This window comes from Caballeronia arvi (assembly GCF_001544695.2).
Taxonomy (GTDB): Bacteria; Pseudomonadota; Gammaproteobacteria; order Burkholderiales; family Burkholderiaceae; genus Caballeronia; species Caballeronia arvi.
The window spans coordinates 1-55768 of the sequence record NZ_FCOM02000044.1 but is presented as its reverse complement, the minus strand read 5'-3'; the positions used below and the strand labels follow the sequence as shown (position 1 = coordinate 55768).

Here is a 55768-nt window from a genome sequence, read left to right as displayed (position 1 = left end):
CTCCGTCAGGAGTCCGCTATCGCATCGAAACCGAAGAGGCGTCGCGGCGTCTCCCACTGAATCTGTCGCCTGGTCTGTGGGTCCGGAAAGATTCTCTCGAACAGCGTCAGCAATGGGCCATAGTCCAGTCGCTCGGTTGCCCGCAAGAACGGCCAGTCGGAGCCCCAGACGCAATGCTGCGGCCCGAAGACCCGAAGCAATGTGTGCGCATATTGCCAGGTGTCCTCGTAGGGATAAGCGTTGCCTGAGTATTTTTGCCAGCCAGAAAGCTTGACGGTCGTGCGTCCGTTGTCGGCAAGACGCAGAAGCGCATCGAAACCGGCCTGACCGACTCCCGCATGTGTTCGAGGCCGCCCGCAGTGATCGATCGCAAGCGTGGCTGCCTGCTTGTCGAGCCACGGCTGGAGCGCGAGCATCTGATCCTCGATGACCTGAACCTGAGCGATCATGCCTAGGTCCGCGAGCATGTCGAAGAGCGCACCGGCGCCGAGCACGGCTTCGACGCCTTCCATCGCCGGATTGAACGCGACTCCCACGACGCCTGCGCGTTTCAGCGAAACGAGTTCGCCCCGCGTAATGTCGTTGTCGACGACGGCGATGCCACGAAAGCGGCCTTCGTAACTAGCGATCGCATCGAGAAGACATCGATTGTCGGTGCGGTATCCGCTCGTCGGTCCGACCAGCAACGCATGTCGCACGCCATAAGCATTCAGCACTTGCACGAACTGCGCGGCCGTGCCGATTTCCTGTCCTTCGGGCCGATAAACCGTGTCATCGCGATAGGGGAAGCGCACGGGGTCGAATATATGGCAATGGCAGTCGATCTTGTCTTCTTCGAAAACGCTCATTCCGGCAGGCTCCTCTGAGGGCAGTCAAGTTGAATCATGCGCGGCGAGTTTCCGCCTAGCTCCTGCCCGAGAACAGATCGGCCACCACCGAGCGAAGCCAGCGATTACCGGCTTCGTGATGATACTTCGCGTGCCAATGCTGCCGCACCGCGAATTTATCGACTGGAAACGGGCACGAATGGACCGCGATGTCATTCACTCTCGCCAGCGTCTCCCCGATATTGCGCGGCAACGTGGCGATGAGATCGGTCGATTTGATGATCGATCCCAGTCCGAGCATTCCCGGTAGCTCGAGCACGACATCGCGTTCGATGTCCTCGCGCAACAGCGCTTGCTCCAGCAGTTGCGCACCCGTGCCAGCCGCGATGATCACGTGCCCTTCGCTGCGATACTGCTTGAGCGTCAGCCTGGCGCGCACGCGCGGATGGTTCGGATTGGCGAGGCATACCCAATCCTGCATATAGAGCTGCTGCTGATACATTCCGCTGCCGAGCCAGGGCACATGGCCGATCGCCAGATCGGCCTCGCCGGATTCGAGCGCGCGCTCCGTGTTTCCGTCGATCCTTGCGGCTTCCAGCCGAATCCCTGGCGCCTGAGCGCGCACGTGGGCCAGCATCCGTGGAAGAAGCGTGATGTGACTCGCGTCGGTCATGCAAATGCGAAACCTTCGTTTCGCTGTGCCTGGATCGAAGGAGATTTCCCACGCAGCGAAGCGACGAAGCGACTCCAGAATCTCCCGACATGGCCCGATCAGCGCGTCTGCCTGAGGCGTCGGCGTCATCCCGCCCGGCGTGCGGACGAACAACGGGTCCTGTAAGTGCTCTCGCAGACGCCCCAGCCAGATGCTCACGGTTGGCTGGCTCTGCCCGAGCTGCTCGGCCGCTCGCGTGACGCTGCGCACGTCATACAACAGATCGAAGAGCTGTAGCAGTTTCAAGTCGGGCAGTTCGGACGTGGACATGGCTGTATTGGCGATTGCAATATCCGCATTGTAGTCATTGCATCGCTTATCGCTGTCTATGAACCGCCCGCAGGATCAACCAGCGGCCGACACAGCCGCGCGAAGTCCGAGCGAATAGCTATCGATACCGAAGCCGCAAATCTGCCCCTTCACGATTTCCGCGAACACCGACTTGTGGCGAAAGCCTTCACGCGCGTGAATGTTCGACATATGAATCTCGACCACGGGCACAGTCAAGATCGCCAGCGCATCGCGGATGCCGTAGCTGTAATGCGTCCATGCGCCGGCATTGATCAGCACGCCATCGACGTTATCGAGGAAAGCCTGATGGATGCGCAGACACATGTCGCCTTCACTGTTCGTCTGATAGCTTTCGACCTCGACGCCCAGTTCCCTGCCTAGCGTTTGCAGTCGAGCGTCGATGTCGTCGAGCGTCGCCGTTCCGTATTGAACGGGGTCGCGTTTGCCGAACATGTTGTGGTTGATTCCGTGCAGCATGAGAAACGTTTTCATCATTTCAATGTTCAATTTGAAGTCGCAGGCGTCAATCGAGCGGAACGGTTAAACGGTCGATGACCGCGCGCGTCTGCGGACGCACGCCCCGCCACCACGCGAACGCTTCGGCGGCCTGCTCGACCAGCATGCCGACGCCGTCGGCGATACCTTGCACGCCCGCATTACGAGCGAGCCGCAGAAAAGGCGTGAGCCCCTTTCCGTACGCAAGCTCATAAGCCGTTCCACGTGCATCGAAGACGCTCGGCGGAACCGGTGGCAATTGCCCGGTCAGGCTCGCTGACGTCGCGTTCACGACGAGATCGAACTGTCCCATCGATTCGAGTTCCGCATAGCCGCAGGCCTTCAACGAGCCGCCCGCGGCGACCTGCTCGACGAGCGCCTTCGCTTTGTCCGCATGCCGGTTCGCGACGACGAGTTCCGCAGGCCGCGCCGCGATGAACGGCAGCAATGCGCCGCGCACCGCGCCGCCTGCGCCGAGAATCAGCACGCGCTTGCCCGCCATCGGCTGCTGCAGATTCACTTCGATATCGCGCACGAGGCCGACACCATCGAAGTTTTCGGCGATGACGCGCCCGTTCTCGAACTTCATCGCGTTGACCGCGCCCGCGAGCGCCGCGCGTTCGCTGCGTTCATCGGCCATCGCGAAAGCCTGCAGCTTGAACGGCGCGGTGACGTTCATGCCCTTGCCGCCTTCAGCGATGAAGCATCTGACCGTATCCGCGAAGGCTTCCGCCGGATCGAGCGGCCCCTCGATCGCAACGTACGTCATGTCCTGCCCGGTTTCCTGCGCGAACGCGCCGTGGATCAGCGGCGACTTCGTGTGCCCGATCGGATTGCCGATCACCGCGTACTGGTCGCTCATCACGCGCTCCGTTTCGAGAACAGCACACCCTCGGTCTGCATCGCGTCGATCTCGGCCGCGCTGAAGCCCAGCGATTGCGCGACTTCGGCGTTGTGCTGACCGAGATCGGGCCCGACTTCACGAATCGACGTATCGCAGTCCGAGAAGCGGAACGGCAGATTCGGCAGCCGCAGCTTTCCGAAGCGCGGATGCTCCTGCTCGATCACCATGCCGCGCGCAATGATCTGCGGATCGGCGACGACTTCATCGATGCGCTGAACCTTGGCGCAAGGGACATCGACACTGTCGAGCAATGAAAGAACCTCGGCAACCGAGCGGCCCGCGACCCACGGCTTCACGACCGACAGGATGGCTTCCCGGTTCGCGTTGCGTCCGTTCAGGTTATGGAACCGCGCATCGGCGCCGAAACCGGCCGGGCCGCCGTGCTGCTCGATGAGCGTGGCGAAGCGCTTCCATGAATCATCGACTTGCGCGGCAATGACGAGATCGCCGTCGGCGGCGCGGAACACGCCGTACAACGTCGATGTCGGCATATCGTGACCGGTCTGTTCGGGAACGACGCCTTGCATCGTGTAGCACTGCACCGCGTATTCGTGCATCGATACCAGCGTGTCGTACAGCGCCATATCGATGTGCTGGCCGCGTCCGCTCTTCACGCGGCCGAGCAGCGCGGCGTTGATCGCGGCGACCGCGTGAATGCCGGTGTACATATCGCCGAGCGAGATGCGCATGAGCGGCGGCGGTTCGCCCGGATTGCCGATCATCTGCATGATGCCGCTCTTCGCTTCGGCGATGAGGCCGAAGCCCGCGCGATGCGCATCAGGACCGGTGTGTCCGTAGGCCGAGATCGAGCAATAGACGAGGCCCGGATTGCGTTCCGACAACGCGGCATAGCCGAGGCCGAGCTTGTCCAGCGCGCCGGGCCGATAGTTCTCGATGAACACGTCGGCGGAATCGCAAAGACGCTGCATGAACGCCTTGCCGCGCGGGTCCTTCATATCGACGCTCACGCCGCGCTTGCCCATGTTGAGCTGCAGGAAGTAGGCGCTTTGCTGGTCGTCGAGCACCGTGGCGTGCTGGCGCCCTGCGTCGCCGCTGCCGGGACGCTCGACCTTGATGACTTCCGCGCCGAGCGCGGCGAGGCATCGGCCAACGTATGGACCTGCGAGAAAGTGGCTGTAATCGACGACGCGAATTCCTTCGAGGGGACGAGCTTGCATCAGTTCGCTCCCGGTCGGCGCGGGATCATCAGACGATGCTCGCCACGTTGCACGACTTCACCGCTCTGATTAATCAACTCCGACGGCAGCACGACGATGCCCCAGTCCGGCTTGCTCTTGCTTGCACGCATCGCGCCGACGCGGAACTTCACATGCAGCACGTCATTGACCTTGATGGGCAGCAGAAAGTCCCACGTCCAGCCGAGCGACATGCCCGGCAGGAAACGATAGTCGCTCTGCGTCTTCAGGCCATCGGCGATCGACAATCCGAACAGACCGTGCGCCACGATCGAGCCGAAATGACTCGCGTTGGCATAGTCCTCGTCGACATGCACCGGCGTGTGATCGCCCGTGAGATCGGCGTAGGCCAGGATGCGTTCTTTCGTGACCGTATAAGTCGGGCTCACGCACACGTCGCCTTCCTGCGCGTCGTCCCAGTATCTATCGATGATGGTGCTCATGCTCACGCCTCCGCGCGTGGATTGATTGCCAGCGCCTGTGCGACGCACGTGGCCGGTCTGGCCTGAATGAGTTCGACGGCGAGCCCGTCGGGCAGACGCAGCCAGTTGCGCCCTTGCGGCATTGCTGTGACGTCGAACGCCTGCGCGGCAGCGATAGCAGCTTCGAGGTCTTCGCACATCACGCCGAGATGCGCGAGCCGGCCTTCGGGGCCTTCGAAACGCGGCTCGCTGATGAATTGCAGACCGCCCATCGTCCAATATTGGCGCGGCGCGTCGAGCGTGCCGTCGACTTCGCGCAGGGTCATGCCGAGCACTTCTTCGAAGAAGCGGATATGCCAGTGGATGTCTTTCACCCAGATCGCGACGTGCTCCAGATAGGCTTTCGGCGCGCTCATGCCGCGGCTCCTTCCTTTTGACGATCCGTCATCGCGCGCTCGATGCCCTTGATGCACGCGACGAGCGTCGAGTTCACCGGCGTCGGCACACCGAGGCGTGCGCCCCAACGCACCACCGCGCCATTGATGAAGTCGACTTCGGTGACCGAAGATTTTTCGAGGCTTTGCAGCATCGAGGTCTTGAATTGTGCGGACAGTCCATCGGCGGCCATATTCCAGGCGTCTTCCGCATTCGTGATGGACAGCGTGACGCCGGCTGCTTTCGCTGCGGCCATCGCTTCTTCGATGGCGGCAAGCGACGTCGCTTTCAGGATCGGCTCGTCGTAGAGTTGCCCGTAGGTGAGGCGCGTGATACCCGTGATAGCGCCCGTCGCCACGTTGATGAGCAGCTTGTCCCACATCGTGCCGAGAATGTTGTCGCTGACCGTGGTCGACAGACCGGCGCTGTTGAACGCCTCCGCGATGGCCTGCGCGCGGCTCGTGACCCGGCCGTCGAGCTCGCCGATGATCGTGAGCTTTCCGGTGACGCCGGACTGGATATGGCCGGGCGCACGCAGCACGCCGCCCACATATGTTTTCCCGGCGAGCACGCGCTCACGTCCGACGATTTCGCTCAACACGTCTTCGTGACCGAGGCCGTTCTGCAGGGAAAGCACGACCGTTTCCGGGCCGACGAGATCGAGCGCGCTGCGCATCGCCGAATCGGTGTGAAAAGACTTGACCAGCACGATCACGACATCGACCGGGCCGACTTCGGCCGGATTCATCGTCGCGCGGACTTTGACACGGCGCGTGCCGCGTTCGTCATCGACCTGAAGGCCGTCGCGGGACATGGCCTCGACGTGCGCGGCGAACCGGTCGACGAGCCACGTCTCGTGGCCCCCTTCGGTGAGAGCGGAACCGATGGCACAACCCAGCGCTCCGGCCCCCAGAAATGCGATCTTCATTGGCGTCTCCTTGGATGGAGACGAAGATACGGCTCTGAGCACATGCTGGCAATGCAATGGCTTTAATAGCCACATTGCATTTCGCAATACTGGGTGGACACACCGGATTTAACGTCCGGGCGACACTGCCTTGCTGATTTCCGTCAGGAGCTGACTTTGTTGATACGGCTTGCGAAGTCGCGGCAGGTCCGCTTCCGCCAACTCGGGCAACTCTGCATAGCCGGTCGCGAGTATGACGGGTAGTGCGGGTCGGAGCGCGCGCGCGGCGATGGCCAACTCGACGCCTGTCATTCGGGGCATCGAGAAATCGGTGAGAAGGACATCGACTCTCGTGCCGCTGCGCAGAATTTCGAGCGCGGCTTCTCCGGAGTTTGCCTCTATCACGACCTGTCCGAGGTCTTGCAGGAGATACGACGTGCTCGTCGCGATGAGCGGGTCATCGTCGACCACCAGTATGGTGGCCCGCATGCTGGGCGCGTCGGTCGAGGCGTCGTCCGGCAGATGCTCTCCGACTTCTGCGTGCGCAACCTTGTCGCCCGTTGCCGGCAGCCAGAGCGACGCGCACGTGCCCTTTCCGATCGTGCTCTCGAGACGCAGCGCCCCTTGAAGCTGGCGCGCCAGGCCGTGGATCATCGAGAGGCCGAGTCCGGTTCCCTTGCCGACCTCCTTCGTGGTGAAGAACGGTTCGGTGGCCTTGGCGAGCGTCGCGGCGTCCATGCCCGTGCCGTTGTCGCTCACTGTCACCCGAACATAGTCGCCCTCGGCCAGTTCGCCGTCACCTGACGAACGCGCGGTATCGACATTGATATTGATCGTTCCGCCATCGGGCAACGCGTCGCGCGCGTTGACGACGAGGTTCAGGATGGCGAGCTCGACCTGATTTGCATCGACCATCGTGTACGGGACGTCATCAACCGTGTCGATCGACAAATGGACCATCGAACTGATCGATCTTTCCAACAGGTCGGTCATGCCGTACACCAGCGCGGACATCTGGACCGGTTCGACCTTGAGCACCTGCTGCCGGGCGAAGGCGAGCAGCCGTTGCGTCAGCGCGGCCCCGCGCTGTGCGCCCCTGAGCGCGCCTTCCACCAGACGCCCGACGCGCTCCTGCGGCGGCACGTCCTTTCGCACGAGTTCCAGATTCGCCATGATGGCCATCAGGAGATTGTTGAAGTCGTGCGCGATGCCGCCCGTCAACTGGCCGATCATCTCGAGTTTCTGGACCTGTCGCAGCAGCTTTTCCGTATGTTCGCGCTGGCTGATTTCGTCGAGCACCGTTTGATGGGCGTGCTCGAGTTGCGCCGTGCGCTCCAGCACTTTGACTTCGAGCGATTCATTGATCCGCCGTAGCTGATCTTCGGATGTCTTGCGCGAGGTGATGTCCGACGATACGCCGACGAGCTGCGAGATGTGATTCTGCTCGTCGCGGACGATACGCGCCCTGATATCCACCCAATGCACCGTTCCGTTCGGCCAGACATTGCGGTATTCGATGGCATAGTCGCAACCGCTTTCGATGCTGTGCCTCACGGCCTCCTGCATGCGCGCCCGGTCGTCCGGATGAACGCTCGCCCGAAGCTCCTCATACGTGAAGCTGTCATGCTCGCCGCGGCCGAAGATCGCCTTGCAGGTCGTCGATGCAGCCAGCGTCGATGTGGTCAGATCCAGGTTCCACGAGCCGAGTTGTCCTGCGGTCAGCGCCGTGCGCAGACGCGCCTCGCCTTCGTGCAGCTCGCGAATCCTGGCCCGTGCCTCGAACTGGCGACGCCGGCCACGCACGGCAGTCTCGACCACGCTCACGAATGTCGTCGGGTGAAAAGGCCGCTCGATGAAGGTGACATTGCCGAGCGCCTGCGTCAGCCGTTCAGCCATGGGCCTTCGGTCGGCGCCGCCCGTGCGCCGCGTCAGGATGACGAACGGAAGGTCCGACCAGGGCGGTTGCGCCGACACCCATTCGGCCAGCACCGCAAGGTCCACTCCGTTCAGTGCTTCATCGGCGACGATCACGCAACACACATCGTCTTTCAGTTTCGCACGGAGCTGCCGAACGTCCGCGCAGGCAGCCGATTCGATGCGGGTCGCTTCCAGAAGCGCTTGCGCGACGGCAAAATCACGGCCCGAAGGCGTGAGAAGGAGGACCGGGCATGGATCGGTGCCAGACATCGGTGCTCAGCCTTCGTTCGATGAAAGTAGCGGCGACGAATTGCCGACGAACGTGGGCACACCGCGCAGCACGCCCTGGAATTCTTCCAGCGGCGCTCCGAGCACGAGCCCGGTAGAACCGATGCGGAACTCGCGAATCGATTCCTCGTGGGGTCCCGTGCGCTTCTTGATGACCGAGACGGCGCGCCGGACGCGCCCGAGCGCCTCGAAGTAGCGAAGCAGAATGACCGTGTCGGCGAGATAGGTCACGTCGACCGGCGCTTTCATGTCGCCGACCAGGCCGTGCTGTGCGACGGTGAGAAACGTGTTTGCGCCCTGCCGGTTCAGATACTGCAACAACTCATGCACATGCAGCACCAGCGCGTTCTCTTCGGGCATGGCGGCCTGGTAGCCGTTCAGGCTGTCGATGACGACCGTCTTCGCGCGCGCATGGTCAACGCTCGTGCGAACGCGATGAGCGAACTCACCCGGAGACAGCTCGGCGGCGTCGACCTGTTCGATATGCAGGCTGCCTGAGTCTCTCATCGCTTCAAGGTCGATGCCCATGATGCGAACGCGATCGAACAGCAGCCCGAGTTCCTCGTCGAACACGAAGAGCGCCGCCTTCTCGCCGCGCCTGACGGCGGCGACGACGAACTGGAGCGCGAACAGGCTCTTTCCGGTACCTGCGGGTCCGAGAATGAGCGTGCTCGATCCCTGTTCGACACCACCGCCCAGCAGTGCGTCCAGTTCGGCCACGTCGCTCGTCATCTGAGTGCGGTCGAAGCTCGTGCGATGCTCGCCGGCAACGAGCCTTGGAAATACCGACACGCCGCCGCGCCGAATGGCGAAATCGTGATATCCGCCGCGAAATTGCTGACCGCGATACTTGAGCACCTTCAGCCGACGTCGCTCCGCCCCATATTGCGGCGACAACTCTTCGAGCTTGATGACGCCATGCGCGACGCTATGGACCGTCTTGTCGGCGGCCTCGGAGGTCAGGTCATCCAGCAGCAGCACGGTCGCATCGCGACCCGCGAAGTAATGCTTGAATGCGAGAATCTGCCGACGGTAGCGCAGAGAACTTTGCGCGAGCAAACGGATTTCGGAAAGACTGTCGATGACGACCCGCTTTGGCCTGACGCGCTCGAACTCACCGAGAATCATCTGCGTCGTTTCACCCAGTTCGAGGTCCGACGAATAGAGGAGCGTCTGTTGCTGATCGGCGTCGAGCAGGCTTTCAGACGGGCTCACTTCGAAGATATTGATCTCTTTGCCAAGGCCCCAGCCGTGCGACAAGGCGCCGTTGCGCAATTCCGACGCCGTTTCCGAGAGCGTGAAATACAAACACGGCTCACCTAGCTTTGCACCGGCGATCAGAAAGCTGAGTGCAATCGTTGTTTTGCCTGTGCCGGGACTTCCTTCGAGCAGGAATACATTGCCCCGGCTCAAGCCGCCGACAAGAATGTCATCGAGTCCGGATACGCCCGTGCGGGCATATTGAGTCGTTACGGCATCAGCGTCCATCGAGCGCTCCGAGTTGCTTCATTGCCAAATGAGAAAGCCGGTACTTTGGAATATGGGGAAGCGCATCAGCCAGCGATACGCGAGCCTGACGAAGATCATGCGCGCATTGCAGTTCCAGCCAGAACATTGCCGAAATTCCGCACAGCGCTTCCAGCCGGACAGCCATTTCTGGCGTGATGCCCGCTCGCGCGTCGAAGATACGGTGTAGCGTCTGACGAGACACGCCCAGATCCCGCGCCGCCTGACTCACCGAGAGGTCGAGGCGCGGGAGCACGAAATCGCGGAGAAGCCCTCCGGGATGGTGCGCCTTGCGAAGTTGCCGGGATACCTGAACGGGAGGCGCAGCGATCATGTGAGGTTCATCCTTCGGCCTGGGTGTAACCTGTTTCGTGACAGTGCCAAGCTTATCATGAAGCCGGAACGGGACGCTTTCGGTCGATGACCATCACGGCGCATCGCGAGGCGCGCGGCCCACACGTAATCCAAGCGCATCGAAGTAGATGTCGAATGACCGCTGAACCAATCCGGCGATCAACCGCGCAATGCCCCGGTAGTCGTTGCTCACGCAAGCATCGTCCAGCGAGTCGCAATACGCTGCGCGATCCTCGTTCCGGATAAGGGCCGGGGGATAACCCGATCTCATCAACTCGACATTCAGAAGCAGCCGTCCTGTCCTGCCGTTTCCATCCATGAACGGATGGATTCTCACAAACCGCGTATGGAGTTCCGCCGCGCGCGCGACAGGATGCAAGTTCCCTGCCCTCGCGTGCCACTCGACGAGCGCAGCCAGTTCGGCCGGCAGGTCCAGAAAATCCGGCGGCGTCGTGCGCGCGCCGGCGATCGCCACGTTCACATGCCGATAGCGACAGGCTTCCTCACCAACCTCGCCCTTTATAACGACGTTGTGGATGTTCCGCATTTGCCACGCCGACAGTGGCTCGTTCTTCGCAACGATCTCTTCGAGGTAAGTCATCGCATCGCGACGGCCTATAGCCTCGCAGTGCTGCGGCAGAGACTTGCCGCCCATCGTCATCTCGTCGAGCACGATCCGGGTCTCGCACAGCGGGAGCGTGTGCCGCTCGACCGCATTCGCATCGGGCATCCATTCCAGCCTCAGCCTTTTCTGCAACGAAGCCAGGGCCGGAGGTGAAAGCGGACGCACCGCGTCCAGTTTCGCCTTGTCGGCATCGAGCGCTGCCAGTGTTCGTTGCAGAGACGAGTCCATCGCTCTCCGATCCCATCCGAGTCGCGCTGCACGACTGACTGATCCAGATCAACCAGCCGCTTTTCTGTGCGTGAGAGACTCGATCTCACATGTCCAATCAGCGAACCGTTCACTTCGGAGACCGCAATGAACGACACGACAGAACACACCGCGATTCATATCATCGCACTGGATCACCAACGGCTTTCCGCCGTCACGAGGGCCATGCTCGACTTCGTCCGTGCGCTCTCCGAAGGCGGTCCCGCGCCCGATCCGATCGTGTTTCGCGCAATGCTGTACTACATCCGAGAATATCCGGATCAACTCCATCATCCACTGGAAGATCTATATCTCTTCGCCACATTGCAACATCGCACTCACGAGTTTGATGATGTACTCGACAAGCTGCAAGGCGAGCACATCGAAGGCGATAAGCGCCTGCGCGATCTCGAGCATGCGCTCACGCGCTTCGAACTAAAGGGAAACGTGGCGTTGCCGGGCCTGAGATCATCGATGGAAAAATACGTCGCTTTCTGCGCGAATCACCGACGAATCGAAGACACCGTGATCCTGCCTGCCGCCGAGCGCTTTCTGTCCGAGCGCGACTGGGCGCAGATCGATGCCGCATTCGCACATTACTGGGATCCGTTCAGCGAAGCCACGTTCGAAGGCGAAAGTCTCGACAACCTGTATCGGCTGATCGCCAATGCCGTGCCGGCGCTGGGCACCATAAAGCAGCACGCATGAAGCATCGAGCGTGCTGCTAGCTTCCTGATCGCCTGACGATCCATTATTCCTTCACAGCCCCGGCATGATCGGATAGGGAATCGTGTGATCGACCACGCGCTTCACGCCGGGAATGCTTTCCGACGCGATCCGCATCGCATCGAGCTGATCGCCGGACCACACCGTGCCCCACAGATGCACGATGCCATCGCGAACGACGATATCGCGTCCGGGGAACGCCCAGCCACGCCCCGCGAGATCGCCCATCAGCATGGCGCGGATTTCGGCATCGCTTGCGAGCGCATCCGGCGCGGACTCGACCACGAGCGACGATGCCAGCGCCTGCACCAGATTCGACCGGCTGACGATGCCGACGAGCCGCCCGTCGCGCAGCACCGGCACGCGCTTGATGTGATGGCTTTCGAGCACCGCGGCGATCTCGGCGAGCGACGTGTCCTCGTTCACGCAGACAGGATCGCGAGTCATGATCTCGCCGACCGTGCGCGCATGCGACTTGATGTAGTCGGCCGCGCCGCCGTCGGAAAGAATGTCGAGCCACCACGCGCGACGATTCGCCCGCTTCTCGGTGCCGATCTCTTCGCGACGAAGCAGATCGCCCTCGCTGATGACGCCGACGACATGCCCGTCCGTGTCGACGACCGGCGCCGCGCTGATACGGTGCTGCACGAGCAGGCGCGCCAGTTCATGAATCGTCGTTTCGGGCGTCACGGAAACGACGCTGGAAGTCATTACGTCACGTGCTTGCATCACATACTCCGGATGGTTGAAATGTTGATCGCGGTCGTCTGCTCCGGACTCGCCGGAGCACGGCTTCACTTTACGGACGTTCGCCATTTTTTCGATTGACCTGAGTCAAACGCCGCGAATTGGCCGCCCTGCGCTAATGTCGCAGCGCGCATGACGGATTTTTTTCCTGCGACTAAACTGGGACGCACAAAAAGGCGGCGGCGCTTCGAAGCCAGCCGCATGACAGAAACGTTGCCAGTCCTGCCACCGGAGAAACCCGATGCGCACGCCAAGCGGACCGTCCGGACATCCCGCCGACGCACCGCCCCTGCAATCCGACGCGCATTTCCGCCTTCTCGTCGAATCCGTCGAGGACTACGCGATCTTCCTGCTGGACGCGCACGGCCATGTCGCGACATGGAACAACGGCGCGCGGCGCATCAAGGGCTATGACGCGCAGGACATCATCGGCCGGCATTTTTCCGTCTTCTATCCGCCGGAAGACATCGCTGCGGGCAAGCCGCAAAAGGAACTGGCGGCTGCGGCCAGCGCGGGCCGTGTCGAGGATGAAGGCTGGCGCGTTCGCCGCGATTCGACGCGTTTCTGGGCCAACGTCGTCATCACCGCGCTGCGCGACGCAAAGGGCGATCTGATCGGCTTCGCGAAGGTCACGCGCGACATGACCGACCGCCTGCGCCTCGCCGAACTGCAGCATGCGCAGGAATTGTCCGCGCACGTGCAGACGGCGCTGGAAAACGAGCGCGCATCGATCGCGCGGGAGTTGCACGACGATCTCGGTCAGCAGCTCGCCGCGCTCAAGATGCAGGTCGCCGATCTCGATTCGAACGCCGCCGCCGACGGCTTCGCGCGCCACGCGCTGACGCAGACGCACGCGATAGCGACGCAGATCGACACGGTCATCGCGTCGGTCCGGCGTATCGCGGCGGGGCTGCGTCCCCCGGTGCTCGACGATCTCGGCCTCTTCGCCGCAATCGACTGGCTCGTCAGCGATTTTCGCCGCCGGTACGGTATCCGCATCGATCTCGACATCGCGGGCGAGGAGGTCGAATTCGGCGCGGCCGCGTCCACATCGATATTCCGTGTCGCGCAGGAAGCGCTCACCAACATCGTGCGGCACGCGCACGCGAGCGAAGTGCGTATCGCCATCGCGTGCACGGCGGGGCGCTGCACGTTGTCCATCGAAGACGACGGGCGCGGCGCAAGCCTGGACCAGCCGCGCGCGGCCAACGCGTTCGGTCTGCTCGGCATGGGCGAGCGCGTGCGGCAACTGGGCGGCGTCATCGCGTTTCGCAGTGCACCGGGCGACGGCTTTCGCATCGACGTCGACATGCCGCTCGACGGGCTCGTCGAACGCACATCGGGTTGATCTGAGTCAACGGCGTCCGAAGCGGATTGCCGCATCGTCTATCAACGCTGTCCGGCCAAAGGGGTCCGCCATGTATAGCCGCATACTCGCGCCGATCGACGGCAGCGTGACGTCCGCGCATGCCTTCGACGAGGCGCTGAAGATCGCTCGCGCCGGCAACGCGGTTCTGCAGGCGCTCTATGTCGTCGATCTCCATCCGGTCGCCTATGACGCCACCGCCGCGTTCTATCCCGACATACGCCGCACGCTGCTCGAAGAAGGCCGCCGCCTGACCTCGGAAGCGGTCCAGCGCATGGCGCGCGAGGGCGTATCCGGCGCGCCGCGCATCGCCGAGCTTTCGCTGACGGGCGACGACATCGCCGCGTGCATCGCGCAGTGCGCGGAGGATTTCGGCGCCGGACTCGTGGTGATGGGCACGCATGGGCGTCGCGGCTTGCGGCGGCTCGTGCTGGGCAGCGTCGCCGAGGGCTTCATGCGGATCGCGCGCTGTCCGGTCCTGCTCGTGCCGGGACGCGAGGCCGAGGAGCGCGCGCTGGAAGCGCCGCAGGCGGCGAACACGCCTGCCGACTGAGCGCCCGCCGCATGCCGCCATGATCCCCGACGAAAGCGCGGCGGCAAGTCACCTCGCAGCGCAGCGCCGCGCGCTCACGCATGCGACGCTCGCAGCGGCGCTGCTTTTCGCGCTGTGGTGGGCCGGCATGTCCTACCTTTTTTCCGTCTGCACGCTTCACGCGTCCATGACAGGCCTGCTGATCGCGGGCGGCGCCGCGTTCGCGATGCCGCTCGCAGCGCTCGTCTTCATGCTGTCGAGACAAGGCGCCGTGCCCGCGGCGCAGTTTCGCAAGCAGGCCGTCATGAGCCAGGCGCGGCTCGACGGCATCATCCGCGCGACGACGGAAGCCGTCATCACGATCGACGCCGCGCAGCGCATCGTCATGTTCAATCCGATGGCCGAGCGCATCTTCCGTTGCGCGGCGCACGACGCCATCGGCGCGCCGCTCGCGCGCTTCATTCCCGAGCGCTATCGCGCGGCGCACGCGGAGCAAGTGCAGCGCTTCGGCGAGACGGGCGTCTCGGACCGCCGGATGGGCGGCCGGCAGCGCGCGCTGTACGGCCTGCGCGCGGATGGGGAGGAGTTTCCGGTGGAAGCATCCATTTCACGGATCGACGACATCGACGGCAAGCTCTTTACGGTCATCCTGCGCGACGTCACCGAGCGCGTGCAGGCCGATGCGGCGCTGCGGCAATCGCGCGAGGAATTGCGCGCGCTCTCGGCCAATCTCCAGCAGGTGCGCGAAGAGGAGAAAAGCCGCATAGCGCGCGAGCTGCACGAAGACCTCGGGCAGACGCTTTCCGCGCTCAAAATGGACGTGTCCGCGCTGGAAACGCGGCTCGCGGCCCGCGTTCCGCTCGACGACGTCATCGCCGCGCAGTTGCTGCGCATGCGCCATGTCATCGACCGCAATATCGCGTCGATGCGGCGCATCGCGGCGCGCCAGCGGCCCGTCATGCTCGATGACCTCGGCCTCATCGCCGCGATCGACTGGCTCGTCGACGATTTCGTGCAGCATCACGGTATCGGCGTCACGCACGATGTCGACATCGGCGAGCTGGCGTTCAACGCGGACGCGGCGACCGCGGTTTTCCGTATCATCGAGGAGGCGCTCTCGAATGTCGCCCGTCACGCGCAGGCGAGCCGCGTCGAACTTTCGCTCGACGCGAACGACACGAACTGCGTGCTGCGGATCGCGGACGACGGCGTCGGCGCGTCGGCGTTGCCGGCGGGGAACGGCAAGTCGTTCGGTCTCATCGGCGTGCGCGAGCGCGCGAATGCGCTCGGCGGCCGCTTTTTCGTCGATTCGATGCCGGAAAACGGCTTCGTCCTCACTGTCGTCCTGCCGCGCGAGGCGGTGCGGGCAAAGGAATCGCAACCATGACGACGAAAGTGCTGATCGCCGACGACCACGCGCTCGTGCGCGACGGCCTGCGCCATATTCTCGCCAATGCGACCGGCTTCGACGTGGCCGGCGAAGCGTGCGACGGCCCGGGCACGCTCGCCCTCGCCCGCTCGACCGATGCCGACGTGCTCGTGCTCGACCTCACGATGCCGGGCCGCAGCGGACTCGAACTGCTCAGGCAGATCAGGGAAGAGAAGCCCGCGTTGCGCATCCTCGTGCTCACCATGCACGCGGAGCATCAGTACGCGACGCGCGCGTTCAAGGCGGGCGCCGCCGGCTATCTGACGAAGGAAAGCGCGAGCGCCGAGCTGGTCGCCGCGGTCAGTAAGGTCGCGGCGGGCGGCGTCTACGTGAGCCTCGCGATGGCCGAGCGTTTCGCGCAAAGCCTGACCGAGCCCGCGGATGCGCTGCCGCATCAGCGCCTGTCCGACCGCGAGTTCGAAGTGTTGCGGCGGCTGTGCGCGGGCGAGACCATCAACGATATCGGCGAGGCGCTGTGCGTGAGCGCGAAAACCATCAGCACGTACAAGGCGCGCGTGCTGGAAAAGATGCAGATGCCGCACGAAGCCGCGCTCGTGCGCTATGCCGTGCGCCACAAGCTCTTCGACGACGAGCACGGCGACGCCTGAAGCGCGCGCCTGTCAGGATTTCCCTACATGCCTTCGCCAATCCTTACCCGAGTTTCCACCCGCGCCGACATATTTTCGAGACAGCGTGGCGAATAATCGGCGTACGGATCGCCGCGCCGCGTATCGGCCTTCGTTGCAACCGGGTTACTCGCGCGCACCGGATTTCTGGAGGCACAAGCATGTCGTTTGCAAGCGAAGGAAATGTCGTCCTCATGGCCCCCGAAGCCGCCCGTGCCGACATAAAGCCGCGCAGCACGCGCTGTTCGACCTGCTCGATGCAGCGCGTCTGCATGCCGGCCGACCTTTCCACCGATGACTACGCGCGCCTCGATGCGCTCATCTGCTCGACGCGCACCGTGCGGCGCGGCGAGACGCTGTATCGCTGCGGCGATGCGTTCCAGAGCGTCTATGCCGTGCGCAGCGGCTCTTTCAAGACGGTCGTCATGCACCGCGACGGACACGAACAGGTCACGGGCTTTCAGCTCGCCGGCGACGCGCTCGGACTCGATGGCATCAGCGCCGATCGTCACGGCAGCGATGCGATCGCGCTGGAAGACAGCGTCGTCTGCATCATTCCGTTCGATCTGCTCGAAGTGCTGTGCCGCGAAGTGCGAGCGATCCAGCATCACGTGCATCGGCTGATGAGTAGTGAAATCGTCCGCGAATCGAGTCTCGTGATGCTGCTCGGCACGATGACGGCCGAGCAGCGCGTGGCGGCGTTTCTGCTGAACCTCTCGACGCGCATGAAAGCGCGCGGCTACTCGCCGTCGCAATTCGTCCTGCGCATGACGCGCGAGGAAATCGGCAGCTATCTCGGGCTCAAGATCGAAACCGTGAGCCGCATGTTCTCCCGGCTGCACAAGCTCGGCGTGGTCGATGCGCGCGGCAAGGAAGTACGCATCGTCGATCAGGCCGCGCTCGAAAGCGTGTGAATCATGCCGGCGCGCCACGTTGCGACGCGGCGCGCATGAGCAGCACGGCGCACGTCGAGTGCCGCAGAAACGCTTCGGCGACGCTGCCGAGCACGAGGCGCGGCAATCCTCCCCGGCCGCGCGTGCCCATCACGACGAGATCGGCGTCCATGCGTTGCGCACAGCGCTGCAATGCGTCGGCGATCGTATCGTCGGGCGTGCGCGTTTCGTCCAGTTCCGACTCGCATTCGATGCCGGCCGCGCGCAGCCGCTCCTGCGCGGCGTCCAGCACGCGTCTCGCCGCGTCCCGCACCTGCGACCGATAGTTCACCGGATAAGACGCCAGCGCCGATGCCTCCAGAACGTGCACGAGGCGCACGCGCGTATCCGGCGATGCGCCGATGCGCAGCACTTCTTCGAGCGCCCGTTGCGACGATTCGCTGCCGTCGAGCGCCACCAGGATGTTTCTATACATGATGATTTCGGCCCGCGCGCGACGCGCTCAAACCGCCCATTCGAGATTTTCGATACGCGCGAGCTTGCGCTCGATGCGCTCCACGAACGTGTCCATGATACGGCGCTGATCCTTCGCGCCGCGCGCCGCGGTGATCGCGCAGCGCGCGACCGGCTGCTTGCCCGCGAGCGTCGCCATTTCGCGGAAGGCGGTCGCGTCGCCACGCATGTGCTGCGTGCAAAGAAAGGCCACGTGCGGCAGCCTGCGCCGGTTCGCGCTGAGCCACGAGCGCACCGGCGCGCTGACGCTGCCCGCCCAGACCGGCGTGCCGATCACGACGATCTCATAACTCGCGACATCGCGCTGCAGCGGATTCACGGCCACCTCGCGTGCGAAGAGCGTATCGATCATCGCGCGCACGCAGCCCGTCGCGCCGGAGCGATCGACCGGCTCCGTGATCGCTTCGAAATCGGCGTTCAGGCGCACGGCCAGTTCCGCCGCCGCGGCGTGCGTCGTGCCGCCGCGCGAGTAGCAGACCACCAGCACTTTCGACATATTCTGCTCCCTCACGCCATCTCGATGATGACCTTCAGCGCGCCCGATTCGGCCGCCTTGCCGAAGGTGTCGTATGCATCGAGCACACGGTCCAGCTTGAAACGATGCGTGATGAGCTGCATCGGTTTCAGACGGCCCGCGCGCACGGTCTTGAGCAGCATCGGCGTGCTGACCGTATCGACGAGCCGCGTCGTGATGGTGATGTTGCGGTCCCACAGCGTCTCGAGATGCAGATCGGCCTTGACGCCATGCACGCCCACGTTCGCGATGGTCCCGCCCGCCGCGACGATCGACTGGCACAGCTCGAACGACTCGGGCACGCCGACCGCTTCCACCGCGCAATCTACGCCCGCGCCATCGGTCAGGCGCAGCGTTTCGGTCGCCGGGTCCGTCTGCGCGATATCGATGCACGCGCTCGCGCCGAAAGTGCGCGCCACGTCGAGACGGCGTCGGTCGCGATCGATCATGATGATCTGCGCCGGCGCGTAGAACTGCGCCGTGAGCAAAGCCGCGAGACCGATCGGCCCCGCGCCGACGATCGCGACCGTGCTGCCCGGCTGCACACGCCCGTTGAGCACGCCGCATTCGAAGCCCGTAGGCAGGATGTCCGACAGCATGACGAGCGCTTCTTCCTCGACGCCCGGCGGCACGCGATAGAGACTCGTATCCGCATGCGGGATGCGCGCGTACTCGGCCTGCGTGCCGTCGATCCTATTGCCGAGTATCCAGCCGCCTGTCGCGCAGTGCGAATACATGCCGCGCCGGCAGGCCTCGCATTTGCCGCACGACGAGATGCACGAGATCAGCACGCGATCGCCCGGCCGGAACACAGCCACCGCCGCGCCCACCTGCTCGACCACGCCGACGCCTTCGTGTCCCAGCACGCGTCCCGCTTCGCAACTCGGCACGTCGCCTTTGAGAATGTGCAGATCGGTGCCGCAGATGGTCGTGTGCGTGACGCGCACGATCGCATCGGTGGCGGCGGCGAGCGTCGGCGCGGGACGCTCGTCGAGCGATTTCTTTCCCGGTCCGTGATAGACGAGTGCTTTCATCTTCGAGCTCCTTTCTCGCGTGCATGGAATGAGTCGGACGCGCCCACTTTAGTCTCGCGAACGCCGCGGCGATTGATCTGAGTCAAGCGCCTTGCGTGGCCATGTTTTTAAACTCAGTGTCGTTCGAACCATCGACGCAAGGAGTCGTGCGATGAGCTACAAGACGATTCTCGTGCACCTCGACACCAGCGTGCGCGCTCACCCCCGGCTGGAAACGGCGCTGCAACTGGCCCGGCGCTTCGATGCCCATGTGATCGGTCTCTTCGCCGTCTTCGAGCCGAATCCACACGCATTCACGATCATGGCGGGCACGGCCGAGTATTACCTCGAACACGCGGCCATGCGTCGCGAGCAGCGCGGGGCCATCGAGCGGATCTTTCGTGCGGAGCTGACGCGTGCGGGCGTTTCGGGGGAATGGATCGAGACGCCGGAACGCCCGGGATTTTTCGTGCCGCGTCATGCAGGCGGCGCGGATCTCGTGATCGCGGGGCAGAGCGATCCGACCGATCCCGAGTCATACGTGGGCGAGCATTTTCCGGAGACGCTCATCATGTCGTCGGGGCGTCCGGTGTTGCTCATCCCGTACGCGGGCCTTTTTGCCGACGTGGGCAAGCGGCCGATGATCGCGTGGGACGGCAGCCGCGAAGCCTCGCGCGCGCTTCACGATGCCTTGCCGCTGCTGAAAGCCGCGGAGCGTGTGAGCATCGTCAGTATCGATGAGGCGCGACACGACCTGGCCGCCGAGCGCGTTAGCGGCGCGGAGATCGCGGCAGGCCTCGCGCGGCACGGGGTGAACGCGGACGTGTTCGCGAGCGTGAGCGCGCCCGATGCATCGGCGGGCGAGTTGCTGCTCTCACGCGCCGCCGATCTCGAAGCGGACCTCGTCGTGATGGGCGGCTATGGGCACGCGCGCTGGCAGGAACTCGTGCTCGGTGGCGCGACGCAGACCTTCCTTGCGTCGATGACCGTTCCGGTGCTGATGTCGCATTGAAAGCGAAGCTGCGCTATATCAGCGCGATGCATACTGCCGCAAGCCCGCGATGCTTTCTTCGAGTTCCGCCTGCAGCCGCGCCATCAGCTCGGCGGCGGGCAGCTCACGCGCGAGCGCAGCCGCTTGTCCCGCCCATTGCGCGCCGTAACCGAATTCGTCCTTTGCCTTGGCCGCCGCGTGCAGCGACTTGCCTGCATCGTAAGTGACCGGATAAGCGGGAATCGCGGGCGCTTCCGCGTTGCGGCCCAGTTCCGTGAACTTGTTGACGAGGCTGCGCGCCTCGCGCCCCGATATCGCCGACGTGAACGTCGTGCGCTTTGCCGCGTCGCTCAGAATGGCGCGACGATAACCCGCATCGATCGATGTCTCCGTGCACGGCACGAACGCCGTGCCGAGCTGCGCCGCCTGCGCACCGAGCGCGAGCACGGCCGCGATGCCCGCGCCGTCCATGATGCCGCCCGACGCGATTACCGGCACGTCGAACTTGCTGGCGAGAAGGCGCGTGAGCGCGAAGGTGCCGAGGTTGTCGTCGTCGGCTTGCGGGTCGAAGATGCCGCGATGCCCGCCCGCTTCGATGCCTTGCGCGACGATCGCATCCATGCCCGCGGCCGCGACCTGCTCCGCTTCACGAACATTGGTCGCGGATGCGATCAGCTTGATGCCGGCGCCGCGCAACGCATCGATATACGCCTTCGACGGCAAGCCGAAGTGAAAGCTCACGACAGCCGGCTTCTCTTCGACGAAGACCTTGAGCATCGCTTCATCGACGACGAAGCTCGTATAGATTTCGCTCAGCTTGTCGGGCGGCGTCGCGCCGTATTGCGCGAAGACGGGCGCGAGCCATTCGGTCCATGCCTTCTCAACGGCGGCATCGGCTTTCGCCGGCGCATGACAGAACACGTTGATGTTGAACGGCTTGTCCGTCAGCGCGCGCGTTTCGCGGATTACCTTGCGCGCGCCTTCGGCGTTCATCGCGCCGACGCCGAGCGAGCCGAGCCCGCCCGCATTCGATACGGCCGCCGCGAGCGCGGGCGTGCTCACACCGGCCATCGGCGCCTGAATGATCGGCGTATCGATGCCGAGCAGTGTTAACAATGCGTTCTTGCTCATGAATGTGCGTCCTTTGAACGTTGCCTGAGTTGCACATGAAGTTGCACATGAGTCAGCGCGCGACGAGCTTCTCGACGATGAAGTCCACGAAAGCCCGCACGCGCGACGACAAATGCCTGCCATGCGGATACAGCAGGATAAAGGGCCTGCTGCATCCGCCGAAGTCGCGCAGCACTTCGGTCAGCGTGCCCGCGCGCAAATCCTCTTCGACCGTGAAGCGGTAGATCTGAAAGAGGCCCGCGCCATTGCGTGCGAGCGGAATGCCTGCGAGTGCATCGCCGGACGTGCCGTAGCTGGCGTGCATGGTCATTTCCGTAGGCTCGCCGTTCTGCATGAAAAGCCACGGCACGGGACGTCCCGTGCTCGGCATCTCGAACTGGATGCACTCGTGTTCGAGCATGTCCTCGATCGTCTTCGGCACGCCCGCACGCTTCAGATAGCCGGGCGACGCCACCACGACGAGTTCCGCGTCTTCCAGCTTGCGCGCGATGAGACCGGAGTCGCGCGGCGCGCGTCCGCGTATCGCGAGATCGAAGCCTTCGTCGGCGAAGTCGATATTGCGATTGCTCAGATGCGCTTCGACGGTGACGTCGGGATAACGCGCGCGGAATTCCGCGAGCAGAGGCAGCACGCGATAGTGGCCGTAAGGCGTCGGCATGCTGATGCGCAGCACACCCTTCGGACTCGTCTGCTGGCCGGTGGCTTCGCGCTCCGCTTCCGCAAGACGATTGAGTGCGTCGCGGCATTGCTCGAAGTAGCGGCGGCCCGCATCGGTCAGGCGAATCTGGCGTGTCGTGCGCACGAACAGCCGCACGTCGAGACGCTTCTCCAACCGCGCGACGGAGCGGCTCACCGCGGCGGGCGTCACGCTCGCCGCGGTGGCCGCGAGCGTGAAACTGCCGAGCTCGGCCGCGAGGCAGAAGAGCTCGATGCTGCCGAGAAGGAGATCGTCGAATTGCCGCTGCATGTCGATTGGCTTCGCGTCGTTTTCGCTGCATCTTCCCCGCTTGCCGCCGCACGGTCAACCGACACGATTTCAATTGAGTTGTGACGCGCGGGAACAGATCGGTCGTCGGCATACGCAAAAACAATCGCCCGCTTCTTCCGGCAAGGAAAAAGCGGGCGATCTTCACACGCATCGAAAGGCGTTACTTCGCCGTCGGCATGGCGAACTCGGCACCCTTCTCCGTGCTTTCGGGCCAGCGCTGCATGATCGACTTCTGCTTCGTGTAGAAGCGCACGCCTTCTTCGCCGTATGCGTGCATGTCGCCGAAGAGACTGCGCTTCCAGCCGCCGAAGCCGTGCCATGCCATCGGCACTGGAATCGGCACATTGATGCCGACCATGCCCACTTCGATGCGACGTCCGAACTCGCGTGCGATATGGCCATCACGCGTGTAGCACGCGACGCCATTGCCGAACTCGTGCTCGTTGACGAGTTCGACGGCTTCGCTGAAGTCTTTCACGCGCACGCACGCGAGCACCGGTCCGAAAATCTCTTCCTTGTAGATGCGCATGTCGGGCGTGACGTGATCGAACAGCGTGCCGCCCGTGAAGAAGCCGTCTTCGTGGCCCGGCACCTTGTAGCCGCGCCCGTCGACGACGAGCTTCGCGCCTTCATCGACGCCCATCGCGATATAACCTTCGATGCGCTCGAGTGCCTGACGCGTGACGATCGGGCCCATTTCCGCATCGGCTTCCATGCCGTTTTTGATCTTGAGCGCCTTGGCGCGCTCGGCAAGCTTCGGCACGATCTTGTCGGCGACATCGCCCACCAGCACCGCGACGGAAATCGCCATGCAGCGCTCGCCCGCGGAACCGTAGCCCGCGCCGATCAACGCATCGACGGCCTGATCGAGATCCGCATCGGGCATCACGACCATGTGATTCTTCGCGCCGCCGAGCGCCTGTACGCGCTTGCCGTGCTTCGCGCCGGTTTCGTAGATGTAGTTCGCGATCGGCGTGGAGCCGACGAAGCTGATCGCCTTCACTTGCGGATGCGTGAGCAGTGCATCGACGACGACCTTATCGCCCTGCACGACGTTGAAGATGCCATCGGGCAAACCGGCCTGCTTCAGCAGATCGGCCATGAAGAGCGACGCCGACGGATCGCGTTCGCTCGGCTTCAGGATGAACGCGTTGCCCGACGCGATCGCGACCGGGAACATCCAGCACGGCACCATGCACGGGAAATTGAACGGCGTGATGCCCGCGACGACGCCGAGCGGCTGGCGCAGCGTCCAGTTGTCGATGCCGGTGGAAACCTGATCGGTGTAATCGCCCTTCAGCAATTGCGGAATGCCGCACGCGAATTCGATCACGTCGATGCCGCGCGACACTTCGCCCTGCGCATCCGAAAACACCTTGCCGTGCTCGGCAGTGATGATCGCGGCGAGCTCGTCGCGATGCTTGTTCATCAGTTCGAGGAACTTCAGCATGACGCGCGCGCGGCGGATCGGCGGCGTGTCGCGCCATGCGGGGAACGCGGCCTTTGCGCTCGCGACGGCGGCATCGACATCGGCGGCTTCGCCGAGCACGAGCTTGCGCGGACGCTCGCCCGTCGCGGGATTGAACACCGGCTGCGTTCGCGTGGACGAGCCGTGCGTGCGCTCGCCGTGAATGTGGTGAACGACGTCGGCGGTGTCGTTGAAGGCTGCGGTCATGCTCGTCTCCTGATGAGTGTCTTGGCAATGACTGCAGTGTATGAATCCGCGGGCCCCTTGCAAAGACGCTAAGATTGAACTCATTGTTCGCAACCACAAACAATCCGCCGATGGACGAGCAAAAGATCGAAGCACTCTGGACCCACTTGCACTGGCTGACCGTGCTCGCGGAACAAGGCAGCTACACGGCGGCGGCGGCGCGGCTGAACGTGTCGAAAGCGGCGATGAGCCAGCGCATCGCCGAACTGGAGCGCGCGGCGGGCGTGCCGCTCGTCACGCGCACGACGCGCAGCGTGCGCTTCACGGAAGCGGGCCGCAGGCTCGTCGACGATACGCGCGACCAGTACGAGCGCATCGCGTCGAGTTTCCTGAGCGTGAAGGAAATGGCGGGCGTCGCGCGCGGCCTGATCCGCATCACCGCGCCGATGGCCTTTTCGCGCCAGCAGCTCGTGCCGCGCATGTCGGGGTTTCTGCACGCGCATCCGGAAGTGCGCGTGCAGCTGGAAGCATCGGACAAACTGAGCTCGATCGCGAGCGAAGGTTTCGATCTCGCGGTGCGGCACAGCGCGCAGGTGCCGGATACGCACGTCGCGTGGAAGCTGTGCGACACGCATTCGGTGATCGTCGCGACGCGCCCGTATCTGAAGCGGCGCGGCACGCCCGCGACACCGAACGATCTCGTCACGCACGATTGCCTCGTCTATCCGCGTCCGCAGGCGTCGAGTATCTGGTCGTTCGAGAGAAAGGGCGGGCGCAAGAGTTCCGCCGGGCCTCATACGCTGGCCGTGAACGGGCCGTTTGCGGCGAATAACAGCGAGGTCTTACGCGATGCCGCGCTCGACGATCTCGGCATCGCGCTGTTGCCGGATTTCACCGCGCAGGCCGCCGTGCAGGCGGGAAAGCTCGTGGTATTGCTGCCGGAATGGCGTCCGGTCGGCGCATTTGCCGATCAGCTTTTCGTGGTGCGGCCTTATGCGCCGCATGTGCCGCGCGCGGTCGCGCTATTCATCGGATATTTGCGCGAGACTTTTGCGGGAGGGTTTCCGCTTTGAATGGCCTTGCCAAAAAACGAAGCGCGCCCGCTATCTAGCGGGCGCGCTTCGTTAGACCCCTTGCTGCTTAGTGATGCGCGAACGTCGGGAACACGTCGCCTTGAACCGTGCGTGCGCCGGATTGCGCCGAACCGTCGGCTACGCCACCGAACGCGCTTTGCGCGGTGCCGTTTTGCGCAGCGATACGCGCTTCAGCGGCTTGTATGTCGGCGGGATACTTCGAGTCGCTGATGACGCCGGGGTTATAACCCGCCTTTTCCAGTTGCACGATTTCAGCGCGAACCTGCGCGCGCGTCACGGGCTGATTCGATTGCGCAAACGATGCGACCGGAGCGGCAAAAGCGAGAGCGACCGCTGCAATACCGATGAGCTTGTTCATGATTCTTTCCTCCATCTATAAGTTATCGAGTTGTCGCTCACGTTGCTTTGCTCGTTTGCGACCGTTGAGACAAGTTTAGGTATCGCTTGCTCTAGGGTAAATACCTAAACGACGAAATCACTTTTGGCGAAATTCGTACTAATGCGGGCATGCCGAACGAAAGCCAATGCCGTCCGAATCGCCTATAACCAAGAACAGCGCAGACGCTTCACGCGGTACACAGCACGAACGATCGTTTATTAAGGGGAATGACTTGAACCGAATCCTGGTGATCGGCGCGGGCTTCGCCGGTCTGTGGAGCGCGTTGTCGGCGGCGCGCAAGCTGGACGAACTCAATCGCACCGACGAAGCCGAAGTCGCCATCGTCAATCCGGCGCCGTTTCATAGCGTGCGCGTGCGCAATTACGAGCAGCCGCTCGATCCGACGCTCGTGCAGCTCGACACCGTGCTCGGTCCCGCGGGCGTGAAGCTGATTCAGGCGAAGGCGACGGCTATCGACAGCGCGAATCGCCGCGTGTCGATCGAACGCGAGAACGCGGCCGAATCGCTCGACTACGACCGGCTGATTCTCGCGGCGGGCAGCGTGCTCGTGCGCCCGCCGATTCCCGGCCTCGACCGTCATTCATTCGATGTCGATACCTACGCGGGCGCGTGCAAGCTACAGGCGCATCTGCTCACCTTGCCCGCCTTGACGGATACGCCAGGACGTTATACGGCAGTGGTCGTCGGCGCGGGACTGACGGGCATCGAGCTCGCGGCGGAGTTGCCCGCGCGTTTGCGCGAGATCGTCGGCGACGCGGACCGCGACAAGGTGCGCGTCGTGCTCGCGGATCGTTCGGCGAAAATCGGGCAATCGATGGGCGGCGCGCAGCCTGTCATCGAAGGCGCGCTGGAGTCGCTCGATGTCGAGACGCGGGCGGGCGTATCGCTCGAATCGCTCGATGAGCAGAGCGTGACGCTCACCGTCGGCGGGGCAAGCGAGCGCATCGAGGCCGCGACGGTCGTCTGGTGCGGCGGCATGCACGCGAACGCGCTCGCCGGTCAGTTGCCGATCACGCTCGATCCGCTCGGGCGCGTGCCCGTCGATGCATTCCTGCGCGCGGAAGGCGTGCCGGGCGTGTTCGCAGCGGGCGATTGCGCGCGCATTCTGATCGACGGGACGCGGCCTTCGGTGATGTCATGCCAGCATGGCCGGCCGATGGGACGTTACGCAGGCAACAACGCCGTCTGCGATCTCTTCGGGCTGGAGATGCTGCCGCTTTCGATCGACTGGTACACGACTATCTGCGATCTCGGGCCGTGGGGCGCGGTGTACACGGAAGGATGGGACAGGAAGCTCGTCACGCAAGGCGAGACGGCGAAGGCAACGAAGCGCACGATCAACGGCGAGCGCATCTATCCGCCGAAGAACGGTTCACGTGAAGATATTTTTCGGGCGGCGGCGCCCGTCGTGCAGACACCGCCGCCTACTAAACGCGCCGATTAGCGCGCATCGACAATGAAAGCTCAGACCTTCTTAACAGACGCGTCGTAGATTTCGTCGATCGACGTTTCGAGCGTCTTGTCGAACTCGCTGTCGCTCATCGGCTTCTTCAGCTCGTTGATGAGCGCGCGCGAGAAGCTCGCGATCATGCCGTGATTCTGCGCGAGCTTCTTGCACGCGTCGCTGCGCGTATAGCCGCCCGACAGCGCGACGACACGCACGACACGCGGATTCTCGATCAGCGGACGATAGAAATCCGCTTCGTCGGGGATGGTCAGCTTGATCATCACCTGGCTCGATTCCGGCAGCGCATCGAGGCCTTTCAGCAACTCGTCGCGCAGAATCTTTTCCGCGCCTTTCTTGTCCGGGCTCTTGATCGAGACTTCGGGTTCGAGAATCGGCACGAGACCGTGTTTGATGATCTGCGCGCCGACTTCGAACTGCTGCTTCGCCACCGCGGCGATGCCCTTCTCGTTCGCCTGCTGGATCACCGAGCGCATCTTCGTGCCGAAGACGCCGAGCTTCACGGCGCGCGCGAGCAGATCGTCGAGGCCGGGATTCGGCTTCATGATCTGCACGCCGTCGGCTTCGGCTTCGAGACCCTTGTCGACCTTCAGGAACGGCACGATGCCGCGGTCTTCCCAGAGAAACGTGGGAACCGGCTTGCCTTCCGCTTCGCCGTCCATCGTGCGCTCGAACAGAATCGCGCCGATGACTTTCTTGCCCGTGAACGAAGGCGCGGTCATGATGCGCACGCGCATTTCATGCATCAGCTTGAACATTTCGGCGTCGCCGTTATAGGCGTCGTCCGGAATTCCATATTGCCGCAGCGCGCCGGGCGTCGAACCGCCGCTCTGATCCAGAGCGGCAATGAAACCATCCTTCTCAGCCATCTGCGCGAGCATTTTTTCGTTAGCCACGAACATTTCCTCCTCGAAGTTCAATCACCGGACCTCCGCGTAAGCACGGTCCGGGCTTATGGTTCAGCCTCCTCAAGTGTAATGGTTTTGCCGGACGCTCAAGGCGTGCAAATCCGCCATTCGTGCGCAAATAGGGCGCGAAAGTTATGCCAACGCGGGCAAAAGCTCAGGAAGCGGCGGAATTGAGATCGCCCGCATTGCCGGACCGCCAGACGAAATTCAGGGCGCGGCGCATGAAAGAGGGCGTGCGTGCGAAGTCATCGGCTCGCGGTAGTTGCGCATGATCGTTCGATGATTCCGGCACCGCTTCGACGACGGGCATCGTCTCTTCTTGCGGGACTTCAGGCGCGGGAGGCGGCGCTAGCTTGTCGCGCGCATCGGCGCAGCGTCGATTGAGCACGCGGCGCATCTCGGGATCGTCGATGAGCGCCTGCGCGGTCGTCATGCCGCGCTCGAATTGCAGCGCATAGGCGACGTCGGTGAAGTCTTCGTAGCGGCCGCTATCGGCCAGCTCGAACGCCAGCTCTACGGTGCGGCGGCGTTTCCATGCATCGAGATCGTCGTGGCCGGTACTCACGGATATCCTCTTCTTCGCGATGAGGTGCGAAAGATGTTAGCCCGCGCCAAACGTTTTTCCGTTGTGAGGTCACAACAAGGCGATTAAAGTCGCTCAACAAATCGTACAAAAACCGCTTGCCTAAAGGACTCGATTCGCGATAGCCCGCGCTTGACAAGGCCCGTGCAAGCTCGTTATTTTCATTCACCCGCTCCTTAAGAATGGCGTGCGGCCGCCGACATCTTTCCTGTCTGCGCTGTGAAGCAGTCCCGACGTATTGGTGTTCGCTCCAACCGGAGCGCGATGTGCCTTTATCGGAGCCGCGTCATGATCCCGCTTTCAGGAAGTCCGGCACGCGTTGCCGCTCTCGCCCTCGCCTGCGCGCTCGCCGCGTCCACGTCCGCGTGCGGCGGCTCGGATTCCAACGATACCGCCGTGCCGGATTCCATCACCCAGGTCATGAAAAAGCCCATGTATCAGGGCTCGACGTGGGCGCTGCGCGTCGTCGACCTGAATTCGGGCGATGTCATCTACGACATGAATTCGAACGCGCAGGTGTACATCGCGTCGGTGCGCAAGGTGTTTTCCGTCGGCGCGGCGCTCGATCAGTACGGCGCCCAGCATCAGTTCCAGACGCCGGTGTATCGCTTGGGGACCGTCGATGCGAGCGGCACGCTCAACGGCAATCTCGTGCTCGTCGCGAGCGGCGATCTCGCGATGGGCGGCCGCACGAACCCCGACGGCACGCTCGCCTTCACCAACTTCGACCACAACGAGGCGAACAATCTCGGCAACGCGCAGATCACCGCGCCCGATCCGCTCGCGGGCTACGACTCGCTCGCGGCGCAAGTGGCGGCATCGGGCATCAAGAGGATCAACGGCGAAGTCGTGATCGACGACCGGCTTTTCCAGCCCTTCGATTTTCGCGGCGAGTTCGATCTGCGGCCGATCTTCGTCAACGACGATGTAGTCGATACGATCATCGGCCAGGGCAGCGCGGGCTCGCTGTCGCCGGTGGACTACCGGCCGAAGTCATCGGCGTTCACGGTGCAGTCCACGCTGATGACCGGTGCGGCGGGCACGGCCGCCAACATCACCGTCACGCCCGAGGAGCCTGCCTGCTTCGGCACGCTGCCGTGCGGCGGCGTGCTGGGCGGGTCGATTCCCGCGGATTACGTGCCGCCGATCGTTCCCAGCTTCCCGGTCATCCGCACGTTCCGCATCACGCAGCCGTCGAACTATGCGCGCACGGTGCTGATCGATGCACTCGCGCGTGCGGGCGTAACCGTCACCGCGAACGCCGTCGAAAGCAATCCGGTGCAACTGCTGCCTGCGAAGAACGCCTATTCCGCCGACACGCGCGTCGCGCAGCTCACGTCGCAACCGTGGGCGCAATACACGAAGTGGATTCTGAAGGTCAGCTATAACATCGGCGCGGACACGAGCCTGATGCTGTTCGGCGTCGCGAACAACGGCTCGACCACACTCGCTACGGCGCTCGCGGCGGAGAACGCGACGCTTTCGAGCTCGCCGTTCAACGTGCCGATGAACCAGACACATTTCATCGACGGCAGCGGCGGCGGCGAGACCACGGCGACGCCGCTCGCGGTCATCGCGATGTTGCGCGCGATGAGCGGCCGCGCGGCTTTCCCGGCCTACGTGGATTCGATGCCCTTCCTCGGCGTCGATGGCTCGCTCGCGAGCACGACGGACTTCGAAAGCGATCCGACGCTCGCGGGCGCGAAGGGCAAGGTGTACGCGAAGACGGGCACTTACGTTGCCGGCACGGAAAACGCGAACGGGCAACAGCAGATCACGCTGAAGGGACAGGCGCTCGCGGGTTATATCGACGCGAAGAGCGGCCGCAGGCTCGCGTTCGCGCTGGTCGTGAACAACGTGCCGATCGGCGACGTGCCCGACATCATCAACGTGTTCAACGACGAAGGCACGATTGCGGCGAACATCTGGAAGCTGCAATAACTGTGTTTGCGACTCACCACGCCCCGGCAAACGCCTGAACCGCGCGATTGAACGCGCCGGGGCTCGCGGCGTTCATCCCGTGCGATGCGCCCGCGATCGTCACGCGCTCCGCGAACTCGATCCACTCTTCGAGCTTCTCGACGTTGTTGCGGAACATGCGCGGGCTCTTCTGACCGTCGATCAGCAGCGTGCGGCACTTGATGTCGCGCGCCGCTTCACGTGTGTAGGCGGGCAGCGGATCGCGGAATTGCTTGGGCAACGTGAGCGCGTTGTCGAGCGCCATGCGGCGGAAACTCTCCGTGCTCTTGTTCCAGAAGCCCGGCATGCTGACCGAATCGACGAACATTTCGAGTCCGCGGTCGAATTCGCCTTGTTCGATCAGTTCCGCGACACGCGCGCGCAGCGCGTTGGTGGCGGGCGGCAGCGTTGCGGTGAGGGCCTGCTGGGGCGATTCCAACGGACCGCCCGGATCGGCGAGCGTCAACGTCTTCACGAGCCGCGGATATTCCCGCGCCAGATGGAACGCGATGCAGCCGCCGCGCGAATGCCCGACGAGATGCACCGGCGCGAGATCGAGCGATTCGATGAACTCGGCCATTTCTGCGACGTGCGCTTCCACGCTGAATTCGCCGCGCACGAACGCATCGACGGCGGGCCAGTAGTGCGACAGGCTCGGCGCAATGCAGCGGAACTGCTTCGCGAGCGGTAAAACCTGCGCGTTCCAGTAGCGGTAATCGCACAGCGATCCATGCACGAAGACGAGCGGCTCGCCCTCCCCACACTCGATAAACGGCACGGAAATGCCCGATGCCGTCGTGGCGAACGACGGTTCGGGTAAGCCTTGCACGGCAGTGAGGACGGAAAGATCAGTTCGCGCGTTCATGGGTCGCTCCTTTGATGCGACTATGCGCCGCGCCGAAGCAAAAGAAAAACGCATAATTTTGATAGAATCGTTCAGATTTTCTGATACCAAACGATCGGTCGCCATGAAAGCACTTGACCTCGATGTTCTTTCCATGATCGTCGCCGTCGCGGATACGGGCAATATCAGCCGCGCGGCGGAGCTCGTGCATCGCTCGCAATCGGCGGTGAGCATGCAGATCAAGACGCTGGAAGCCGCGCTGGGCAAGGCGCTGTTCGTGCGCAAGCCGCGCAGCGTGGTGCCGACGCAGGACGGCGAAGTGCTGCTCACCTACGCGCGCCGCATGATCGCGCTGCGCGACGAAGCGTGGGCGGCGGTCGTGCGGCCGGACGTGACCGGGCGCGTGGTCATCGGCGTGCCGGACGATTACGCGTCGTCGCTTTTTCCGCCGATCCTCAAGAAATTTTCCGCGACGTATCCGAAGGTCGAGATTCAGGTCGTCGGCCTGCCAAGCCTCGCGCTCGCGCCGATGGTGAAGGACGGCACCGTCGATCTCGTCTGCGCGACGCGCGTGAAAGGCCTGTCGGGCGAATTCCTGCGCCACGAGCCGATGGTCTGGGCCGCGGCGCCCGGCACCGAAATCTGGAAAGAGCGGCCCTTGCCGATCGCCGTGTTTCTGCCGGGCAGCGTCGCGCGCGAGAACGCGATCCGCAGCCTGGAACGCGCGCGGATCGGCTATCGCACGTCGTACGAAAGCCCGAGCCTGCTCGGTCTGCTGACGATGGCCGAAGCGGGTCTTGCCGTGACGCCGCTCGCGAAATGCGCGGTGCCGGCGCATTTCACGCTGCTCGGACCGGCGCAGGGCTTGCCCGATATCGGCACGCTCGAAGTGGTGCTGGCGCGCAGCGCGGCGTCGAAACGCCCGCCTTGCGACTTTCTCGCCGAGCGGATCATGGCCGAACTGCGGCGCTGATTTCCGCGCCGATTTCCGCTTCGATCGCGCGCATACGGCGTGCGGTCCACGCGCGTAGCATGCCGTTCGACGCGACCATCGGCAACGATGCCGCCATGATGCCGTACACGTCGTTGCGTCGAATCTTCGAGATGCGCTGCGGATCGAGCCACGCGTCGTTGCGCGCGAGCAGCACGAGCGTGTCGAGCCCGATCATGATCGGCCACAGGCACGCGAGCCGCAGCCGGATCGCCGTCGATGGAATGTGCAGCGTGTAATCGACGGCGTCCTGAAAGAGCCCGAGCGATGTGCGCAGCAATTCGCACAGCACGGGCCGCGCGCGCGCCGACGATTGCGGTTGCAGAAGATCCTGCGGCGTGAGGCCATGACGCGCGAGCATCGTTTCGGGCAGATAGCATCGGCCGATGCGCAGATCGCGCGCGCAATCGCGCAGCACGTTGGTCATTTGCAGCGCCTTGCCGAAGCGCACGCCGAGCGCGAACATCGTGTCGGGCGCGGCCTTCAACGTGCCCGGCATGTGCGCGTAGGTCATCTTCGTCCAGAATTCGCCGACGCAGCCCGCGACCAAATACGTATAACGATCGAGCTCGCCGAATTCCCGCAGCGCGACGATCTGCCCGGAAGTCTCGTCGGGGAACGTGCGCAGATCGAACTCCATGCCGGTGGTCAGCGTCGTGACGATATCGCGCACCGCGGCCTGATCGTCGCGGCTCAGTTGCGGCAGGATCGCCAGCGCTTCGCTCAGGCGTTCGAGCAGCGCGCGCTCGTCCGGCTGGGCCTGCTGACCCGCGACTTCGCCCGCGATACGCGCGAGCGCGCCGTCGTCGGAAGCGCCGTTCACTTGCTCACGCAGCGAAAGCAGCAGTTCCAGACGACGTTGCGGCGAAATCAGCGAGGTATCCGCGATCGTATCCGCCGCGCGTGCGAGCAGATAAGCGAGCCCGACGGGATCGCGCATCGCGGTCGGCAAAATGCGCAGCGTGAGATAAAACGACCGCGACACGCTCTTGAGAAGCGGGCCCAGAATGAAGGCCCGGGGCGAATTGTTCATGACTTGGATCGGATAGCTTCGGCCAGAAGCGCGATGATTGCGCGCCGCCGCATTGTATCCGTCCGCGTCACGCTCCGATTGACTAGCGCAAACCGTAGTCCAGCTTCGGATACCAGTCCGTGCCTCTTCCTTCTGGCGTCATGTCGAGCACCGTCCAGAGCGGCATCAGATCCGGCGCGCCGCGCGGATCTTCGCCAGGATCGGCAGTCGCGAAATCCATCTCGCCGCTCCAGAAATGACGGATCATGCCATCGCGCCGCGTGAACACGTTGAGCGCGGGTTCATCGCCGCCTTCCTTCGAGATCGCGTGGTAGTCGCGGCTGAAGCTGCCGTTCACATCCGAAAACAGCCGCAGGTCACGCCAGCCGCGTTCCTTCTTGAACGCGACGAGCCTCTCCAGCGGCGAACGCGCGATCACCGCGAGCGCCACGCGCTGCCCGATGTCGCGCGCCTCGCCTTCCCATGCCGATAGCAGCGATGTGCACATCGGACACGGGCGCTCGCGTTGCGGTCCGAACATGTAGCTGTAAGTGACGAGCGTGTCCTTGTCGCCGAAGAGCCCGGCGAAATCGACCGGTCCGCGCTCGCCTTCGAACCGATAGTCGCCCGTCACTTCGCCACCGGGCGGCAGCGCGCGACGCATCTGCGCCACGCGTTCGATATGCCGCCGCAACTCGATTTCCTCCGCCAGCAATTCGGTCCGCGCGCGCCGGTACTCGGCGCTCTCATTGGGGAACCGCATCGTGGCGCGTCGCGCGAGTTCGTTCGCGGGAACGTAGCTCATGGTCGATCTCCTTTGGCTGTAAGCGATTCAGTCGCGCTCCGGCGCGCCGAGAGGAAACAACTTGCGATACGGCCGCGCCTCGTCGACCGCCCGCGCGAACGAAGGCCGCGCGAGCAGACGCTTGCGATACGCGACGACATTCGGATACGCGTCGCCGATCCGATGCGTCCAGTCCGCATAGAAGAGAAACGGCGCGGCGCCGCAGTCGGCGAGACTGAAGGCGTCGCCCGCGGCCCATTCGCGCGTCGCCATCTTGCGATCGAGAAACGCATACGACGTGTCGAGCATCGCGCGGGCATCGGCGACGCCGCGTGCATCGCGCTCTTTCGGGTCGCGCATGGCGTCAAATATGATCTTCTGCTGCGGCGTCGACAGATAGTTATCGAAGAAGCGATCCATCCAGCGCGCTTCGAGCGCGACGCGCGGATCGTCGGGAACAAGCCGCACCGGGCCCGGATGATAAAGGCCCAGATATTCGATGATCACGGTGGACTCGATCACCGGCTTTCCGTCGTCGACGAGCACGGGGAAGCGCTTCATTGGCCAGATTTCGGTGAGTTCGTGCATCGATTGCGGCGTCTCGGGCGTGAGCGCGCGCCACTCGAACGGCGTGCCGTTCTCGTACAGCGCGACGAGAACCTTCTGGCAATAAGAGGAAAACGGGTGCGCATACAGTTGCAAGCTCATCTGACAGCCTCCGGTGGTCGAGCGGTTTCGGGATGACGCGACGCTTTGTGCTTCGATTCGCAGCGCCTTCACCGGAATGACGAATGGCAGAGGCGCGGATCGACAAGGAAAAGATAAATTTTGTTGTGCGGCGCAGCGTAAAGCATTCAATTTGCTAACGTGGACGATCCGGGGCAAGGATAAGCACGGTCAATTCCGTTCATGCCCCTCGAGGCTGACAAAAAATGATGCGCGAAAGCAAGATCGAGATCGTCATTGCGGACGATCGCCCCGTGGTTCTCTATGGGCTGCAAAGCTGGTTCGAATCACACGAGCGGATCCGCGTGACAGCGTGCGTCCGGAACACCCATCAACTAGTCGCGCGACTGAAGTCCGCCCGCTACGACCTGATCGTGTTGAGCGGCGGCATCGAAGGCTCCTGTGCTGACGATTTCGCGCCTCTGCGCGCGCTGCGTCAAGCATTTCCGGACACGCCGGTCATCGCCTTCACTGAAGCAACCGACTCGCGCACGCTCGCTCATATCCAGCGCGCCGGCGCAGCCGGACTCGTGAGCACGCGCGACGAAGCGCGCGTGTTCGAACGCGTGTGTGAGCGGGTATTGTGCGGCGCGCAGGGTGTCGCCTCGCCGCGGGTCGCAAGCTATTGCGATGAGGACGCGCGCGCCGACTCCTTCGACGTGTCACCCGATTATCGCGATGTGCGGCTGAGCGTGACCAGATTCATTGCGAGGGTTTGAGCGCGACGTTGTCGACGGACGGTCCTTTGGCGAACTCGAACTGACTCTTTCCCTTTGGAAATCCGACTTCGCGCCCGTCCTCGAAGCCCTTTTCGTAAGCGCGCTGATCGAGCGCTTTGAAAAGCGGTTCGAGCTCATCGACATGAGTGCGGAGCAGTTCCATCATCGGCTTCACGAGTGCAGCGCTTTCTTCGCTTGCTTTTGGACTGCCGACGAACTGCACCATCGCGCGTAGTGTTCTTGCTGTCTGCAGGCAATAGTCGCTCAGAGGCATCGAATGCGTGACCACCGCATGACCTTTCTCGTTGATTGCAACGCTTATTTTGGACTCCATTGTGTCTCTTCCTTTTTAGATATACGAGAGTCCAACTTTAGGAGCGTGCGGTCGTCCCCGCCCACTAGAGAAATCCGATTCAGGTGCGGCACGTCGGCATTTGCGGGCATATCCAGACATCATCGCGTGATGTGTTGGACTGAAGCCACCATTCCATTCTCTTTTGGCCGACCCTTCGTCATCTCATAGTGAAGCCTTCTGCGCAGAAACATCGCAAATTCAGTCGGTTAGGCGCGACCCCGCAGATACGATCCATCATTGGCGCGATCCGTGCATTTGATCCGTCACGGAGATGGCCGATGCCTTCTTGCTGAGTGCTCAAACGCAAATCATCGCTCTCCTCCGAAACGGCGAGTCATCCAGGGAGTCGCGATGAACATCAAACCCGTACTGTGCGCCGCCGCGCTCGCGGCGACTGCGAATCTCGGCCATGCCGAGTGGCGATATCCGCACGCCGACGCGGCGAACACCGGTTTCGCCAAGGTCGTCACAGCCCCGGCGACGAAGACCGTACGTGCCGCGACGATCGGCCCGCTCGCTTCAGGCGCGGGGCCGGTCGTCGGCCCCGACGGGACGGTCTATATCGGCAATCTAAACGGACAGGTGCTCGCGTTTCACGCCGATGGCTCGCCGGCCTGGAGCCGCCAGTTGCCTGCCGGACAATGGGTGACGTCCTCGCCCGTGGTCGGTGCGGACGGCTCCGTCTATGTGGTCGCGGAAACGCGCATGCTCGTTGTGGGTGAGACGAGTCTCTATCGCTACGAATCCACGCTGCACAAGTTCTCGGCAAGCGGCGGATGGCTGTATCAGGCGCCCTTCCCGCAGCGCTGGGGCGAGACCAAATACAGCAGTCGCGGCGATGCCAACGCGCCGCCTAACATATGGAGCAGCAACGGCGTCGAGGCGATCATCGTCCCGGCGGTCTATTCCACATCGGTCTATACCTCGCTACGCCTGATCGCGTTCGCCACCAGCGGCGCCGTGCTGGGCGATACGCTCGTCATGGAGCCCACGCCCGGCACCGTGTCGGGCGGCGCGAGCTGGCACGACCTGCTCGACCTGTTACCTCCCTGGGGATTCGACGTTCCGTCGGAGCCGCCGACGTGCACGAACTTCGCCGTATGCCTGCCCGACGATACGACGTGGCCGCTATCCAACGTCGCCATCTGGCAGAGCGACAAAGGCGAGACGCCGACCGTGATGGTTTCGGATGCGAGGCAGGATCTGGTCGGTTATACGTTCGATCCCGCGCAGGGATTCACCGAACGGTTTCGCGTGCATGACGCGAATCGCGTCGCCTCGTCGGGCCCGCTCGTCCTGCCCGATGGTCATACGGTCGTGGCCGCGAACGGCGAAAAATCGAACCGGCTCACGTTTGCCGGGCCGAACTTCACGCCTGTGGCCGATTCCACGGGCAATCTCGGCGTCGTCGCGGCCGTGCCGACTCGTCTGCCCGACGGCCGGTTGATCGCCGTCGAGCATAAAGGCGGGCTCGCAGGTTTCTCCGCGGGCAACGTGCTGAGCAACCATGTCGATCTGCCAGGCGAGTCGATCGTCGCGGCTGCCGCATCGTGCAACCTCGTGTACGTCGCGACCGCGGGCGCTTTGACCACGCTCGATATCGCGACATTGCAGCCCGTCGCGGCGCTGAAGTGGCATGGCGGCGGACGTTCGGCGCCGGTCATCAGTTCGACAGGCTACGTGTATGCGATGGCAGCGACCAGCAGCGACGCGACGAACTTCATGTTCGTCTTTCCGCCGCTCAACCCGCCGGCAACCAGTTTTCACGGCACCGCGTGCGACGCAAACACGAAGACATCGGGCGGCCTGGCAACGCGATAGAAGTGACATCGCGCTTGCTCAGCCGATGCTATCCGGGTTATCGGCAAAGCGCGATAACAATCGCTCCAGTCGTTCACGCTGTCGGGGAACCAGCCCCGGTGTCTCTTGCACTTCGATGACGCGGCTGCGCCAGTATGTGCGCCCGAACAAGGAATCGGCCCCTTCCCCCGCGAGAACTCGCTCGAGATGGTCGATCTCGCTGTCGACATTTCCGAGCGCGCAAACGCGTCCGCGCCCCGGTCTCAGGGAGGAGCTTTTCTTCATCTGCTCTCAGGTTCATCGCGTCCGCGAGGCGACGACCATCACCGCTGCCGCCGAACCTCACGCGAAGCATGTTCTAAATATGCGGCTAGCGTACATCAAAATTATGGCGTGACTGGAGAGGGTAAATGCGGATTCTCTGGAGTGGACGGTCGCAAAAGTCAGCGGTCTCACGCCGCGAGGAAGGTACTGTCTATGTCAATTCGCAAAACGTCTTTGCGTAGAGTTCAGCGCTCTGATCCGGGTTTCCGGTCGCTGCATGGAGCAAAGGCCGGGCATCCGTTTTCGCCACCGCTGATGATCATGTCGTCGACGCGACCCGTCACCGAGGCCGACCTCGAAGTCGGCGACCTCATCTACTACATGGCGGACGCGCCGGACATCAAGGTGATCGTGACGACGCTCGAAGGCGTGCGCAACGGCCCGCGCTTCGTCGCGGCGGCACTTCACGCGGCGAAGCGCGGCAAGCCGATCGTCGCGCTCAAGGTCGGCAAATCGGAGTATGGCGCGAAGGCCGCCCAATCGCATACCGCCGCGATCGCAGGCTCGGCCGAGATCAACAGCGCGGTGTTTCGCGAACTGGGGATCGTCGAAGCGGACGATATCGACGAGCTGATCGACGTTGCATCCCTGCTGTCGCGCGCCACGCCGACCGGCCGCGAGCGGCTCGCCGTGTACAGTTTTTCGGGCCGAACCGCCGCGCTCGCTTCCGACATGGTGGGCACTGCCAGCCTCGAGCTCGCCACCTTCACGGGTGACACGCTTTCGCAATTGCGCGCCGCCCTTCCCGACTACGCCGCGATCGATAATCCGGTCGACGTCACGGCGGAAGTGCTCGTCGATAGTTCGCTATCCTATACGACAATTGAAGGCCGCCGCGAGCGATACGAACACGGACATCGTGCTGGTGCCGATTCACTGTCGAGTACGGCAAGACTACAACGATGCTGGGCGAAAGCATGGTCCGCGTTCAGGCCGAAGTCGACACGCCGATCGTGCCGATATGGATGAGCGATCGCACCGGTGAGGGCCATCGCAAGATGATCGATGGCGGACTGATGCCCATGCGCGCGATCAGCAGCACCCTTCTGGCGATCAGGCGTTTCATGGAGCATGGCCGCTGGCGCGCGGGTTTCGACCCGAACTGGAGTCCGTCGTGTGCGGCGGGGGCCGCGCAGCAGACAGTGAATCTGTCGGAGGCAAAAACGAAAGCGCTCCTCGAAGAAGCCGGAATTACCGTGCCGCGCGGCGAAGTGGTGAGGAGCGCCAGCGAGGCCGCGCAGGCGTTCACACGCGTCGGCAACGGCAAAGCCGTCATGAAAATCTCCAGCGCGAAGATTTTGCACAAGACCGATATCGGCGGAGTACGCCTGAACGTCACCTCTGAAGCAGACGCCGCGGCCGCGTTTGCACGTTCGGCCTCGGAGGCGTCAGCATCGAGCTATTCAAGGACGTGAGTCGCCGCATGTTGCCCCTCAGCTCTGCCTCCGCGCGGCAGATGATCGCCGAAACGCGATGCTATGAGTTGCTCAAAGGTCATCGAGGGCAACCGGCTTGCGACATCGACGCGCTCGTCGACACACTGGTGAAGCTGAGCGAATTCGTCGGGCATCACGCTGCGCACATCGACGAGCCGGAGATCAATCCATTGGCCGTTCGTCCGCAGGGACAAGGCGTGGCAGCCCTCGACGCAATCTTGTCGTACCGGGGTTCGGATCTCTTCGCTGGATAACCGAGGCGGAATCAGCCGAACGGGCGGACTTTCGACAAACACGGGAAAAGTTTGAAAGTCCGCTAGTGGCCCGAGAGAATTTGATACTTTCGTAAGGCTACGCGGGGGTGCCTGTTCCGTTCAAGCGGAGACATCCGGCGCGCGTTGATCCGTCACTTGTCCACAACTTCCGAGAATAATCGTGTAAATGACGCGCCCAACTACCCGCTGTGTGCTTCATGTTGCACACGCACAACCTCAATGATGCGACCAACGACGTGGAGCTTTACGTCACTGCCGATCCCTGCGTGCGAGCGATTGGCCTCAGCAACTCGCTCGTCAGGATCGAGATGAATAGCGCGCCACCCGTACGATGACGCGCAAAAACGGTCTTGCGCCAACCGCTGCACCAATCTATCTCATGTCGATCTTCCCCGCCCCGCCGACCATGTTCTCCGTTTCACCCTGTCGTAAGGTTTACCCCGATTTAAACGCAAACCAACAAAAGGGACATTTTGACTGCAGCACGTAATCCATGTGAAACCCAATTGACGCCACCTTAAAGCGCCGCCTCTGCGACTGGCGTCGCGCACGCCGCAAAGGAGAGCGATTTGGTCCTGGAACTGGAGCGAGTCAGTGTCGTTTCTGGCGGGCAACCGTATTTGTACGGCGTGGATTTGCGCCTCGTCCCAGGCGCCATCAATGTGCTTCTCGGACCCACGCAGGCCGGTAAAACCACGCTGATGCGCGTGATGGCGGGTCTGGACAGGCCGAACGACGGCCGAGTGCTCGTCGACGGCCAGAACGTGACAGGCGTCAGCGTGCGCCAGCGTAATCTCGCGATGGTCTATCAGCAGTTCATCAACTACCCGGCGATGACGGTTTTCGAAAACATCGCCTCGCCCTTGCGCCTGCAAAAGACCGACCCTGCTGAAATCCGCCGGCGTGTGCGGGAAGTCGCAGCCAAACTGCATATCGATCATTTGCTGGAGCGGCGGCCAGGCGAACTGTCAGGCGGCCAACAGCAGCGGTGCGCCCTCGCGCGTGCACTCGTGAAGCGTACGTCGCTGGTGCTGCTCGACGAGCCGCTCGTCAATCTCGATTACAAACTGCGCGAGGAATTGCGCATGGAACTGGCTACGCTTTTCGCTGACGGCAACACCACCGTCGTCTACGCGACTACCGAGCCTCTCGAAGCGTTACTGCTGGGCGGCTATACGGCGATCGTCGATAAAGGCCAGGTTCTGCAGTTCGGTCCCACTCTCGATGTCTATAACGCGCCGGTCAACGTCGCGGCCGCGGCCGTTTTCAACGACCCTCCGATGAACATGCTGACGAGCGACTGCGGCAACGGCCGCGCGCGTCTGCCGATCGGCGTGGAGGTTCCGGTCCAGCACGGTCCTGCCGTGAACGGCGCATGCCGCATCGGCATCCGGCCGGGGCATCTGCGTCTTCAGGCGAAGGCCTCTCATGCAATCGCCGTTCCGTGCCGGCTCGAACTCGCTGAACTGAGTGGCTCCGAAACGTACCTGCACTTACGCACGCTGACCGGCGCGGTCAACCTGGTTGCGCAGTTGCAGGGCGTGCATCAGATCGAGCTCGGCACGCAGCTCGACGTTTTCATCGACCCTCGAGAACTGTTTGTGTTCGGCGCAGAGGCCCAACTGGTGTCCAGCCCGGAGGCGGCTCATGGCGTGCATCGAGTTTAGAAACCTCGCACACGCGTACAGACCGGGCCCCGCGACGGTCGACGACTACGCGCTTCAACCCATGAGCATGGTCTGGGATGACGGCGGCGCGTATGCTTTGCTCGGTCCATCGGGTTGCGGCAAGACCACGCTGCTGAATATCGTTTCGGGGCTCGTCAAGCCGTCGGAGGGAACGGTTTTGTTCGACGGGCGCGACGTGACGGCGCTCGGCGCACGTCAGCGCAACATCGCCCAGGTGTTCCAGTTCCCCGTGGTCTACGACACGATGACCGTGTTCGATAACCTCGCGTTTCCGCTGCGAAATCGCAAGTTGTCAGTCGCCGAAGTCACGAAGCGCGTGCACGAAGTCGCGGATATTCTCGATATGACGCGCGACCTGCCGCTCAAGGCGAGCAATCTGGCCGCCGACGCCAAGCAGAAGATCTCGCTTGGGCGCGGCCTCGTGCGCCGGGACGTCGCGGCGATCCTCTTTGACGAACCGCTGACTGTGATCGACCCCGCGATGAAGTGGATGCTGCGCCGCGAGTTGAAGAAGATCCACCAGCAACTCAAGCTCACGCTTATCTACGTGACGCACGATCAGGTAGAAGCGCTGACTTTCGCCGACGAAGTCGTGGTCATGACAAATGGCCGCGTCGTTCAGAAGGGGGGAGCCGATGCGCTTTTTCTGCGGCCGGATCACGCTTTCGTTGGCTACTTCATCGGCAGTCCGGGCATGAACCTTTGTCCGATCGAGCTCGACGCCGACGGCGCAAAAATCGGTTCGCAGCGCCTGCCGCTCGACGCCGGCACGCTTGCGACGCTACGGGGCGCGCATCAGCAGACAAACGGCGCGCTCAAACTGGGGATTCGCCCGGAGTTCGTCCGCCTCTCGCAGGAAGGAGGAGCCGGCGCGGTGGACGCGCGGGTGCTGCGCGCGCAGCAGCTCGGCAACTATCAACTGGTTACCTTGCAATGCGACGGCCATGTTTTCAATGCGAGGCTCGAACCGCATTTGCGGATTGTCGACGGACCTGCCTGGCTGCATCTCGTTGCGCCGGAAACCGTGTACTTCTGCAACGACGAAAGAATCGAAACGCGCATCTTCGAAGGGGCCGCGCGATGAACAAACCCGTCAATCAGAAGGCATGGTTGCTGGTCATTCCGGTGTTCATCTGCGTCGCGTTCTCCGCGATCCTGCCGTTGATGACAGTGGTCAACTATTCGGTGCAGGACATCATCGGCCCGACGCAGCATGTGTTCGTCGGTACAGAGTGGTTTCGCAACATCATGACCGATCCGGATTTGCGCGAAGCGCTCGGCAGACAGGTCATTTTCTCCGCGTGCGTTCTGCTGTTCGAGATTCCATTGGGCGTGGGACTCGCACTTTCGATGCCGGCTTCGGGATGGCGCGCATCGGCCACACTCATCGTGCTTGCCATGCCGTTGCTGATTCCGTGGAACGTGGTGGGCACGATCTGGCAGATCTTCGGGCGCCCGGATATCGGACTGCTCGGCTACTGGCTCAATCGTCTTGGCTTCGACTACAACTACACGGCGAGTCCCACTGCTGCATGGATCACCGTGCTGGTGATGGACATCTGGCACTGGACCCCGCTCGTCGCGCTGCTGTGCTATGCGGGCTTGCGCGCGATTCCGGACGCCTTCTATCAGGCCGCGGAAATAGACGGCGCAAGCCGCTTTGCGGTATTCCGCTACATCGAATTGCCGAAGATGCGCGGCGTGCTGATGATCGCCGTGCTGCTGCGCTTCATGGACAGCTTCATGATCTACACCGAGCCGTTCGTGCTGACAGGCGGCGGTCCCGGCGACTCCACGACATTCCTCAGTCAGTATCTGACTCAAAAAGCGGTCGGTCAGTTCGATCTTGGCCCGGCTGCGGCTTTCTCGCTGATCTATTTCCTGATCATTCTGCTGCTGTGCTTCATTCTCTACAACTGGATGAGCCGCGTGGGCAAAGGTGGACCGGCCGCGCAAGGAGACGACCATGCCGGATAAGCGCCGCTGGATGCGGACGTTGATGCTCGTCGTCTATATGCTGTTCGCGCTGATTCCGCTTTACTGGATGTTATCGATCTCCCTGCGCACGAACGAGGAAACCATGTCGACGTTCGCCACGCTGCCGCAGCACGTGACGTTCGAGAACTACAAGGTGATCTTCACTGATCCTTCGTGGTACTGGGGCTACATCAATTCGATCATCTACGTGCTGATGAACACGGTGATGTCGGTGCTGGTCGCGCTGCCTGCCGCGTACGCGTTCTCACGATATCGCTTTCTCGGCGACAAGCACATGTTCTTCTGGCTGCTCACCAACCGCATGACGCCGCCCGCCGTATTTTTGCTGCCGTTTTTCCAGCTCTATTCGAGTGTCGGTCTGACCGACACGTACATTGCCGTCGCACTTGCGCACATGCTGTTCAACGTGCCCCTTGCCGTGTGGATTCTCGAAGGCTTTATGTCGGGCGTCTCGCGAGAAATAGACGAAACCGCGTACATAGACGGTTATACGTTTCCCGCTTTCTTCGTGAAGATCTTCCTGCCGCTCATCAAGTCGGGAGTCGGCGTCACCGCTTTTTTCTGCTTCATGTTCAGCTGGGTCGAACTGCTGCTCGCGCGCACGCTGACTTCGGTCAACGCGAAACCTATCGCTGCCGTGATGACGCGGACCGTGTCCGCGGCCGGTATGGACTGGGGCGTGCTGTCGGCGGCGGGCGTGCTGACTATCGTTCCCGGCGCGCTGGTGATCTACTTCGTGCGCAACTACATCGCGAAGGGCTTCGCGATGGGGAGGGTGTGATGTTCACCTGGATGTACTGGACTCCTGAGGTGGCGATCTTCTTCGCCTGCATAGCCGTCATGCTGGGCGGCATGACGGTATGGGAACTGCGCTCGCCCACTCATGAACGCAAGGGCTTTCTGCCTATCGCGACGACTCGCGGTGATCGCCTGTTCATCGGCCTGTTGACTGCCGCGTATGTCAATCTCGCGTGGCTCGCAATCAGCGCCGAGGGCTCGAGTTCCTGGCCGGGTTTCACAGCCTCGGTGCTGGTCGTGCTCGCGATCATGTGGAAGGGCTAGAAAGCAAACGCATGCAATGAAGCCTGGCAACTGCCGGTTCCGCTGATGCCCCCAGCGGGCGCCGACAAAGTCGAAGGGGCACGGAAGACACAGGAGAAGACCATGCATCAGAGGAGACGGATCGTCGCGCTGGCATTGGCAAGCATCGTGTCAGGCGCCTTCGCGGATCAGGCTCGGGCGGGCACGCCTGAGGCGCAGAAATGGGTGGACAGCGAGTTTCAACCAAGCACGCTTTCGAAGCAGCAGCAGATGGACGAGATGAAATGGTTCATCGACACCGCGGCGAAACTCAAATCGCAAGGCGTCAAGGAGATTCATGTCGTGTCGGAAACCATCGACACGCATACCTACGAATCCAAAACGCTTGCCGCCGCGTTTAGTGAAATAACCGGCATTCAGGTGAAGCACGACATCATTCAGGAAGGTGACGTCGTCGAGAAATTGCAGACCTCGATGCAATCCGGGCAAAGCATTTACGACGGCTGGATCTCAGACTCGGACCTGATCGGCACGCACTATCGCTATGGCGTGATCGTTCCGCTATCCGATTACATGGCGGGCGAAGGTAAGGAATTTACCAACCCCGGTCTTGACCTGAAGGACTTTATCGGCACGAGTTTCACGACCGCGCCTGACAAAAAGCTCTATCAGCTTCCCGACCAACAGTTCGCGAATCTTTACTGGTTTCGCGCGGACTGGTTCGCACGCAAGGATCTTCAGGACAAGTTCAAGGCGAAATACGGCTACGATCTCGGCGTGCCGGTCAACTGGTCCGCGTATGAGGACATCGCCGAATTCTTTACGAACGATGTGAAAAACATCGACGGAGAGAAGGTCTACGGGCATATGGATTACGGCAAGAAAGACCCATCGCTCGGCTGGCGCTTCACGGATGCATGGCTTTCGATGGCGGGCGAAGCCGACAAAGGGATCCCGAACGGCATGCCCGTCGATGAATGGGGCATTCGCGTGACGCCTGACGGCTGTCATCCGGTAGGCGCGTCGGTGTCGCGCGGCGGCGGCACCAACAGCCCGGCAGCAGTCTACGCGACGACCAAATACATCGACTGGCTCAAGAAATACGCGCCGCCAGAAGCGTCGGGCATGACCTTCAGCGAGGCTGGCCCTGTGCCCGCGCAAGGCCGGATCGCGCAACAGGTGTTCTGGTACACCGCGTTCACGGCGTCGATGCTCAAGCCGGGCAACGTCACGAATGCGGACGGCACGCCGAAGTGGCGCATGGCGCCGTCCCCGCACGGCGCTTACTGGAAAGACGGCATGCAAAACGGATATCAGGACGTCGGCTCGTGGACGTTCTTCAAGTCGACGCCGCCGAATCAGCGGGCCGCCGCGTGGCTGTACGCGCAGTTCGTGACCTCGAAGAGCGTGTCGCTCAAGAAGTCGATTGTCGGTCTCACGTTCATTCGCGACTCCGACATTCATAGCGACTACTTCACCAAAAACGCGGACAAGTACGGCGGCTTGATCGAGTTCTATCGCAGCCCGGCGCGCGTCGCGTGGACGCCGACCGGCACCAACGTGCCCGACTATCCGAAGATGGCGCAGCTCTGGTGGAAGAACGTCGGCACCGCTGTCGCCGGTGAAAAAACTCCGCAGGCTGCAATGGACAACCTCGCGAAGGAAATGGACCAGGTGTTGTCCCGTTTGCAGCGGGCCGGGATGAAGGTTTGCGCGCCGGAGCTCAATGCGCAAAGCGATCCGTCCAAGTGGCTGTCCGACCAGCACGCGCCGTGGAAGCGGCTCGCCAACGAAAAACCGAAGGGCGAAACAGTGAAGTATGAGCAACTGCTGTCGGCCTGGAAGGCGGGCAAGGTGCGGTAACGTTTCTGACAGCGCTCCGCGCTCTTGGTAATGGGCGGCGCTTGATAGCGCCGCCTTTTTTATGCGTTGCTGGACGTTCGGCATGTAGCCGTAACCATCAAGGCGCTGATCGGCCGGTCGGGTTGTTCGCGTGCGATATCCGCCACGTCGGCATAGTCCGGGGCGATGTACACGTCCTCCATCCGGCCAGCACGCGGCTTTTTCCTCCGTGGATGCGCATGCTCGAAATGCGCAGAGACCGCGCGCCTTCCTCATATTGCAGCGTCCTCGCGAGATCGCGGTCCGCGGCGATCACGTCCGTCGATTGCACCAGCCGCAGCCCCGCGCCGAGTTTTGACGGGGAAATTACGGCGCGCTTACGCTTGCTCTGACAGGGTCCAACGTCGGGCATCGGCAGTTGACCAGCCGTTCGAATAGCGGGTGTGCGGGGCAAATGAACGGCTGCAAGTGGCCGACTGTACGCATCCAGTGTCTCATCTCGCAGTTCGCAATCCGGTCCCTCATCCACAGAAAATGAGTCGGCGAAGAAACTGGGCCCCTTCCCGGCTTCGCGGCAGAGCAGACAGCTTTCTAACCCCCATGCGCGCTCATTCGGGAGCGCGAGACGCCGGCGTCTGATCTCGGCACCGTTGGTCGCCCTTTTCCGCCAGATCCGAGAGGTGCTTCTGAAGCGCACCGAGGAAAACTTTCACCCGATTCGGCACGTATCGCCGGCTGGGAATGACCGCCCACACCGATAGTTCTTCCATCGCGGCGTCGTCCAGTTGAACCCGAACGAGCGAGTCGTCAGCCAACTGCCTGAAGACGTCCCAGTAGCTCAACATCGCGAGCCCGAGCCCTTGCGCAGCAGCCGTGCGTGCCGCCTCCACACTGCTCGTGGTGATGTACCCTTCGATGCGCCTGCGTATCAGCTTGCCGTCTACGACGAGCGGCCATCTTCCCACCGAATCAAGCTTGATACAGCGATGCTGGTCGAGTTCTGCCGCCGTCGCAGGCCGTCCGTACCTTTTTAGATACTCCGGCGAAGCGCAAATAAGGCGTGGATTCGGAGCAATCTTTCTGGCCACGAGTTCCGAATCTTCCAAGGGAGCAATGCGCAACGCGAGATCCAGCCCCTGCCCTACGATATCGACCTGGCGGTCTGACAGGTCGAGGTCGATACGAAGGTCCGGATTGGCGTTGAGCAGTTCCGGAAGCATCGGCAACACAACGGATTGTCCGAAGCCACTCGGTGCAGTGATACGCAACACGCCAGATGCAGTGCCCGACGAAGGGCTCAGTTCAGCGCGCGCGGCCGCTTCTGCATCCACCATCGCCCTCGCATACGCGACAAACACCTCGCCTTCTGCAGTCAAGGTCAGGGCGCGCGTGGTCCGATGAAAGAGGCGCACACCGAGGTCTTCTTCGAGCGCAGCGATGCGCCGGGACACCTGCATGGGCACCACGTTCAACTGACGCGCCGCCGCTGACAAGCTTCCTGCCGAGGCAACGGCCAGGAACGTCCGAACGTCGGGGAGGAACATGGTTTATATCCAAAAGTGTTACGGCGGCTTCACGCGCCGACCTCTGTTTCGTGCTGCTCGCGAGGCCTACCATGCAGTCACCTTCTTTACGAGACGAGCAGCGAAATGAACGACGCAATCTCTCCCCTCCTTTCCCCGTATAACCACAACGGCATCGCAGTACGCAACCGCATCGCCGTCGCGCCAATGACGCGTATCACGGCTACGGAATACGGACACCCGACCCAAACCATGTTCGACTACTACAAGCGCTTCGCAAAGGGTGGCTTCGGGCTGGTAACGACCGAAGGCATTTACATCGACAAGGCGTTCTCGCAAGGATACCGGTTTCAACCAGGCCTGGCCGACGACGTGCAGGCCAAAGCATGGTCGACGTTCAATCGCGAGATGCAGGCATATGGAACCCCTGTGTTCGCGCAACTCATGCATGCCGGGGCATTGAGTCAAGGCAACGTGTATCGAAGCCATACCGTGGGACCGTCGGCCGTCCGCCCCAAGGGCGAACAGATGAAGTTCTACTTCGGACAGGGGCTCTATGCCGAGCCAAAACCGATGACGAACGCCGAGATCGACGAGGCCCTCCAAGGCTTCGTCGACGCAGCGCGACGTGCTGTGAATATCGCCGGCTTTAAGGGCGTGGAAATTCACGGCGCGAACGGATATCTCCTCGACCAGTTCTTGACGGCGGGCACTAATCGCCGGACTGACCGTTGGGGCGGCGACACCAAGGCTCGTGTGCAGTTGCTCGCCGATGTTGTGAAGGCTGTCAGGCTCAACATTGGAGATGCCGTGCCCGTAGGCATCCGAATCTCACAAGGCAAGGTCAACGATTTCGATTCGAAGTGGTCGGGTGGCGAGGCGGATGCCGAGGTGATCTTTGGCACACTTGCCGATGCAGGCATCGACTTCCTTCACGTCACGGAGTTCGAGGCCTGGCAGCCAGCATTCGAAGGCTCGCGTGATAGCCTTGTATCACTGGCACGCCGTTATGCGCCCAAGGTGACGCTCATCGCAAACGGCGGCTTGCACACGGCTGAGCGCATCAAAAACGCACTGGCTTCCGGGGCGGATCTGGTGACAGTCGGTCGCGGCGCGCTGGCGAATCCCGACCTGCCCAAACTGCTCGAAAGCCAACGCGAACCCCGCATATTCGACAGTTCGATCCTTCACCCGATCGCCAGCATCAAGCCCGAAGAACTCGCGATGCAAACCGTCGCCTGAGCGTGACATCCGCGCTTGCTCGGCATCTGGCCGTATGTTTTTCTCCCAAGCCGCCGAGCAATTCCGCCTTTTCACCGGAATTGCGCCGGACCAGCAGCGAATAAGAAAGCACATGCGACTGTTGACTGGAAGGTAAACCGTTCGCTCACTTGTATGGATGCCTCATCCAAAGCGTGCCGCTCAACCAACTGTTCGATCAGCTTGAGCCCAGAGTTCGTCAATGACAGTTGCATCACGTCTCACAAACCAGCCAACTCGCTCAGGCGTGAATGAAAATGTGGCCGAACGCGTCCGCTGGTCCGCCTTTCGGACTGTCGCCTCGTGACAGAGCCCGTCCGCTGCTGTCACTTCTAGCCGGGTCTGATATGAGTCGTTCAGCGGACGCTTCCTGCACGCCTTCGGCGATAGCTGATATTGCCGGCAATGCAACTGCCAAGACGGTTATCAAAGTTTTCAAATGGTTCATCTCGACAGACCTTCTCAAGGAAGCGCGTTGTGGAGGTGCACGCATTCCTTTCAACGCCTATGCCCGGGCGGTCCTGTTCTGGATTCGAAGGAGGCGTCAGCGGGCACGGGCTCTCGGACTGACCGCCGATCCAGCTACTGCCACTCTCTCAACACGACCGTAGCGGGCGAGCGGGCGTCTGATTTTCTTGTCTGCAGACCGAGCAAACAGAGCAACGACACCGCTGCAAGCGCACTGTAGAAAACTGCCAGCGGCCACCACTGGCCGGGCCAGGCATGGGCGAGCACCGTTCCGATGAGCGGGGTCAGGCCTCCCGCCAGCGCGGCACACGACTGATACGACAGCGAGATGGCCGAGTAGCGGTAGCGCACATCAAAGGCATCGGTCATCAGTCCGGCCATCACCGCGTACGAGCCCGACATGCAGATCACGGCAATCGCAATTCCGACCACGATGGCGAGGGGCTTGCCCGTCGATACCAGGATGAACATCGGATACGGGGAAAGCATGGCCAAGCCCGCGGCCCACGCGAGGAACTTTCTTGCTCCGACACGCTGTGCGAGCCAGCCCGAGAAGAGCTGGTTGAAGAAATGGACGAAAGCGACGATGAAGAGACAGTCGAGCATGAGCGCACGGCTGATTCCAAGCGTTTCAGTCGTGAAGCTCAGCATGAAGGTGTTGCAGAACCATGCGCCCGCGACACCGATCACATTCGCGCCAAGGCAGAGGAGCACCGTACCCCACGCATTGTTCAGCACGTCAACGATGGGAAGACGCGCGGGTTTAGCGCGCTCGGCGGCCGCAGCGAATTCGGGCGACTCAGAGACGCCGGAGCGGATGAAGATGCCGACAATCAGCAGGACCGCGCTGAGCAGAAACGGGATGCGCCAACCCCAGTCCATCAACTGTTCTTTCGGCATATGCCCGATCGTACGGAACGCGAGCAGCGCGAGAATCAGACCGGCCGGGCTGCCCAGTTGCGCGAATGACGCCAGGAACGTGCGCTTCGCCTTAGGCGCATGTTCGCCCGCCATCAGGACTGCGCCACCCCATTCGCCGCCAATCGCAATGCCCTGCGCCACCCGCAACAGTACAAGCAGCACGGGAGCAAGCGCACCGGCTGAAGCATAGGTGGGAAGGAAACCAATACCCACCGTGCCGATGCCCATGATAGCGAGCGTCGCGACTAGCGCCTTCTTTCTACCAATTCGGTCGCCCAGATGACCGAAGACCAGTCCGCCAAATGGTCGTGCGAAGAACCCTACTGCAAAGGTGCCGAACGAAGCGAGCGTACTGTAGAACGGGTCGCCCTGAGGGAAGAACAGCTTGCCAAATACAAGCGCCGAAGCCGTCGCGTAGATATAGAAGTCGTACCATTCAATGGTGGTGCCGACAAAGGCGGCGAAAGCGGCGCGACCGGGCTGGCGCGTCGGACTTCCTTGCACGGTGGTTTGCATCGATTGTCTCCTGAAGATTTCCGGTCTGGGTCGCCGGTTCGGTTCGAATGCCTGGTTATTGCTGGACGTCAGCCTTTCAATACTCCGGCCTCGAATAGGCGCTGTTGTGTCGCATCGTCGATTCCGAGCTCATCGAGCACCGCGCGTGTGTCTCCACCCAGCGCAGGCGGCGCAGTGCGATAGGTGGCCGGCGTCCGGGACAACTTGATCGGCGTACCGGTGCCGCGATATGCGCCGATTTCGACAATCAGCTCGCGGTGAAGCGTGTGCGGGTGATTGGCTACGGCATCGACGGTATGGACCGGGCCACATGGCACACCACCACGAATCAGTTCCGTCGCGAGCGACTCGCAATCGAGCGATTGCATCAAGCCTTCCAGCACCTCTTTGAGCTCGCCACGATGAGCGCAGCGGCTCTTGTTGTCGACAAAGCGCGCGTCTTGTGCGAGCTCCGGCGCATTCAGGTAGCTGACCAGCTTCGCGAATTGACGGTCGTTGCCGACCGCAAGGAAGATAGGAGCGGTCGCGGTTCGATAGCTGTCGTAAGGCGTGATATTCGGATGGGCGTTGCCGCTACGCTGTGGTGTGCGCCCGTTGCCGAAATAGTTCGGCAGATGCGGATGGAGAAGCGAGATTCCGCTGTCGTACAGCGCGATATCGAGCGACTGACCGCGGCCGCTCTTCTCCCGCTCAGCAAGAGCGAGAAGAATACCGGCCAGCGCATTGAGCCCCGTCACCATATCGACGACCGGCAGGCCGACGCGCAGCGCAGGCCCGTCGGACTCGCCGTTCACGCTCATCAACCCTGCCATCGCCTGAATTGCTGCATCGTAACCGGGCAGCCCACCGAGCGGACCATCGGGCCCGAAACCCGAAATCGCACAATGAATCAGCTTCGGGAATCGCTTGGAGAGCCGGGCATAATCCATCCCCCAACGTTCAAGCGTTCCGGGCTTGAAATTCTCGACGAGTACATCCGCGCCTTCGAGCAGTTGCCAGAGGATGTTGCGGCCTTCTTCGCAAGACAGGTCGACGCAAATGCCCTGCTTGTTGCGATTGACGCCCACGAAGTACGATGCGGTCTCGCCGACAAACGGCGGGCCCCAGCCGCGGGTTTCATCGCCGCCGGGCGGTTCGAGCTTGATGACTTGCGCACCATGGTCCGCCAACGCCTGTGTGCAGTATGGGCCGCCGAGCACGCGGCTCAAATCGATGACGCGAAGGCCCTGAAGTGCGCCTGTAACCCGATTTGCACTCATCGCACGGTCTCCATGCTCACGGGCTTGAGCGACATTGCTTCCTCGAGCGTCATCGGTGCTTCGTCGACGAGCTTGCGAAGCACGTCTGCATCGGCACTTACATTCGCGGGAGACAACGGGTCGCGCGGGATGAGCTTGTGCTTGACGATGAGGTGAGCGAGCGCCAGCCGACGGAAGTCATTCCCGACGCGAGCTGCTTCTGTCGCCATGAAGATGGCCGTCGTTGCGTTATAGACGGCGCTTGCCGCCTCACGCACGCTTTCATCACGGCCGCACTCGGCGACGCTGTCGAGCGCGGCGCTCGCCCGCCTGAAGACGTCACGCAACAATTCGAGCGACTCCTGGGGCAGCGCCGCATCGTCTAGCTGCGCATTGAGATACTGCCCGAGTGATTCGAGGGCGCCTTCACGGCGCGTTGCACGCGCCACGTCGAGCGCAACGATGTTGCTCGTTCCCTCCCAAATCGAGCCGAGATGGGAATCGCGCACGAGCCGCGGGTCGGCCCATTCTTCGATGTAACCAACGCCACCGCGAACCTCCATCGCGTCACCCGTCGCTTTTCTGGCGTCACGGCAGGCGCGGAATTTCACCAGCGGGGTGAGGATGCGGACGCACCTGGCTGCGAGCGCCTCTCCACGGTCTGCCTTCGGAAGCAGCGTCGCAATCTGCATGAACATCGAACGAGCCTGTTCGGCCGGCAGCATCATCTTCATCAACTGCCGTTGCATGAGCGGCATCTCGATGAGTTTGCGACCGAATGCCGAGCGATTGCGCGCGACGTGAAGTGCTTCGGTGAGCGCGCGACGCATCAACCCCGCCGCACGCACGCCATTCGAGAGGCGCGACATGTTGATCATGTCGGCCATCTGGTGGAAGCCGCGTCCGACCTCCCCGATGAGGTAGGCTTCGGCGCCTTCAAGAACGATTTCCCCGCTGGCCATCGAACGGCTGCCGAGTTTGTCCTTCAATCGGACGATGTGATACGCGTTGCGCGTTCCGTCTTCGAGCACCTTCGGCAGCAGGAATAGCGCGAGGCCCTTGATGCCTTCAGGCGCGTCATCGGGGCGAGCCAGGACCATTGCGAGGTCGGCGTCCGCGTTGGAACAGAACCACTTGTCGCCAGTCAGCTTCCAGATTTCTTTGCCGTTCGCGTCGACGCTTCGCGTGGCGCGCGTCACGGTGCGGCCCGTATCGGAGCCGGCAGCTTGCTCCGTCATGAACATCGCACCTTGAAAGAGCGTGTCGAAGTCCTGCGAGGCGAGCATCGGCAGGTAGCGGTCGACCAGTTCCCTGGAGCCGAACTTCCGGAGCGTGCGAGTGAGTGAATCGGTCATGCTCACAGGGCAGCAAAGGCCGAACTCGGCTTGCACAAAGAGGAACGTCAGCGCGTATTTCACAAGCGGCGGCGGAGCGTCGCTTCGATGGCTCATCGAAGCAAGCCCGAGCTCGCTGTATGCAACGCGTTCGAGCGCGACGTAGTCCGGATGCTTTTCGATGCGCTGGAGCGCTTCACCGCGCCGGGTCCGCTGTATCAATACCGGAGGATTGTGGTCCGCATTCGTGGCCCAAACATCGAGCTCGTCTGAAGCGCGCTCACCCAGGTCGACCAGGCGGTCTTTGATGGCGTAGTACGTGGTCTCACCCAGGAAGCTCCTGAGCAACGGTCCGAACGATGGGTCGCTGGTAAAGAAATTGATGCCGCGACTGTCAGGGATGTTTGAAGTCGCCGGCTCTTGCCGTTGGTCGGCCATTGATTGTCTCCTGGTTTGCTCTGCGGCGCGTCGATTCGCCGCCCTCGTCAAATGCAGGTTACGAGTCGCTTCGATAACCGTCCAATACAATCGATGGCATGTGTGATAACATGTCTTTATCGTTGAGGGGCGGCGACCGATGGAACTCAGACAACTCAGATATTTCGTTGCGGTTGCCGAAGAGCTGCATTTCGGGCGCGCGGCGCGCCGGCTGTTCATCTCGCAACCCGCGCTGAGCTTCGATATCAAGCGCTTCGAGGAACAGTTGGGCGTGCAACTCCTTGAGCGCAGCAGCAAGTCGGTCGCGCTGACCAACGCTGGACATGTCCTTCTCGGGGAGGCTCAACGGCTATTGCAGCAGGCTGACGAGGTGGCCAAGGTGACGACCCGGTCCGCGCACGGGGTGGCGGGCCGCCTGCGGATCGGCTTTGTGAATTCGATGCTCTATCGGGGTTTGCCCGAAGCGGTTGAACGCTTCGAGGTCGAGCACCCGGCCGTTGAGATTGTTCTCAAGGAAATGAACACGGCCGAGCAGATTCGAGCACTTCAGCAGTTGCAGATTGATTTAGGGTTCGCCCACTGGGGCCACTATCCGGCGGAGATTGAGACGCGGCTATGGATGTCCGAGGCCTTTCTGTGTTGCCTGCCGGTCAATCATAAGTTCGCCAGGGAGAAGCGCATCGACCTGCGCAACTTGCAGAATGAACCCTTCATACTTTTTCCTCGCGCTGTCTCACCGCATTACCACGACCAAATCATCGCTACATGCGTCGAGGCCGGCTTCAGCCCAAAAATCAGGCATGAGGCCCGTCTCTGGCAGACGGTGGTCACGATGGTTGAGTTCGGGATGGGCGTGGCGCTCGTGCCTCAGGCGCTTGCGCGGACTCAATCCCAGCGAGCAGTGTTCATCCCTCTCGAGCGCAACCCGTTCTCGTCTGAAATCCTGCGGCTGACGCGCACGGGCGGCCAGATGGCTCTCACAGAGAGCTTCCTCGAGGCGCTCGAGCGCGATCAGCCGTAGACCTTTATCGACGACGCGAACTCGATTGCCTTGGGTATCGGGCGATGGTGGCGTCCACAAACTTCTTGACGCACGGCGCAACTTCGCGCGTTCGATAAGCCAGCGCCAGCTCAATTTCGTCCCGGTAATCACCGATAGCTCGAAAGGCGACATCGGCCGGCGCCAGTGATTTCATCGAATGCGGTACCAGCACGACTCCGTAGCCAGCGGTCGTCATGCACAGCGCGGTAATGAAGTCAGCGACCCGATACCGCGGCTCCGCGTCGAACCCGCCGCGCCGCCCCAGATTGGCCAGAATCTCTCCCAATCCTTCGCTCTCGCTGAACTGGGGAACGATAAACGCTTCATTGCGCAGCTCACGCGCCGAGATGGACGACGATTTCGCGAGCGGATGGTCTGCCGACAGCGCAATCATGAGGTCTTCGCGCATGACGACAGTAGCCGCGACGCCCTCTGGATACTGAGAGCGCGAGCGCAGGACCCCGGCGGGCAGTTCAACTTCCCCTACTTATGGGCGCGTAAATTCCCCCACCCCGTGAAGCAGGACGAGATCGTTA

General features: G+C 62.5%; 56 protein-coding genes and 1 pseudogene. 24 read left to right on the top strand and 33 right to left on the bottom strand.

The window, feature by feature from the left end:
- Window positions 1-5: 5 nt before the first annotated feature.
- The 12 genes from AWB74_RS32290 to AWB74_RS32235 all read right to left on the bottom strand — a co-directional run bounded on the left by AWB74_RS32290 (window position 6) and on the right by AWB74_RS32235 (window position 11107).
- Window positions 6-848 (bottom strand): amidohydrolase family protein, encoded by an 843-nt coding sequence (locus AWB74_RS32290; RefSeq protein ID WP_061150675.1) that lies wholly within the window; start codon window positions 846-848, stop codon window positions 6-8.
- A gap of 55 nt (window positions 849-903) precedes the next feature.
- The gene (locus tag AWB74_RS32285; RefSeq protein ID WP_061150674.1) at window positions 904-1809 is read right to left on the bottom strand and encodes a LysR family transcriptional regulator; all 906 of its coding nucleotides are present in this window, start codon (window positions 1807-1809) and stop codon (window positions 904-906) included.
- Between the two features lie 75 nt (window positions 1810-1884).
- On the bottom strand, window positions 1885-2322 hold the full coding sequence (gene aroQ, locus AWB74_RS32280; protein ID WP_061150698.1) for a type II 3-dehydroquinate dehydratase: 438 nt from the start codon (window positions 2320-2322) through the stop codon (window positions 1885-1887).
- Window positions 2323-2353: 31 nt separating this feature from the next.
- Window positions 2354-3187: a shikimate dehydrogenase gene (gene aroE / locus AWB74_RS32275; protein ID WP_061150673.1), complete on the bottom strand. Its 834-nt coding sequence runs from the start codon at window positions 3185-3187 to the stop codon at window positions 2354-2356.
- Window positions 3187-4407: a CaiB/BaiF CoA transferase family protein gene (locus AWB74_RS32270; RefSeq protein WP_061150672.1), complete on the bottom strand. Its 1221-nt coding sequence runs from the start codon at window positions 4405-4407 to the stop codon at window positions 3187-3189. The genes aroE and AWB74_RS32270 overlap by 1 nt, the downstream gene beginning before the upstream one ends.
- Complete coding sequence (locus AWB74_RS32265; RefSeq protein WP_061150671.1) at window positions 4407-4868, bottom strand: MaoC family dehydratase; 462 nt, start codon at window positions 4866-4868, stop codon at window positions 4407-4409. The genes AWB74_RS32270 and AWB74_RS32265 overlap by 1 nt, the downstream gene beginning before the upstream one ends.
- 2 nt (window positions 4869-4870) lie before the next feature.
- Complete coding sequence (locus AWB74_RS32260) at window positions 4871-5263, bottom strand: VOC family protein (protein ID WP_061150670.1); 393 nt, start codon at window positions 5261-5263, stop codon at window positions 4871-4873.
- Window positions 5260-6210 carry a ketopantoate reductase family protein gene (locus AWB74_RS32255; protein WP_061150669.1) on the bottom strand — a complete coding sequence of 317 codons (951 nt, stop codon included), beginning with the start codon at window positions 6208-6210 and terminating at the stop codon, window positions 5260-5262. Before AWB74_RS32255 ends, AWB74_RS32260 begins: the two co-directional genes overlap by 4 nt.
- Before the next feature lie 108 nt (window positions 6211-6318).
- The gene (locus AWB74_RS32250) at window positions 6319-8376 is read right to left on the bottom strand and encodes an ATP-binding protein (protein ID WP_061150668.1); all 2058 of its coding nucleotides are present in this window, start codon (window positions 8374-8376) and stop codon (window positions 6319-6321) included.
- A gap of 6 nt (window positions 8377-8382) precedes the next feature.
- On the bottom strand, window positions 8383-9882 hold the full coding sequence (locus AWB74_RS32245) for an ATPase domain-containing protein (protein WP_061150667.1): 1500 nt from the start codon (window positions 9880-9882) through the stop codon (window positions 8383-8385).
- Entirely contained in the window at window positions 9872-10234 is a 363-nt protein-coding gene (locus tag AWB74_RS32240; RefSeq protein WP_087039324.1) for a HigA family addiction module antitoxin, read from the bottom strand. Before AWB74_RS32240 ends, AWB74_RS32245 begins: the two co-directional genes overlap by 11 nt.
- Window positions 10235-10327: 93 nt before the next feature.
- Window positions 10328-11107 carry a Fic family protein gene (locus tag AWB74_RS32235; RefSeq protein ID WP_061150666.1) on the bottom strand — a complete coding sequence of 260 codons (780 nt, stop codon included), beginning with the start codon at window positions 11105-11107 and terminating at the stop codon, window positions 10328-10330.
- A gap of 126 nt (window positions 11108-11233) precedes the next feature.
- Here AWB74_RS32235 and AWB74_RS32230 point away from each other — a divergent pair, with 126 nt between their 5' ends.
- Window positions 11234-11833, top strand: a complete 600-nt coding sequence (locus AWB74_RS32230) for a hemerythrin domain-containing protein (protein ID WP_061150665.1) — start codon at window positions 11234-11236, stop codon at window positions 11831-11833.
- A 51-nt stretch (window positions 11834-11884) separates the two neighbouring features.
- On the opposite strand, the gene AWB74_RS32225 is transcribed toward AWB74_RS32230, so the two are convergent.
- Window positions 11885-12580, bottom strand: a complete 696-nt coding sequence (locus AWB74_RS32225) for a CBS domain-containing protein (RefSeq protein WP_061150697.1) — start codon at window positions 12578-12580, stop codon at window positions 11885-11887.
- Between the two features lie 259 nt (window positions 12581-12839).
- Here AWB74_RS32225 and AWB74_RS32220 point away from each other — a divergent pair, with 259 nt between their 5' ends.
- The 5 genes from AWB74_RS32220 (at window position 12840) to fnr (ending at window position 17465) form a co-directional block, all read left to right on the top strand.
- Entirely contained in the window at window positions 12840-13946 is a 1107-nt protein-coding gene (locus tag AWB74_RS32220; RefSeq protein WP_061150664.1) for a PAS domain-containing sensor histidine kinase, read from the top strand.
- Between the two features lie 70 nt (window positions 13947-14016).
- Complete coding sequence (locus AWB74_RS32215; RefSeq protein WP_061150663.1) at window positions 14017-14517, top strand: universal stress protein; 501 nt, start codon at window positions 14017-14019, stop codon at window positions 14515-14517.
- A 19-nt stretch (window positions 14518-14536) separates the two neighbouring features.
- Entirely contained in the window at window positions 14537-15883 is a 1347-nt protein-coding gene (locus AWB74_RS32210; protein WP_200822062.1) for a PAS domain-containing sensor histidine kinase, read from the top strand.
- The gene (locus AWB74_RS32205) at window positions 15880-16533 is read left to right on the top strand and encodes a response regulator (protein WP_061150662.1); all 654 of its coding nucleotides are present in this window, start codon (window positions 15880-15882) and stop codon (window positions 16531-16533) included. The genes AWB74_RS32210 and AWB74_RS32205 overlap by 4 nt, the downstream gene beginning before the upstream one ends.
- 212 nt (window positions 16534-16745) lie before the next feature.
- A complete protein-coding gene (gene fnr / locus AWB74_RS32200; protein WP_235024764.1) occupies window positions 16746-17465 on the top strand; it encodes a fumarate/nitrate reduction transcriptional regulator Fnr in 720 nt (239 codons plus the stop codon).
- Window position 17466: 1 nt separating this feature from the next.
- On the opposite strand, the gene AWB74_RS32195 is transcribed toward fnr, so the two are convergent.
- The 3 genes from AWB74_RS32195 to AWB74_RS32185 are packed head-to-tail and all read right to left on the bottom strand — an operon-like array spanning window position 17467 to window position 19505.
- A complete protein-coding gene (locus tag AWB74_RS32195) occupies window positions 17467-17919 on the bottom strand; it encodes a universal stress protein (protein WP_061150661.1) in 453 nt (150 codons plus the stop codon).
- A 27-nt stretch (window positions 17920-17946) separates the two neighbouring features.
- The gene (locus AWB74_RS32190) at window positions 17947-18453 is read right to left on the bottom strand and encodes a flavodoxin family protein (RefSeq protein ID WP_061150660.1); all 507 of its coding nucleotides are present in this window, start codon (window positions 18451-18453) and stop codon (window positions 17947-17949) included.
- 11 nt (window positions 18454-18464) lie between these two features.
- The gene (locus AWB74_RS32185) at window positions 18465-19505 is read right to left on the bottom strand and encodes a zinc-dependent alcohol dehydrogenase family protein (protein WP_061150659.1); all 1041 of its coding nucleotides are present in this window, start codon (window positions 19503-19505) and stop codon (window positions 18465-18467) included.
- 151 nt (window positions 19506-19656) lie between these two features.
- On the opposite strand from AWB74_RS32185, the gene AWB74_RS32180 reads away from it, so the two are divergent.
- Window positions 19657-20496, top strand: coding sequence for a universal stress protein (locus AWB74_RS32180; protein ID WP_061150658.1), 840 nt, complete (start codon window positions 19657-19659; stop codon window positions 20494-20496).
- Window positions 20497-20514: 18 nt separating this feature from the next.
- Here AWB74_RS32180 and AWB74_RS32175 read toward each other — a convergent pair whose 3' ends face one another.
- The 3 genes from AWB74_RS32175 to AWB74_RS32165 all read right to left on the bottom strand — a co-directional run bounded on the left by AWB74_RS32175 (window position 20515) and on the right by AWB74_RS32165 (window position 24269).
- Window positions 20515-21606: an NAD(P)H-dependent flavin oxidoreductase gene (locus tag AWB74_RS32175; protein WP_061150657.1), complete on the bottom strand. Its 1092-nt coding sequence runs from the start codon at window positions 21604-21606 to the stop codon at window positions 20515-20517.
- Between the two features lie 52 nt (window positions 21607-21658).
- On the bottom strand, window positions 21659-22573 hold the full coding sequence (locus tag AWB74_RS32170) for a LysR family transcriptional regulator (protein WP_061150656.1): 915 nt from the start codon (window positions 22571-22573) through the stop codon (window positions 21659-21661).
- A 181-nt stretch (window positions 22574-22754) separates the two neighbouring features.
- On the bottom strand, window positions 22755-24269 hold the full coding sequence (locus AWB74_RS32165) for a CoA-acylating methylmalonate-semialdehyde dehydrogenase (protein ID WP_061150655.1): 1515 nt from the start codon (window positions 24267-24269) through the stop codon (window positions 22755-22757).
- A 110-nt stretch (window positions 24270-24379) separates the two neighbouring features.
- Between AWB74_RS32165 and AWB74_RS32160 the strand changes: the two genes are divergently transcribed.
- On the top strand, window positions 24380-25321 hold the full coding sequence (locus AWB74_RS32160) for a LysR family transcriptional regulator (RefSeq protein WP_061150654.1): 942 nt from the start codon (window positions 24380-24382) through the stop codon (window positions 25319-25321).
- Between the two features lie 67 nt (window positions 25322-25388).
- Here the strand turns inward: AWB74_RS32160 and AWB74_RS32155 are convergent, their stop codons facing one another.
- Window positions 25389-25700: a DUF4148 domain-containing protein gene (locus AWB74_RS32155; RefSeq protein WP_061150694.1), complete on the bottom strand. Its 312-nt coding sequence runs from the start codon at window positions 25698-25700 to the stop codon at window positions 25389-25391.
- Between the two features lie 253 nt (window positions 25701-25953).
- On the opposite strand from AWB74_RS32155, the gene AWB74_RS32150 reads away from it, so the two are divergent.
- On the top strand, window positions 25954-27186 hold the full coding sequence (locus tag AWB74_RS32150; RefSeq protein ID WP_061150653.1) for an NAD(P)/FAD-dependent oxidoreductase: 1233 nt from the start codon (window positions 25954-25956) through the stop codon (window positions 27184-27186).
- Between the two features lie 20 nt (window positions 27187-27206).
- Here the strand turns inward: AWB74_RS32150 and AWB74_RS32145 are convergent, their stop codons facing one another.
- Entirely contained in the window at window positions 27207-28103 is an 897-nt protein-coding gene (locus tag AWB74_RS32145; RefSeq protein WP_061150693.1) for a fructose bisphosphate aldolase, read from the bottom strand.
- Window positions 28104-28269: 166 nt separating this feature from the next.
- The gene (locus AWB74_RS32140) at window positions 28270-28680 is read right to left on the bottom strand and encodes a hypothetical protein (protein ID WP_061150652.1); all 411 of its coding nucleotides are present in this window, start codon (window positions 28678-28680) and stop codon (window positions 28270-28272) included.
- 306 nt (window positions 28681-28986) lie between these two features.
- On the opposite strand from AWB74_RS32140, the gene AWB74_RS32135 reads away from it, so the two are divergent.
- The gene (locus AWB74_RS32135; RefSeq protein ID WP_061150651.1) at window positions 28987-30639 is read left to right on the top strand and encodes a D-alanyl-D-alanine carboxypeptidase/D-alanyl-D-alanine-endopeptidase; all 1653 of its coding nucleotides are present in this window, start codon (window positions 28987-28989) and stop codon (window positions 30637-30639) included.
- Window positions 30640-30652: 13 nt separating this feature from the next.
- Here AWB74_RS32135 and AWB74_RS32130 read toward each other — a convergent pair whose 3' ends face one another.
- A complete protein-coding gene (locus tag AWB74_RS32130; RefSeq protein ID WP_061150650.1) occupies window positions 30653-31522 on the bottom strand; it encodes an alpha/beta fold hydrolase in 870 nt (289 codons plus the stop codon).
- 103 nt (window positions 31523-31625) lie between these two features.
- Between AWB74_RS32130 and AWB74_RS32125 the strand changes: the two genes are divergently transcribed.
- A complete protein-coding gene (locus AWB74_RS32125; protein ID WP_061150649.1) occupies window positions 31626-32474 on the top strand; it encodes a LysR substrate-binding domain-containing protein in 849 nt (282 codons plus the stop codon).
- Here AWB74_RS32125 and AWB74_RS32120 read toward each other — a convergent pair.
- From AWB74_RS32120 to AWB74_RS32110, 3 genes are all read right to left on the bottom strand, one after another.
- Entirely contained in the window at window positions 32452-33525 is a 1074-nt protein-coding gene (locus tag AWB74_RS32120; protein ID WP_061150648.1) for a phytoene/squalene synthase family protein, read from the bottom strand. The two genes, AWB74_RS32125 and AWB74_RS32120, sit on opposite strands and share 23 nt — an antisense overlap.
- A gap of 82 nt (window positions 33526-33607) precedes the next feature.
- Entirely contained in the window at window positions 33608-34309 is a 702-nt protein-coding gene (locus tag AWB74_RS32115) for a DUF899 family protein (RefSeq protein WP_061150647.1), read from the bottom strand.
- A gap of 27 nt (window positions 34310-34336) precedes the next feature.
- A complete protein-coding gene (locus AWB74_RS32110; RefSeq protein WP_061150646.1) occupies window positions 34337-34996 on the bottom strand; it encodes a glutathione S-transferase family protein in 660 nt (219 codons plus the stop codon).
- Between the two features lie 224 nt (window positions 34997-35220).
- Between AWB74_RS32110 and AWB74_RS32105 the strand changes: the two genes are divergently transcribed.
- The gene (locus AWB74_RS32105; protein WP_235024762.1) at window positions 35221-35733 is read left to right on the top strand and encodes a response regulator; all 513 of its coding nucleotides are present in this window, start codon (window positions 35221-35223) and stop codon (window positions 35731-35733) included.
- On the opposite strand, the gene AWB74_RS32100 is transcribed toward AWB74_RS32105, so the two are convergent.
- On the bottom strand, window positions 35717-36067 hold the full coding sequence (locus AWB74_RS32100) for a hypothetical protein (RefSeq protein ID WP_143749357.1): 351 nt from the start codon (window positions 36065-36067) through the stop codon (window positions 35717-35719). The genes AWB74_RS32105 and AWB74_RS32100 overlap by 17 nt on opposite strands.
- Before the next feature lie 372 nt (window positions 36068-36439).
- Here AWB74_RS32100 and AWB74_RS32095 point away from each other — a divergent pair, with 372 nt between their 5' ends.
- On the top strand, window positions 36440-37909 hold the full coding sequence (locus AWB74_RS32095) for an outer membrane protein assembly factor BamB family protein (RefSeq protein WP_061150644.1): 1470 nt from the start codon (window positions 36440-36442) through the stop codon (window positions 37907-37909).
- Window positions 37910-37927: 18 nt separating this feature from the next.
- On the opposite strand, the gene AWB74_RS32090 is transcribed toward AWB74_RS32095, so the two are convergent.
- The gene (locus AWB74_RS32090) at window positions 37928-38173 is read right to left on the bottom strand and encodes a hypothetical protein (RefSeq protein ID WP_087039321.1); all 246 of its coding nucleotides are present in this window, start codon (window positions 38171-38173) and stop codon (window positions 37928-37930) included.
- 300 nt (window positions 38174-38473) lie between these two features.
- On the opposite strand from AWB74_RS32090, the gene AWB74_RS47485 reads away from it, so the two are divergent.
- From AWB74_RS47485 to AWB74_RS32055, 8 genes and pseudogenes are all read left to right on the top strand, one after another.
- Window positions 38474-39181 (top strand): hypothetical protein, encoded by a 708-nt coding sequence (locus AWB74_RS47485; protein ID WP_235024761.1) that lies wholly within the window; start codon window positions 38474-38476, stop codon window positions 39179-39181.
- A pseudogene (locus AWB74_RS47480) lies at window positions 39115-39902 on the top strand (acetate--CoA ligase family protein). Before AWB74_RS47485 ends, AWB74_RS47480 begins: the two are co-directional and overlap by 67 nt.
- A 590-nt stretch (window positions 39903-40492) precedes the next feature.
- Entirely contained in the window at window positions 40493-41590 is a 1098-nt protein-coding gene (locus AWB74_RS32080) for an ABC transporter ATP-binding protein (RefSeq protein ID WP_061150639.1), read from the top strand.
- Window positions 41571-42695, top strand: a complete 1125-nt coding sequence (locus AWB74_RS32075; protein ID WP_061150638.1) for an ABC transporter ATP-binding protein — start codon at window positions 41571-41573, stop codon at window positions 42693-42695. The genes AWB74_RS32080 and AWB74_RS32075 overlap by 20 nt, the downstream gene beginning before the upstream one ends.
- Entirely contained in the window at window positions 42692-43588 is an 897-nt protein-coding gene (locus AWB74_RS32070) for a carbohydrate ABC transporter permease (protein WP_061150637.1), read from the top strand. The genes AWB74_RS32075 and AWB74_RS32070 overlap by 4 nt, the downstream gene beginning before the upstream one ends.
- Window positions 43578-44390 carry a carbohydrate ABC transporter permease gene (locus tag AWB74_RS32065; protein ID WP_061150691.1) on the top strand — a complete coding sequence of 271 codons (813 nt, stop codon included), beginning with the start codon at window positions 43578-43580 and terminating at the stop codon, window positions 44388-44390. Before AWB74_RS32070 ends, AWB74_RS32065 begins: the two co-directional genes overlap by 11 nt.
- Window positions 44390-44671, top strand: a complete 282-nt coding sequence (locus AWB74_RS32060; protein ID WP_061150636.1) for a DUF2160 domain-containing protein — start codon at window positions 44390-44392, stop codon at window positions 44669-44671. Before AWB74_RS32065 ends, AWB74_RS32060 begins: the two co-directional genes overlap by 1 nt.
- Window positions 44672-44773: 102 nt before the next feature.
- Entirely contained in the window at window positions 44774-46513 is a 1740-nt protein-coding gene (locus tag AWB74_RS32055) for an ABC transporter substrate-binding protein (RefSeq protein WP_061150635.1), read from the top strand.
- A 587-nt stretch (window positions 46514-47100) separates the two neighbouring features.
- Here AWB74_RS32055 and AWB74_RS32045 read toward each other — a convergent pair.
- A complete protein-coding gene (locus AWB74_RS32045) occupies window positions 47101-48036 on the bottom strand; it encodes a LysR family transcriptional regulator (RefSeq protein ID WP_061150634.1) in 936 nt (311 codons plus the stop codon).
- A gap of 105 nt (window positions 48037-48141) precedes the next feature.
- Here AWB74_RS32045 and AWB74_RS32040 point away from each other — a divergent pair, with 105 nt between their 5' ends.
- Both AWB74_RS32040 and AWB74_RS48700 read left to right on the top strand, forming a co-directional pair.
- Window positions 48142-49257 (top strand): NADH:flavin oxidoreductase, encoded by a 1116-nt coding sequence (locus AWB74_RS32040; RefSeq protein WP_061150633.1) that lies wholly within the window; start codon window positions 48142-48144, stop codon window positions 49255-49257.
- A gap of 34 nt (window positions 49258-49291) precedes the next feature.
- A complete protein-coding gene (locus AWB74_RS48700; RefSeq protein WP_160110336.1) occupies window positions 49292-49393 on the top strand; it encodes a hypothetical protein in 102 nt (33 codons plus the stop codon).
- 464 nt (window positions 49394-49857) lie between these two features.
- Here the strand turns inward: AWB74_RS48700 and AWB74_RS32035 are convergent, their stop codons facing one another.
- From AWB74_RS32035 to AWB74_RS32025, 3 genes are all read right to left on the bottom strand, one after another.
- Window positions 49858-51180 carry an MFS transporter gene (locus AWB74_RS32035; protein ID WP_061150632.1) on the bottom strand — a complete coding sequence of 441 codons (1323 nt, stop codon included), beginning with the start codon at window positions 51178-51180 and terminating at the stop codon, window positions 49858-49860.
- Window positions 51181-51248: 68 nt separating this feature from the next.
- The gene (locus AWB74_RS32030; protein WP_061150631.1) at window positions 51249-52439 is read right to left on the bottom strand and encodes a CaiB/BaiF CoA transferase family protein; all 1191 of its coding nucleotides are present in this window, start codon (window positions 52437-52439) and stop codon (window positions 51249-51251) included.
- Window positions 52436-54190: an acyl-CoA dehydrogenase family protein gene (locus AWB74_RS32025; protein ID WP_061150630.1), complete on the bottom strand. Its 1755-nt coding sequence runs from the start codon at window positions 54188-54190 to the stop codon at window positions 52436-52438. The genes AWB74_RS32030 and AWB74_RS32025 overlap by 4 nt, the downstream gene beginning before the upstream one ends.
- 139 nt (window positions 54191-54329) lie before the next feature.
- On the opposite strand from AWB74_RS32025, the gene AWB74_RS32020 reads away from it, so the two are divergent.
- Window positions 54330-55211, top strand: coding sequence for a LysR family transcriptional regulator (locus AWB74_RS32020; RefSeq protein WP_061150629.1), 882 nt, complete (start codon window positions 54330-54332; stop codon window positions 55209-55211).
- Between the two features lie 4 nt (window positions 55212-55215).
- On the opposite strand, the gene AWB74_RS32015 is transcribed toward AWB74_RS32020, so the two are convergent.
- Entirely contained in the window at window positions 55216-55689 is a 474-nt protein-coding gene (locus AWB74_RS32015) for a LysR family substrate-binding domain-containing protein (protein ID WP_268811218.1), read from the bottom strand.
- Between the last annotated feature and the right edge of the window lie 79 nt (window positions 55690-55768).

Coding starts and splice junctions, on each gene's coding strand:
- AWB74_RS32180 (WP_061150658.1), top strand. CDS start 19,657: ATGAGCTACAAGACGATTCTCGTGCACCTCGACACCAGCGTGCGCGCT.
- AWB74_RS32250 (WP_061150668.1), bottom strand. CDS start 8,376: ATGTCTGGCACCGATCCATGCCCGGTCCTCCTTCTCACGCCTTCGGGC.
- AWB74_RS32265 (WP_061150671.1), bottom strand. CDS start 4,868: ATGAGCACCATCATCGATAGATACTGGGACGACGCGCAGGAAGGCGAC.
- AWB74_RS48700 (WP_160110336.1), top strand. CDS start 49,292: ATGTTTTTCTCCCAAGCCGCCGAGCAATTCCGCCTTTTCACCGGAATT.
- AWB74_RS32070 (WP_061150637.1), top strand. CDS start 42,692: ATGAACAAACCCGTCAATCAGAAGGCATGGTTGCTGGTCATTCCGGTG.
- aroE (WP_061150673.1), bottom strand. CDS start 3,187: ATGAGCGACCAGTACGCGGTGATCGGCAATCCGATCGGGCACACGAAG.
- aroQ (WP_061150698.1), bottom strand. CDS start 2,322: ATGAAAACGTTTCTCATGCTGCACGGAATCAACCACAACATGTTCGGC.
- AWB74_RS32090 (WP_087039321.1), bottom strand. CDS start 38,173: ATGAAGAAAAGCTCCTCCCTGAGACCGGGGCGCGGACGCGTTTGCGCG.
- AWB74_RS32040 (WP_061150633.1), top strand. CDS start 48,142: ATGAACGACGCAATCTCTCCCCTCCTTTCCCCGTATAACCACAACGGC.
- AWB74_RS32225 (WP_061150697.1), bottom strand. CDS start 12,580: ATGCAAGCACGTGACGTAATGACTTCCAGCGTCGTTTCCGTGACGCCC.
- AWB74_RS32235 (WP_061150666.1), bottom strand. CDS start 11,107: ATGGACTCGTCTCTGCAACGAACACTGGCAGCGCTCGATGCCGACAAG.
- AWB74_RS32270 (WP_061150672.1), bottom strand. CDS start 4,407: ATGCAAGCTCGTCCCCTCGAAGGAATTCGCGTCGTCGATTACAGCCAC.
- AWB74_RS32210 (WP_200822062.1), top strand. CDS start 14,537: ATGATCCCCGACGAAAGCGCGGCGGCAAGTCACCTCGCAGCGCAGCGC.
- AWB74_RS32240 (WP_087039324.1), bottom strand. CDS start 10,234: ATGATCGCTGCGCCTCCCGTTCAGGTATCCCGGCAACTTCGCAAGGCG.
- AWB74_RS32260 (WP_061150670.1), bottom strand. CDS start 5,263: ATGAGCGCGCCGAAAGCCTATCTGGAGCACGTCGCGATCTGGGTGAAA.
- AWB74_RS32055 (WP_061150635.1), top strand. CDS start 44,774: ATGCATCAGAGGAGACGGATCGTCGCGCTGGCATTGGCAAGCATCGTG.
- AWB74_RS32160 (WP_061150654.1), top strand. CDS start 24,380: ATGGACGAGCAAAAGATCGAAGCACTCTGGACCCACTTGCACTGGCTG.
- AWB74_RS32100 (WP_143749357.1), bottom strand. CDS start 36,067: ATGGAGTCCAAAATAAGCGTTGCAATCAACGAGAAAGGTCATGCGGTG.
- AWB74_RS32115 (WP_061150647.1), bottom strand. CDS start 34,309: ATGAGCTACGTTCCCGCGAACGAACTCGCGCGACGCGCCACGATGCGG.
- AWB74_RS47485 (WP_235024761.1), top strand. CDS start 38,474: ATGTCGTCGACGCGACCCGTCACCGAGGCCGACCTCGAAGTCGGCGAC.
- fnr (WP_235024764.1), top strand. CDS start 16,746: ATGGCCCCCGAAGCCGCCCGTGCCGACATAAAGCCGCGCAGCACGCGC.
- AWB74_RS32045 (WP_061150634.1), bottom strand. CDS start 48,036: ATGTTCCTCCCCGACGTTCGGACGTTCCTGGCCGTTGCCTCGGCAGGA.
- AWB74_RS32035 (WP_061150632.1), bottom strand. CDS start 51,180: ATGCAAACCACCGTGCAAGGAAGTCCGACGCGCCAGCCCGGTCGCGCC.
- AWB74_RS32120 (WP_061150648.1), bottom strand. CDS start 33,525: ATGAACAATTCGCCCCGGGCCTTCATTCTGGGCCCGCTTCTCAAGAGC.
- AWB74_RS32025 (WP_061150630.1), bottom strand. CDS start 54,190: ATGGCCGACCAACGGCAAGAGCCGGCGACTTCAAACATCCCTGACAGT.
- AWB74_RS32190 (WP_061150660.1), bottom strand. CDS start 18,453: ATGTCGAAAGTGCTGGTGGTCTGCTACTCGCGCGGCGGCACGACGCAC.
- AWB74_RS32095 (WP_061150644.1), top strand. CDS start 36,440: ATGAACATCAAACCCGTACTGTGCGCCGCCGCGCTCGCGGCGACTGCG.
- AWB74_RS32220 (WP_061150664.1), top strand. CDS start 12,840: ATGCGCACGCCAAGCGGACCGTCCGGACATCCCGCCGACGCACCGCCC.
- AWB74_RS32105 (WP_235024762.1), top strand. CDS start 35,221: ATGATGCGCGAAAGCAAGATCGAGATCGTCATTGCGGACGATCGCCCC.
- AWB74_RS32165 (WP_061150655.1), bottom strand. CDS start 24,269: ATGACCGCAGCCTTCAACGACACCGCCGACGTCGTTCACCACATTCAC.
- AWB74_RS32155 (WP_061150694.1), bottom strand. CDS start 25,700: ATGAACAAGCTCATCGGTATTGCAGCGGTCGCTCTCGCTTTTGCCGCT.
- AWB74_RS32245 (WP_061150667.1), bottom strand. CDS start 9,882: ATGGACGCTGATGCCGTAACGACTCAATATGCCCGCACGGGCGTATCC.
- AWB74_RS32255 (WP_061150669.1), bottom strand. CDS start 6,210: ATGAAGATCGCATTTCTGGGGGCCGGAGCGCTGGGTTGTGCCATCGGT.
- AWB74_RS32110 (WP_061150646.1), bottom strand. CDS start 34,996: ATGAGCTTGCAACTGTATGCGCACCCGTTTTCCTCTTATTGCCAGAAG.
- AWB74_RS32130 (WP_061150650.1), bottom strand. CDS start 31,522: ATGAACGCGCGAACTGATCTTTCCGTCCTCACTGCCGTGCAAGGCTTA.
- AWB74_RS32020 (WP_061150629.1), top strand. CDS start 54,330: ATGGAACTCAGACAACTCAGATATTTCGTTGCGGTTGCCGAAGAGCTG.
- AWB74_RS32075 (WP_061150638.1), top strand. CDS start 41,571: ATGGCGTGCATCGAGTTTAGAAACCTCGCACACGCGTACAGACCGGGC.
- AWB74_RS32185 (WP_061150659.1), bottom strand. CDS start 19,505: ATGAAAGCACTCGTCTATCACGGACCGGGAAAGAAATCGCTCGACGAG.
- AWB74_RS32030 (WP_061150631.1), bottom strand. CDS start 52,439: ATGAGTGCAAATCGGGTTACAGGCGCACTTCAGGGCCTTCGCGTCATC.
- AWB74_RS32065 (WP_061150691.1), top strand. CDS start 43,578: ATGCCGGATAAGCGCCGCTGGATGCGGACGTTGATGCTCGTCGTCTAT.
- AWB74_RS32215 (WP_061150663.1), top strand. CDS start 14,017: ATGTATAGCCGCATACTCGCGCCGATCGACGGCAGCGTGACGTCCGCG.
- AWB74_RS32195 (WP_061150661.1), bottom strand. CDS start 17,919: ATGTATAGAAACATCCTGGTGGCGCTCGACGGCAGCGAATCGTCGCAA.
- AWB74_RS32175 (WP_061150657.1), bottom strand. CDS start 21,606: ATGAGCAAGAACGCATTGTTAACACTGCTCGGCATCGATACGCCGATC.
- AWB74_RS32060 (WP_061150636.1), top strand. CDS start 44,390: ATGTTCACCTGGATGTACTGGACTCCTGAGGTGGCGATCTTCTTCGCC.
- AWB74_RS32290 (WP_061150675.1), bottom strand. CDS start 848: ATGAGCGTTTTCGAAGAAGACAAGATCGACTGCCATTGCCATATATTC.
- AWB74_RS32125 (WP_061150649.1), top strand. CDS start 31,626: ATGAAAGCACTTGACCTCGATGTTCTTTCCATGATCGTCGCCGTCGCG.
- AWB74_RS32285 (WP_061150674.1), bottom strand. CDS start 1,809: ATGTCCACGTCCGAACTGCCCGACTTGAAACTGCTACAGCTCTTCGAT.
- AWB74_RS32135 (WP_061150651.1), top strand. CDS start 28,987: ATGATCCCGCTTTCAGGAAGTCCGGCACGCGTTGCCGCTCTCGCCCTC.
- AWB74_RS32205 (WP_061150662.1), top strand. CDS start 15,880: ATGACGACGAAAGTGCTGATCGCCGACGACCACGCGCTCGTGCGCGAC.
- AWB74_RS32170 (WP_061150656.1), bottom strand. CDS start 22,573: ATGCAGCGGCAATTCGACGATCTCCTTCTCGGCAGCATCGAGCTCTTC.
- AWB74_RS32230 (WP_061150665.1), top strand. CDS start 11,234: ATGAACGACACGACAGAACACACCGCGATTCATATCATCGCACTGGAT.